The following is a 46173-nucleotide window of genomic DNA, read 5'->3' on the forward strand; positions in this document are numbered from 1 at the left end:
ATCCGATCAAGACCTGCAGCATGCGCGCATTGAGAGGTTCCTGCAACCGCATCGACAACGGGATAGACCTCCAATCCGTCTTTCAGTGCATCAAGAGCCGGAAAAACCAGACAGACTTCGGTCCAGAGCGCCACCATGACCAGCTTGCGGCGCCCGGTCGCCCGCACGGCATTGGCAAAGTCCACATCCTCCCAGGCATTGATCGATGTCCTGTCGATCGGCACGGCATCGGGAATGACCTCGGTGATCTGATGAATTGTCGGCTGGTTGCGACCGGTTTTTACGTTGACCGTCGAAAGGACGATCGGCAGTCCATAGAGTTGTGCGGTTCTGGCGACCGCCACCACGTTGGCGACCAACTGGCGGCGTTCCATCGTGACAATAGAGGCGACCTGTACCGGCTGGAAATCGATGATGACGAGGGCTGCGTTGTCCGGGGTCAGCATGTGATCCTCAACCGGATTGCGGATTGTGGCAGGGGAAGTCATGGGTGAAAACCTTGGGCCTTGAGGAAATTGGATGGCGCACCGTCAGGCGGCCGGAACCGCGCTGACCGAAGCCGCTGCTACTTCTTGCCGTCGATGAATGTCTCGATGACATCGACGGTCGCCTCGGGTTGCTCCTCCATCAGCCAATGGCCGGATGCCTTGATCACCGCGCCTTGAACATTGACGGCGGCCGGCTGCATGACCGTTGCCATCATCGTGCCGAAGGATTTCTCGCCACCGACGGCGAGCACGGGCATGGTGAGCTTTTCCCCCTTTGCCAGCCAGGCTCGGTTATCGATGGCATCCTGGTCGAAGGCTGCGAATTGTGCGAAGCCGGAATGCATCGCGCCGGGCCGCGCGTAGAGTTTTGCATAGTGCTTTCGCGAGGCTTCATCGAAGCGCTTCGGATCGGCGGAGAATTCGTTCCAGAACCGGTCGAGGTAAATCCGCTCGCGTCCTGAGACCAACCGCTCCATGTCGGGGCCGCCAAAGCGGAAATGCCAGAGCAGCGGGTTCTTGAGTACGTCTTCCCAGGGGCCGACCCCTGGCACCGGCGCATCCATCAGCGTAAAGCTTGTCACGCGCCCGGGATTTTGCGTGGCAAGTGCAAAGCCTACCATGTTACCGATGTCATGGGTGACGAGATCAAATTTTTCGACATGAAGTGCGTCGAGGACCGCCGAAATGTCATGACCCTGATTGGCTTTGTCAAAGCCGCCCGCCGGATGCGACGAGAGACCCATGCCGCGCAGGTCCGGCGCGATTACCGTATGCTTGCCGGCAAGGCGTGCCGCCAGTGGCGCCCACATGTCTCCGGTCTCGCCGTATCCGTGCAGAAGGACGACCGCTGGCCCGTGGCCGCCCACACGCACGTAAAGCTCGGCGTCCTTCACCTTGATCATTTTCGTTTCGAAGTCTTTCGGAAAAGGCTGGACGTCTGCGAAGGCCGAGCCCGCAATGAGCAGGGCGCCGATGGCGACAGCGGAAAGCAATTTCATGGGGCAACTCCTGGAGGTCGGATTGTGCTCGGCGGACTGGCTGGCCGTGATCGGCAAGGCACCGCGGCCCCGAAGCCGTTCATCTTCAGGACGTGGTTGCATCTTGACGAGGGGGGAGGTTGAAGTCCTTATGGCGATCTTAAAACTTCTGAAAAGCAAGCCCTTAGGGGAACAAGCGGCGACAACCGATGGAGATGGTCGTTCTGATGTTTGGCCGCTACCTGATTGACCGGGAACGCCGTTGCCTGGTCAACGGGCACGACGTGATTTCCCTGGGCGGAAGGGCTTTCGATGTTCTCGTTGCCCTGGTCGAGGCGAAAGGTGCGATTGTCACGAAGGATGCATTGATCGATCGCGTCTGGGAGGGGCGCATTGTCAATGACAATGCCATCGAGGCTCAAATCCATGCGCTGAGGCGCTCTCTCGGCAGCGACCGGAACCTGATCAAGACCGTGGCCGGAAAAGGGTACTGCCTTGTGGAGCTGGAGGCGCCGCGCCTGCCGCCGCCGTCCAATCTCAAGTCCGATCTGTCGAGTCTCGTTGCCAGGGATGACCTGCAGGCGGACATCTGCACGGCGCTCAGCCAGCATCGGCTCGTCACGCTGATCGGCCCGGGCGGCATTGGAAAATCGCGTCTTTCCCGGGTTGCTGCCGCAGCCTTGCGTGATGGCTTTCCGGATGGGATCTGGATGGTCGAACTGGCACCGGTCGATAACGAAAGGTTTGTCTCGCCGGCGATTGCCGGTGCTCTCGGCATCAGTTCAAGCGATCCGAGCGACCTGCGGTCTCTGATGCAGGCCATCTCCGGCAAGACGTGCCTCCTCGTGCTCGACAATTGCGAGCATCTGCTGGATGCGGTGGCAGCAACAGCGCTTGATCTACTCTCGGGGTGTCCGGGGGTGCGAATTCTGGCCACGAGCAGGGAGGCATTGCAGATCGATGGGGAGCGCATCATTCGCATACCGGCCCTGGCCCTTCCGCGGAACCACCAGCCTCTGCAGGAGATCCTGACATCACCGGCGGTGCAGCTTTTCACGCAACGATTCGTGACCGGGAGCGGCTCCTTGGCGCTTCAAAGGGATCTGTCGCCGCTGGTCGAGATTTGCCGGCAGGTCGATGGCATTCCGCTGGCGATCGAAATGGCAGCGGCAGCCGCGCGAACGCTGGGCGTGACGCAGGTTCTCAACGAACTTCGCACATCGCTTTCCATTCTCGGCGTTTCCCGCCGCTCCACTGAACCCAGGCAGCAGACGATGGAGGCCACGATCGAGTGGAGCTATCGCCTGTTGTCCCTGCCGGAACAGATGGTTTTCAGGTCGCTCAGTCTATTGTCTGGTGGGTTTGCGACGGAGGCGGCCGTGGCAATCGCAGCCATGCCCCGGGCCAAGCTCGTGAACATATTGTCCTCCTTGGTGTCGAAATCCCTGCTGACCGTCGCCACGACGGAACAGGGCACTTTGTTTCACCAACTCGAGCCCATGCGCCAGTATGCACGCGCGCGCCTCGATGAAACTGGCGAATATGCCACTGTCGCAGCCCGGCACGCCGGTCTCATGCTCGGTATTTTCCAGCGGGCGGATGCCGAGCTTGATAAGCTCCTGACGGCGCAATGGATCGAGCGATACAAGCCTTACCTGCCGGGTCTGCGACAGGCTTTGGAATGGTCCTTTGGGGAGGGCAATGATCCTTACACGGGCGTCAGACTGGTCGTTGCCGCCGAACCGCTCTGGCTGCATCTATCGTTGGTCAGAGAGTTTCTGGATGTCACCGAGACCGCAGCTCTGCGTATCCGGCCTGACCCGGACCTCTTTCCCTATGCAATGAAGCTGAATGTGGCGCGGGGCTGTGCACTTCTCTATGTCCGCGGCTCGACGCAAACCACCCGCGAGGCCTTGGCGCAAGGTTTGGCTCAGTCGAAACACCTCTCCGATGGTGTCGCGCAGGTCAGAGCCCTTTGGGCGCTGGCTGTCGCGAGTGTCAACGCGGGACTGAATGAGGACGCTCTCCGTTACGCGGAGGAATTGACGCGCGTTGCCGATGGATCAGGCAGCAGTACGGACAGGCTCATCGCCTGCCGGGCGCGCGGCGCCGTGCACCATGTGGTTGGCGAACAGACACGGGCGCAGGCCGAGCTGGAGGAATTCTTCGACGGCTATGAAGAGCCGGTCAGCAATTCGCCGACCAGCCGCTACCATTTTGATCAGCGGGTTGCCGGCCTTGCTTTCTACGCGCGCGTTCTCTGGCTGCGAAACGACACTGCCCGCGCGCTTGATGTTGCCAGACAGGCGCTCGAACGCGCTGTTGAACTCGACCATACCTATTCGATCTGCCATGCGCTGGCCCAGGCGTCGATCCCGCTGGCGCTCGACCAGGGCCATCATGAGGCCGCAGCGCTCTATATCCAGGAACTCGCCGACGTCTCGCAGGCGAGCAGGCTGTCGGTATGGCTCAACTGGTCGCACGCCTATCAGGCCTGCCTCGACATTCGGACGGGATCGCTGAAGTCAGGCATCGGCCGGCTGCAATCTGTTCTCTCCGACAGTCGCGCGATGCCCTTTTCCATGTATCACTGTGGCCTTATGAGCGAGCTTGCCGCAGGGCAACTGGCCGGCAAAGATTACGCGGCGAGTTTGGCGACCCTCGACGCCGCCATCGCGCGGGCGGCGCGAACGAAGGAAGTTTGGTGTCTCCCAGACCTCATGCGTTTAAAGGGCCTGGCCTTGTCAGGGCAAGGCGCCGACGTTGCTTCGACAGTTTTGCACACCTTTGATGAGGCAAGGACGCTGTCAGAGCGGCAGGGGGCTACCCTCTGGCGGGAGCGGCTGCAGGCAACTCTCAGACAATCGTCGGCGTGACACCCCCATCGGCGCGAAGCGCTGCACCATTCGTGGCGGATGCAAGCGGGCTTGCGACATAAGCCACGAGACTGGCGATCTCTTCAGGATGGATCAGCCTTTGCAGCAGCGAGCTTGGGCGATGATGTTGAAAGAAGTCCGCTTCGAGTTCGTCAGCCGTGGCATTCGGATCCGTCGAAAGGCCGCGCAGGAAATCGAATATGCCGTCTGACCGGGTCGGGCCGGGCATGACGGAATTGACCGTGACGCCCGTTCCCTTCGCCGTGATGGCGAGACCACGGGCGACGGCAAGCTGCGCCGTCTTCGTCATGCCGTAATGCACCATTTCGCCCGGCGTCATCAGGCCGGATTCACTGGAAATGAATATGACGCGACCCCAGTTGCGCGCGAGCATGCCGGGCGTATAGGCGCGCGACAGCCTGACGCCGCTCATCACATTCACCTCGAACATATGACGCCATTCGGCGTCGCTGATGTCCTGGAACGACTTCGGCTCGTAAATGCCGAGATTGTTCACCAGAACATCTATCTCCGGCACGGCGGTCACCAGGGCTGCGGCACCCGCTTCTGTCGCCGGATCGGCCAGCACGCCGCTGACGCCGGCTCCCCCGGATGCCAGGATATCGGCAATCGCCGCATCAAGTTTCTGCTGCGAGCGGCCCGGAATGGTGACCAGCGCACCTTCCTTTGAGAACGTCCGGGCAATCTCCAGTCCGATGCCGCCGGTGGCGCCCGTCACGACGACGGTCTTTCCTTGAAGTTTCAGGTCCATGCTGTGTCATCCAGTTTCAAAGGCGGGAAGATCGAAGGTCTTCGGCAGTCGACATCTGTTTGCCTGGCGAATATGGAGATCGATCCGCAGCTATCCTGACAAGTGCAGCAGACAAAGTCCTGAGGCCTGGCTGAAATATTCCTGAAAAATCCGGTAGTGAACGGCGCCCCCGCTTTAAACGTTCCGGCCCGTGAAGATCGAAAGGCAGCTTGGGGCGGAAGGATGAGGCAGTCCGACGCTTTCTTCCGCCGTGCAGCGATCGGCATCGAGCGAGTGGAGGTCGAGCGGGGCCATCTGGTCCGACAGGCATTCTTTGACGTCCGGAAGGGCGGCTTACCTTCAGCATACTCTAGCGACAGACCGTCCGCTCCCGGCCTCGTCATCTAACTCGAAGGTGCGCGTTCTCCCTGTGGCCAATGGTGACCATAGGAGAACTGAAATGGGTATTTCACAATATGATCCTGGCGCACTGGGTCGACCGGCTTGGAACGCAGGCAAGCAAGTTGGCGTCAAGAAGCCCCTGAAGCAGCGCCAGATCTGGGCAGTCCGCTTCTTCCTGGACCGTGAAGGAAGAATGCGAGATCGGGTGCTTTTCGATCTTGCCATCGACAGCAAGCTCCGCGGCTGCGATCTGGTAAAACTGAAAATCGGGACACTTGTCACCGGCCACGACATTCGAACTCGGGCGATGGTCGTCCAGCAGAAGACTGGACGACCCGTGCAGTTCGAAATCACGACGGAGGTCAGAGCTAGTCTGCTTGCCTGGCTTCAACGAAGGGGAGGAACAGTCGATGACTATGCCTTTCCCAGCCGCGTCGGCCACGCAGATCATCTTAGCACTCGGCAGTACGCCCGACTGGTCGATGAGTGGGTGACAGCGATCGGGCTTCGTCGGGAGGATTACGGCACGCATTCCCTGCGGCGAACGAAGGCTGCCATGATCTACAAGGCCACTGGCAATCTTCGAGCGATCCAGATCCTGCTTGGCCATACCAAGATCGAAAACACAGTCAGGTATCTCTGCGTCGACATTGAGGATGCACTAGAACTGGCCGAACGGACCGAAATCTAAAAGGGCGCGGCCCTGCATGTTGCGAGGCCGCGCCAGATTCTTGCGTGAGCCTCTCGAAGGACTCGATCCGCTTTGCGCCGTCATCTCGGTCATGAACTTGATGATATCACGTTCCCAAAACCGGACCTAACTTCGAAAAAAGCATCATAATTTCTGCGCGCTATCAAGCAAACATCGGCATATGCGTTGGTTGCCGAGAAAATGCGACGTCAAAAACTTTAGAGCGCGTCAGCGCTTTCATCTGTGAAGCCTTCGCCTCTATTCAATCTCACGTTGCTCCGATTGGCAAACGGCGCCCAACCGCCCAGCGCCGGTAGTCGGCCGGCGTCATGCCGGTCAACTGGATAAAGGCGCGCCGAAACGCTGTCTCATCGCCATACCCGCACTGCTGCGCCACCTGCTTGACGCTCGCTCCTGGTGTTTCGAGGAGCACGCAGGCCATCTCGATCCTGACTCGCGTCATGAAGCCCTTTGGCGACTCGTTGGTAAGTTCCTTCAGCCGCCGGTGCAGTGTCCGCTCGCTGAGATTCAGCGCGCTGGCGAGCGCTTCCGCCGTCATCCCCGGACTTGCATGACGGATGATCTCTTCCGCCTGCAGCAGCAAAGGGTCGGCTGCGTTGACGTAACCGCGCGGCGCGTAGATCATCTGCGGAATCGACAGCGTGTCGGCGACCGATACATCAGCCGCGAGTTTGGCTGTCTCTGGCCCGGCAGTGCGCTTGATGACGTGCAGTGCCAGGTCGATCCATGATAACGGCCCCCCTGTGGTAATCACGCGATCCTGCTCCTCAACTGCCGTTCCCCACACCGGTCGCGCCTTTGGGAAACGCCGCTTGAAAGCGTGATGCAGCCACCACGTCGTGGTGCAGCGTCGACCATCAAGAAGCCCGGCTTCGCCGACGATGAACGTTCCAGCGCAGGCCCCGCCGATAAGGGCGCCCTGCTTATGCCTGGTCAAAAGCCATTCCGCCGCCTTCTCGATCGAATCGGACACCGGCGGAAGACGATCGGGCCCCAATGCCATACCGGCGACGAGCGCGATATCGCATGGACCGAGTTTGTCGAACGAACAGTCGACAGGAATACGGCGGCCTTGTGCGGCATGAGGCGACACCCCGTCAGCGCTGACGATCGTCGTCTTGAAATAATGCTGGGTCTCCGCGGGTAACCCTGCTGCTGTCCCCTCGGGCGGCGCCCGGAGTGCCTGGTTGGTAATCCAGAACAGATCCGACAATCCAGCGATCGCCGAAAGCAGGCTTCCCTCGACGGCGATCACCGCGACGTTAACGGTGCGAGTTGGCATATCGATTGGCGAGTTTTGCATGAAGGATGTCCACTTTGCCATCTGAAGGACGCGGCAGCGGAGAGGTATACTCGCCTCAACAATGCATCAAGGCGCTAACAGATGAAAATATCAACGTATAAGACCACCGGCTTCCCGTGGAGGCCAGCAATTAGGATGACGTCGGCGGGTTTCACCGGCCGTCTACTCGCCTCGCTTGGCCTGGCATTTTCGCTGTCGACGAGTGAAGCCAAGACCGCCCCGGCACGTCACGCCATCGGTACGATCGTGCTCGTCCACGGCGCCTTTGCCGATGGATCCAGTTGGGCACCAGTCATCAAACGGCTTCAGGCCCGCGGCTATCGCGTCGCGGCCGTGCAGAACCCGCTGACCTCGCTCGCCGATGATGTCGCTGCGACCAATCGCGTATTGCGCCGCCAGACCGGCGATGTGCTGCTTGTGGGCCATTCCTGGGCGGGCGCTGTCATCACCGAGGCTGGCAACGCCGCAAACGTAAAAGGCCTCGTCTACTTCTCGGCCCTGGTGCCGGATAGTGGCGAGTCCGCCAGCGATCTTCTGAACCGCCTGAACGCGCCGATGGCAGGGCTTACTGCGGATGCGGATGGGCTGATCTGGCTGGATGACGCGAAGGCCTATCGCCACGTCATGGCGGCTGATGTCTCAGAGGACAAAGCGGCTGAACTGGCGGCGCTCCAGCAGCCCATCGCAGCAGCGACCTTCGCCGGCAAAATCAGCCATGCCGCTTGGCATGATAAACCGAGCTGGTACCTGCAGACAAAAAACGACAATGCGCTTCCCCCGCAGGTCCAGCGAGCGATCGCCCAGCAGATCGGTGCGCGCGTCACATCCATTTCTTCCAGCCACATGTCCCTCGTCTCCCATCCTGATGCGGTTGCCGATCTGATCGATCAGGCTGCTCGGGAGGCAGGACAATGAGCCGCGGAACTGAGAACACATACGTCAACGATAGCGAGAAAGACATGAAGATCCTTCACATCGACTCCAGCATTCTGGGCGCCAGCTCCATCACACGAGATCTCACCGCGACGATCATCGGCGAAATCCGCTCCGGCAACGAAAACCTCGAAATCGACTATCTCGATCTCGTCGAATATCCCGTCGGACATATGGACGGAGCAGTGGCCGCCGGCTTCCGTCCCAATGTTACCGCAGAATTCGATGCTGCGGCGCTTCACGAAAAGGAGATTTCGGATCGTCTGGTCGCGCAGTTCCTTGCAAGTGACGTGATCATCATCGGTGCGCCGATGTATAACTTCTCTGTCCCGACCCAACTGAAGGCCTGGCTGGACCGGATCGCTCAGCCCGGCAAGACCTTCAAATACACCGAGACCGGGCCGATCGGTCTTGCAGGTGGCAAGCGTGTGATCATCGCGTCTGCCCGGGGCGGCTTCTACCTCGAAGGTCCTTTGGCCCAGTTGGATTTTCAGGAAAGCTACCTGAAGGCTTTCCTCGGTTTCCTAGGCATTCAAGACGTTCGCTTTGTTCGCGCTGAAGGCGCATCGCGCGGCGAAGAAATCCGTCAGAAGGGCATCGCCTCTGCCAAAGCCGCCATCGCCTCCGCGCTCGCCTCTGCCTGAACGATCCAAGGAACAAGCATCATGCTGTACGCCATCAAGCTCACATACATCCGTCCCATCGAAGATATTCAAGCTCAGCTCGATCCGCACAAGGGCTGGCTCGCCCGTTACATCAAGGCGGGAACGATCCTGTTTGCCGGGCCATTGGAAGGCGGAAAGGCAGGGTTCATTCTGGCGTTCGCCGAGAGGATCGAAACGATCGAAGCAATGATTGCCGAAGATCCATTCGACGTGCTGAAGCTCGCGAGATTTGAGATCTCGGAATGCAATCCTGTGGTCCGGAATGAAGCTTTCTCGGCCCAATGGGCACCCGAGGCAAAGGCTTTCTAGCACTGTTCCGCGGCAAAAGAACAGCTTCCTGGCCGGACGGTCAGGAGGCTTTTGAGCCCCTTTGCGCAAATCCGTCAAAGAGGGCAGTTCCCCTGCTATTCTGGATCTCGATTGGCTCCGATCAGCATCTTCGCGCTAACTTCAGCTTTTTCTCCTGTCTCTTGGGCCGTCAGATTGTCCTCTACACAACGAGGAAGGGGAAAAGGCAAGGGATGTCCGCTTCGCTGACTCCTACGGTCTAGGCTTAAAACTACAGCGACTTCGGGTTGCTGAGTTCTGGAGACCGTCATTTCGCTTACAGTGCCCTTGCGGAAAACAATTCCGCTTCTGCGGGCCCTTTCGCGCGGCTACCTAAGGTTTGATCGTTCCCTCCCAGCGAAAGTCGATCAGGGGCATCATACTGCGCACCTTCTGATGCCCCTAACCGACATTGGCGTCGATCCAGGCGCGCGTCTGCTCAAGAACCTCGTCCGACAATTCAGGATCATCGATGGACCTGGCTAGGATGACTGCTCCGACCATGGCCGCCCAGCTTCCGATCGCTGCACGGCGGGCGTCCGCTGAGCCCTGATCTGGAAGCGCATGCTCAAGGCGTGCGATCTGGGTGCGCAGTCCCTCGGCCATGGCAGCTTTGGCTGCAGGCGTCTGGTGGCGAATGGCCGCGGCGAGTCCTGCAGTCGGGCATCCATTGCCGGGATTGTCCCGATGGCGGGGCGCCAGATAGGAGCGGACGAAGCCGCTGAACTCGCCGTCCCCAAAACTGTCGGCCGCAAGCGCATGCGCCAGCGTCTGCGCGACGAGATCGTCTTTCGATGTGAAGTGGCCATAGAAGCCGCCATGGGTCATGCCTGCGGCCTTCATGACCTCAGCGACGCTGACCGCATCGAACCCCTTATCCTTAAACAAGCGGCTTGCGACGTCCAGGATCCGCCGACGGTTCTCCGCCATCTGTTCTCGGCTGACTTTCATTTTCAAAATTCTCCGCGCTGGCCATTGACATTTACATGATGACGATCATATTTAAATTCAATCATGATGATCGTCATGAATATAGGATCAACCTTAGAAAAGAGCAATCCAAATGAGTCAGTTTCCCGCAGTCCTGATCACCGGCGCCTCCACGGGCATTGGCGCAACCTATGCCGATCGCTTCGCGCGTCGAGGCCATGATCTCGTGCTGGTCGCTCGAGACGTGGTGCGCATGGAGGCGCTTGCGAGCCGTCTGCGACAGGAAACCGGCGTCGCCATCGACATCCTCCCGGCCGATCTCACCAAGGCTGAGGATCTGGCAAAGGTCGAGACCAGGCTGCGCGACGATGTCCGCATCGGCATTCTCGTCAACAATGCCGGAACGGCGATCGGCAAAAGCTTTGTCGAGCAGAGCGTCGACGACATGACCCGGCTTATTGCGCTCAATGCCACCGCACTCGTCCGCCTTGCCGGCGCTATTGCTCCCCGTCTTGCCAATGCAGGCGAAGGCGCGATCATCAACATCGGTTCGGTCGTTGGGCTTGCTCCGGAATTCGGCATGACCGTGTATGGCGCGACCAAGGCCTTTGTGCTGTTCCTGTCGCAGGGGCTTGCGCATGAACTCGGGCCCAAGGGCGTCTACATCCAGGCCGTCCTTCCTGCCACGACCCGCACCGAGATCTGGGATCACGTCGGCGCCGACGTGAACGCCATGAGCAACGTCATGGAAGTGGGCGATCTGGTCGATGCCGCTCTCGTCGGCTTCGACCGCCGCGAGCCGGTGACCATCCCGCCGCTGCACGACGGCAGCCAGTGGGACGCGCTTGATGGCGCGCGCAAGTCCATGCTCGGCAATCTCGTCAATGCACTTCCCGCTGAACGCTATCGCACGACTGCGTGAGCTTTCCGACATCGATGAAACCACGCCAATAAATAGAAGTTTCGCAGGTATATTATGACCAAGACCAAGCTTTTCGAGCCCTACACTCTCGGCTCTGTCACTCTTTCCAACCGGGCCGTCATGGCGCCCCTCACGCGCAATCGCGCGGGTGCGGGCCTTGTCCCGAGCGAACTTGCTGCGGAATATTATGCCCAGCGCGCCAGCGCCGGACTTATCATCACCGAAGCCACACAGGTGTCCAGGCAGGCACAGGGCTATCAGGATACGCCAGGGCTCTACACACCGGAGCAAGTCGCAGGCTGGAAGAGGGTGACAGACGCGGTTCATGCCAAGGGCGGACGGATATTCGTTCAGCTCTGGCATGTTGGTCGCATCAGTCATGTCGATCTACTTGGCGGTGACGCACCGGTCGCACCCTCAGCGATCCGTGCCGCGACCAAGACGTTCGTGAACAACGGGTTCGCTGATGTGTCCGAGCCGCGTGCCCTTGAGCTTGATGAGCTTCCGGGCGTCGTCGACGACTTCCGCAAGGCTGCCGCCAATGCCATCAAGGCTGGTTTCGATGGTGTCGAGGTTCATGGCGCCAACGGCTATCTGCTAGAGCAGTTCGCAAAGGACGGCGCCAATGTCCGCACTGATGCCTATGGCGGATCTGTGGAAAACCGCGCCCGCCTGATGCTCGAAGTGACCGCTGCGGTGGCGCAGGAAATCGGGCCGGAGCGCACCGGTATCCGGATTTCGCCGGTCTCGCCTGCCAATGGGATTTCCAGCAGCGATCCCCAAACGCAGTACGACTATATCGTCGACCAGCTTGATGCGCTCGGAATCGCCTATATCCATGTCGTCGAAGGTGCCACCGGCGGACCGCGCGATGTCGCTCCGTTTGATTATGGCTTGCTGCGCAAGCGGTTCAGCAAGACGTATATCGCCAACAACGGCTATGATCTCAAACTCGCGACGTCGCATATAGCCGAGGGCAAGGCGGATCTCATCGCTTTCGGTCGTCCGTTCATCGCCAATCCCGATCTGGTCGAACATCTGCAACTCGGCGCACCTCTGAACCAGATTGATCCTGCCACGATCTATGGCGGCGGCGCTGCGGGTTATACCGACTATCCGCGCTTGAGCGAAACAACGTCCGGTAATTGAGCCATCACGGGGGCCTCGCCTCGGTGCGGCCCCATCATGCCGATCACCATCAATCCCTGACAATTCCCAAGGCTGCGCGGACGGATGTCGCAAGCCAAATCGAGAACACAGTTATGGCAACCTTCGCATCAACAGGACAGAAGACTGCATTCGTGACCGGTGCCTCAAGCGGCATCGGCAAAGCGGCGGCATTGGCGCTCAGCCGGGCCGGTTACCGGGTGATCGGCACCAGTCGCAAGGCGGCACCCGGCGAGGTCCGCGACGGCATCCGCATGATCGCCTGCGACGTGACATCGGACGATTCCGTGGCCGCGGCCGTGGCGCTTGCCCATGCCGAACTCGGTCGCATTGACCTCCTTGTTAACAATGCGGGCTATGCGATCTCCGGCGCGGCAGAGGAAAGCTCAATCGAACAGGTTCTTGCACTGTTCGACACCAATTTCCTCGGCGTCGTTCGGGTCACGAACGAAGTCCTGCCGATCATGCGCCAGCAGGGCAAGGGACGAATCCTGAACATCGGTTCGGTCGTGGGTCTCATTCCCGGCCCCTTCGGTGCCCACTATACGGCGAGCAAGCACGCGATCGAGGGCTATTCCGAATCCCTCGACCATGAGGTGCGACCGTTCGGCATCCGTGTCGCGGTGATCGAGCCATGGGCGACAAAGACATCTATCGAAGCCAATTCCCCGCAGGGTGATCGTCCGGTTGCGGTCTATCGCGAGACATTTGCCCGGTATCAGGCCGCTTTTGCCAAAGCCATGGCAGGCGGCGACACGGCAGATGATGTCGCTGCGACCATTCTTGCCGCAGCGCAGGCCAGGAAGCCAAAGCTCCGCTACCCCTCAGGACGAGATGCCCGACAGACGGCGTTTGCCAGACGGTTCCTGCCACGCGCGTTGTTCGATCGCATTTTGCGCAAGCAGTTCAACATCGCCTGAGATTGTGATGTCATCACCGAAAGCCCTGGCTTTCCTGGCTGCCACACCCTGAAAACGTTTTACCCCGGAGAGAACCCGTGAAAGCCTTCGTCGTCGACAAATACAAGAAAAAGGCCCCGCTACGGCTGGCCGACATGCCTGATCCCGTCATCGGCGCCAATGATGTGCTGGTTCGCATACAGGCCACCGCGATCAACCTTCTGGATTCCAAGGTGCGTGATGGTGAATTCAAGCTGTTCCTGCCCTATCGTCCACCTTTCATTCTCGGCCACGATCTCGCAGGAACGGTTATCCGCGTCGGCGCCAATGTTCGACAGTTCAAGGCAGGCGATGAGGTGTTTGCTCGCCCGCGTGACGGCCGCGCCGGTACCTTCGCGGAAATGATTGCGGTCGATGCCGCAGATCTCGCGCTGAAGCCGATAAGCCTCTCCATGGAGCAGGCCGCCTCGATCCCGCTGGTCGGACTGACCGCCTGGCAGGCGCTCGTCGAGGTGGGCAAGCTCAAGCCTGGCCAGAAGGTGTTCATTCAGGCAGGTTCTGGCGGTGTCGGCACATTTGCAATCCAGCTTGCCAAACATCTCGGCGCGACAGTTGCTACCACCACCAGTACGGCGAACATCGAGCTTGTGAAAGGCCTCGGCGCAGATGTGGTGATCGACTATAAAAAGCAGGACTTCGAGCAGGTACTGTCCGGTTACGACCTGGTGCTCAACAGCCAGGATGCCAAGACACTGGCCAAGTCGGTCAACGTGCTGAAGCCCGGCGGTAGGCTGATCTCCATCTCCGGACCACCGGACGTCCCTTTTGCCAAATCGCTGAAGCTGAACCTCTTTTTCCGTTTCGTGATGCGAATGCTCAGCCGCAGCATTCTGAAGAAGGCAAAGAGCCGGGGCGTCGATTATTCCTTCCTCTTCATGCGCGCGGATGGACAGCAACTGGGCGAGATCGCCAAGCTGCTCGATGCGGGTGTGATCCGCCCTGTCGTGGACAAGGTGTTTCCTTTCGCGCAGACGGCGGAAGCCTTGGCCTATGTCGAAACCGGGCGCGCCAAGGGGAAGGTTGTCGTCGCCGTTTCGCAACAGTCGCCAGTTCAGTTATAGTCTGCTTCATTCAAAGCATAATGTCCGCTTCCGTTGCTGAAAGGACCCGAGCGGACTGTCTCCTCACGGCCCCTATAGCGACAATCAAGCCGATGCAGTGAAGTGTATTGTCGGTGGCCGTTGTATCGAAGGCATAGGCTTATGGTCGCGATAGGGCTTTCGGTCGACGTCTGGTTTGATCGAGAACCATTAATAGTCCTGCGTTGCGCTCGATGATAATCTCAAGTGCGGTAGGTTGCGCAGATCATCGAACTAAATCAACAGCCACGGTACGCCGGTGAGGGATGCTCAAGCGCCTGAAATTCCAGACGTACTCTATGACCGCACGGGGCACCGCTGTCGGTTTTTCTCCCAATCCAGGCTGACTAGAACTATGCGCTTGCGGCCTGGAATCACCGGCCGTTCCTTGCACGCAGCCGGTCGCTCGCGTCTCGTTTTCCCGCCGTGAGCTCTGCCTCGTAACAACTGCAGCGAGGTTCATCTATTGCGTGCAAATTCCGGGTTGAAAGGGCGCGTCAGGCAACTCCTGCGACAGGACACCATGATTTATGCACGATGAGATCTGCTAGTCCGAAACCGTGAAAGTAAGCACGGCCTTAACCGGCAGTAACATATGATATTTTAGAATGCGTGCGGATAAGGAGCCGGCGCTTTCCGCGCCACGCCACAGACACTCATATGGAATATCAAATGATGATCTTCGACAATATGAAAATCATAACCAAGATTTCGACCGCCATCATCAGTCTGATTGCGGTGAGCCTGGTGGTTGCATTCGTCAGCTACCGCTCCAGCTCCGTTCAGGCGCAGAATGCCGATATGACGGACCATACGCATGTCGTCCTGTCCAAGGTCTCCAACATGATGTCTGCCATGGTGGACCAGGAAACCGGGATGAGAGGCTACCTAATTGGAGGGGATCCGAAATTCCTCGAGCCGCAGATCGCCGGCGAAAAAGCCTTCAAGCAGAATCTCGCCGAGGCCCAGCAACTGACGGCGGACAATCCTGCCCAGCAGGCTCGTCTCAAGGATGTGGCTTCCCTTGCCGAAACCTGGGCTGCCAAGGTCGTGAAGCCGGAAATGGAATGGATGAAGGACCCGTCCACCTGGGACAAGGCCCGCCAGGTCGAGATTTCGGGTGCCGGCAAGACGTCGATGGATGGCATCCGGGCCAAGGTGAAGGAACTGGCCGACGCGGAACTGTCGCTGCTGGGAACCCGCAAGGCCGCAGCCGATGATGCTGCCGAGATGGCTCAAGCGTCTGCCTTGATCGGCGGTATTGTCATGCTGCTTCTGTCGATCGCCGGCCTGCTCGTTCTTAACCGCTCCCTCGTCAAGCCGCTGCGCAATCTGAATGCCTGCATGCTGGTGCTTGTGAAGGGCCAGAACAACGTGGAGGTGCCCGGCCGCGGGCGCAAGGACGAGCTGGGCGATATGGCCGCAGCCGTCGAAACATTCCGCCAGACCGCCATCAGCAAGCTGGAAAGTGATCGCCAGGCAGCCGAGTCGAGAACTTCGTCCGAAGCGGAACGCGCGCGTGTCGCGGAAGCCGAGCAGGCCCGGGCCGCGGCCATGGCCGAAGCAACAGCCGGTCTGGCCGAAGGCTTGAAGAACCTTTCCAACGGCAACCTCACCTTCACCTTGTCACGGCCGTTTGCCACCGATTTCGAGGGGCTGCGCCACGACTTCAACACGGCTGTCGCGCAATTGCGCGAGACGCTCCACGAGGTTTCGATCTCGACCGGCGCAATCGACGCGGGTTCGCGTGAACTGAGTGGCAGTGCCAATGACCTTTCGCGGCGCACGGAGCAGCAGGCAGCTTCGCTCGAGGAAACGGCAGCGGCTCTTGATCAAATCACCGCAAACGTGACGAATTCGGCCAAACGCACCGAAGAGGCCCGCGCTGTCGCCATGGACGCCAACAAGTCGGCTCGCCAGTCCGGCGAGGTTGTGGCCAGCGCCGTCAATGCGATGCAGCGCATCGAGCAGTCTTCGAACCAGATCTCCTCGATCATCGGCGTCATCGATGAAATCGCCTTCCAGACCAACCTTCTCGCCTTGAATGCCGGCGTGGAAGCGGCGCGCGCCGGGGAAGCCGGCAAGGGCTTTGCCGTCGTTGCCCAGGAGGTGCGCGAACTGGCGCAGCGTTCCGCCCAGGCGGCCAAGGAAATCAAGGATCTCATTCGCACCTCGGCCGGTGAAGTGGAAAGCGGCGTCAAGCTGGTCACGGCGACCGGCGAAGCGCTGAAGGTGATCGAGGAGCACGTGGTGTCGATCAACACGCAGCTGGATGCGATTGCGACCTCTGCGAAGGAACAGTCGGTCGGTCTTGCCGAAGTCAACACGGCCGTCAACCAGATGGACCAGACGACGCAGCAGAACGCCGCCATGGTGGAAGAGGCAACCGCTGCCACAACGAAGCTTGCCAGTGAAGCCGACAAGCTGCGCCAGTTCGTCGGGCGCTTCCAGCTCGAAGGAGGGGTTTCCAGCGGGCGCGTGGCAGCCGTTTCGCCCTCTGTCCGTCAGGCTCCGGTCGCCTCGCCTGCGCGCAAGCTGGTCAACAAGATCTCCCGCAGCCTGGGTGGCGGATCTGCCGCGACGGCCGAGAGCTGGGAAGAGTTCTGATCAACGGCTGCGGGGCGGATGCTGTCTGCCCCGCAGCTTTCTTATGCATTTCGACGTGACATTCCGTCCGTGCGGCGGGTTCTACTAACGCGGGGCGTTGGCTTTGGTCCCCGGAAGATTCAATCTCGTCCTTGTCGCCTTTGCGCGGGATGATCTTTCTTCGGGGGCAAGAGGACGGTCCTGATCAGGCGGCCACCGGGCCGCTCGATGAACACGTGTGACATCGCAGCGATCCATACGGCACCTGAAATTCCAAGGAGCCAGACTGCCCATGATGGTGTGCCTGCCCATGCCAGGAAGCCGATGAGCGGCGAATGAAGCAGATAAAGGGAGAAGGAGATATCTCCCAACCAGCGCGTAACAGAGTTTCCGAACAGGCGCTCTGCAGCCGAAGAACTTTGAGCGCACCATATGAGGGTACAGACCACGATCATGCACAAGGGATCACGCCAGGTATCCAAAAGGGCTGGCGGTTCAAAGCCAAACAGCGGCCGCATCTGGGGCAGTGAAAGCCAGTAGAGGGTGAGTGCTCCCATAAAGAGCGGGCCGGCAACTTTCTTCGAAGGAGGGCTGATCAGCCGGATGGTCACGCCGAACAGGAAATAAGGAAGACATCTGATAAGCGTTGGCAGGGCATCCGCCGAGACCGACAGGCTCAGTATGACCGCTGCAATTGTCAGGGTGTATATTGCGATCGGCATATGAGACAGAGCCCATATGATGAGGAACAGCACATAGAACTGGATCTCAACAGGCACCGTCCAGATGATGCCATCTCCCCTTATGAACATGAGATGCGACAAAAGGTTGCCGGTCGTGACGTTATACCCGTAGAGTTGATTTTCTGTCACGAGACCGAAAACGAACGCGACAACGATCACCAAGACATACAATGGTAATATTCTTGCGGCGCGCCGAGTTGCATATCTACCCGCATGCTGCCAATCCAAAGGCTCGCCCGCGTGGTTGTGCGCCATGAGGAAGCCGGAGAGAGCAAAAAAGAGCATCACGCCAAGCTGCCCGGCACCGTTGCCAAGAGGTTGAACGAGTTGCGTCAAGTTTGACAGGTGAGAAAGCAGCACGGTCAGTGCCGCCATTCCGCGTAACCCGTCCAGCGCTGCGATGCGTGCTCCCGACAAGATCGTCCTCCGGAGGGTGGATGTATCATCTGCTTGCGCTTGTGGCAGAGCAAACGCGCATCGTCTACCGGTCAGTTATGTTGGTGCGTCCCGGTCCCGGGTCCATGAACCTGCGGATCATGGCAGGAGCGTCCAAATGCGCTCCTTCTTCATTCCGTCAGCTCTGCGCGCCCAGAAGTTTCTGGCGTACCTGTTCGGCCGTGCCGCGGACGTAGAACTGGAAGTGGCTGCCGTTATGGGGAATGGCAAGGGCAACGACCGTGACCTGATCCTCGAACCGGGCGACATAGACCACGTGCTGCGGGTTGATATAGATCTGCTGATCGTGGGTGTTCTTGAAGCTGATCAGGTCCCTCATGGTGTATCCTCAAGCTGTCGTCTTATAAATTTCCGGCAGAATTTATGCTGCCGGCTTGCCTTCGCACACCATGCCGATAGCGGGAGATGCCGGCTCGCGTGCGCGCGGTTCAGGCGATGGCATTTCGATATCAGAATGACCTGCAAAAACCGTTAAAGTGCTGAGGCTGCGCCGCCAACGCCACAGGATCATTCGTCACGGATCCGCAATCCGAGAATCTTTTCGCGCAGCAGGCGGGCCACGGAGCGGGTATTGCGGTAAAGGTGCAGCTGGGTTGCCACCTGGCGGGTGTCGCGGTCGAGGCTCTCCTGCAGGCCGATCACCAGCGTGCCCATGGCTTCGCGCTCGCGCCAGAAGCGGCTCATGATCGGATGGTCGGATGCCGCACAACTGTCGGAGCGGGTGATATTGGCATCGTCCAGATGCCATTCCGTGAGCTTCATCATCAGGAGTTTGCCCGGAGAAAAGCCGGCATAGGCCTCATCATACGCCGTCTTCCAGGTATAGGCGTCGCCGGCCATCAGGAAGACGACGAGCGAGGCGATGGCGCGGCCATTAAGGTTCAGCGTATGGATGCGCACGGCATCCACTTCGGCAAGGTTGCCGATGGCTTCACGCGCAAAGGCTGCGTGGTACCGGTCATTGATCAGAGCGGAGCGCTTGCGTCCCTTCCATCCGCTGGCTTCCAGGGCGAGAAACTCTTCCGTGCCGCGTCGGATATCCGCCGGCTGGCGGGCAACCTCATGGGTCAGGCTTCCCGTGGCCGAGAGTCGGCGCCACTGGCGCCGCATGTCGCGCAGGTGGTGCGGCGACAGCGCCTGTTTCAGATAGGCCTCGCCATCCAGTTCGCTGTGCAGCATCGGGCGCTGATAGGTGCCGGTGACGGTGACCGGCAGGTTGCGGCCAACGGCGACGGCCCGGATCAGCTGGGCAAAACGGCCGTTGAGTCTCAGATCCGGCAGAACCAGAACCTTCGGCAGCCCGGCGTCCCGGCGCCCTAAGGCATCGAGAAGGTTGTCGAGTGTTTCAGCCGCGCCCTCGGCATCGACGAGCGGCGTGCCCAGCGGCCCGAACGGGTTCGCCCAGGCGCGAAGGATCGGCGCGCCAAGGGCAAAGCCGGGCTTTTCGACGGAAAATGGCATGAGAAGGCGCATGCGGCTGGAGCGCTCCCGCTCGTCGCGGATGAGCGCCAGCTGGACCTGTCGGTCTTCGACACGCGGCATCGCAGGGGCAAGCAGGCGGCCGGAAAAGAAGACGTTTGGCTCCATGACCCGGTTGGACAGGAAATCGAGTTCCTCCTCCAACTCGTAGCCCATATGGCCTGGATAGATGGCAAGCGTGCGACCGACACGCGCGGTGTCGATGGTGATCGCTGCTGCGGGACTATCCAGCCGTCGTTGCGGCGCAGCCATTTTGGAGGATGCAGGCATGCCTTGTGCCAAGGACGTTGCCGTGTTTGGCGCTGCCTCTAACAGAGGTTTCGTCAGCGGCAGATGCTCAGCCATGATCGTCCGGCCTTTCCTGTTGAAGCCGCGCGTTGATTGGTCGTGCAAAGGCGAAAATCACGATGCCGAGCGTGTGGCGCACTGCGATATGCAGCAAGATCGCCTCAAGGAGCATGGCAGAGGCGGTCGCCGTTGCAGCCCCCAGCAGGCCGAGAGGCGGGATGAGGGCGATGTTGAGGATGATGCAGGCGGCAAGCACGGTGCCGTAAAGCATCACGCAGAGCGACTGCCGTCCCGCCATGTTGAGCAGGACTTCGCCCGGCCCGACACTGGCTTTCGCCAGAATGCCGCAGAGCAGCACCAGCATCAGCGGGTAGCCCTGCGAAAAGGCCGGCCCGAACATCTGCAGCAGCAAATGGCCAAGGGCTGCCACGCCAAGACCGACGGCAAGCGCCGGCCAGAAACTCCACCGGGCCGCCTGTCCCGCGAATGTGGCAAGCTCGCCCCTGTCACCGGTCGCCATGATGGCGGAAAAGCCGGGTGCGGCGGCGGCCTTGACGGAAAAATACACGAACTGCACCAGCGCGATGGTCTTGGCCGCCGCATAATAGATCGCCACCTGGTCCGGCGGCAGGTAGAGCCCCACCACCACCACATCGGAATTGGTGAGCAGGAAGCCGATACCATCGACCAGGAAAAGGGGAAGCGCAAAGCGCGTCCAGGGGCGGACGTCAAAGGCCAGGGCACCGGAGCCGAGATGGCGGCGCAGACGAAGGGTGACGCGGATGAACTGGACGAGCGTCGTGAGGTAGGTTGCGGCAAGAGCCGCCGTCATTGCGGTTGTTGCAGTGCGCGGTTCGCCAAGCCGGATGGCAAGCACCATCAACGCAAGGATCAGCAGCGGGCGGATGATATAGGTGGGGCTGAGCGCCATCACCGCCCAGCCATTGGCGCGGGCCGTGCCTTCCAGAACGTCGCCAAGGGCGATCATCGGCAGGGTAAACAGCCCGAGAAACACCGGTATGCGCCAGTAATCCGCGACGGCATTGTCGAAAAGGGCAAGGAAGGCAAAGCCGACACCTGCCAGCAGGCTTGCCGATAGAAGTGCAAAGACCCGCGCCGACCAGTTGAGGCCGCGGACCAGGTCATCTTCACCCCGTGCCTGATGCTGCGGCAGGAAGCGGATGACGGTGGTGTGGAAGCCAAGGCAGGAGAGATTGCCGAAGACCACGACCAGCACCCAGACGAAGGCAAAGATGCCGTAATCGAACTCGCCCATCAGTCGCGCCATGACGATCTGGGCGACAAAGGCGATGGCGGCGCTGAGAACACGGATGAAAAAGGCAATGAGGGCCATGCGTTGGGCGCGTGCTGTCTCATCGCTGCCGGCAAGGATCGGCTCCAGACCACGCAGCACGGGTGACAGCCGCGTCTTTACGCTGAGCGGCAGCAGTTTCTGCGCTGTGTCGATGACCGTCATGAAGGGCACGTTCTGCTCGGGCGGGGATCCGGCCGGCATCATGCGGTTGCGACCGTTAAGAAACGATTGCGCCGGCTCGCAGCCAGGCCTGCTTCCCCGGCTTTGATCCCCTCATCCACGAAAAAGGCCGCCCCGAAGGGCGGCCGCGATGGTTTGCAAAGGGAAGGCTGGTTTCAAGCGATCAGCGCGCCGTGGCAGTGCTTGAACTTCTTGCCGGAGCCGCAGGGGCAAAGCTCGTTGCGGCCGATGCGACCCCAGGTGGACGGATCGTTCGGATCGCGATCCTCGGGCGCCGTGAAGGGGGCGAGCGCTGCCATTGCAAACTCGTCCTCGCCGGTCGTCGCATCCACATGGTGCGCCTCCATGACCTGCGGCGGTTCAGGCGCCGGCGGCGTGTCGCGCACCAGTTCGACGCGCATCAGTTGCGACGTGACGACCTCGCGCATGTTGGCGAGCAGCGCCTGGAAGAGTTCGAAGGCTTCCGCCTTGTATTCCTGCAGCGGATCGCGCTGTGCATAGCCGCGGAAGCCGACGACGGAGCGCAGATGGTCGAGGTTGACGATATGTTCGCGCCAGAGATGATCGAGCGTCTGCAGGAGCACGGAGCGCTCGACATAGGTCATCACTTCGGGGCCGAAGCGTTCGGCACGGTCCTTGGCGGCGGCATCGGCAGCTGCGATCAGGCGCTCGCGGATGTCGTCCTCGGCAATGCCTTCTTCCTGCACCCAGTCATGGATCGGCAGGTCGAGATTGAGCAGGCGCTCCACACCTTCCTTCAGGCCATTGGCGTCCCACTGTTCGGCATAGGCGCGCTCGGGGATATGCTTGGTCACCAGCATGTCGATGACTTCGTGGCGCATGTCGGTCACGGTATCGGTGAGGTCCGGCGCATCCATCAGTTCGATGCGCTGCTCGAAGATCACCTTGCGCTGGTCGTTGGTGACGTCGTCGTATTTCAGAAGGTTCTTGCGGGTGTCGAAGTTGCGGGCTTCGACCTTCTTCTGGGCCCGTTCCAGCGCCTTGTTGATCCAGGGGTGGACGATCGCTTCCCCTTCCTTCAGGCCGAGCTTCTGCAGCATCGAATCCATCCGGTCGGAGCCGAAGATGCGCATCAGGTCGTCCTGCAGAGACAGGTAGAATTTCGACCGGCCCGGGTCGCCCTGACGACCGGAACGGCCGCGCAGCTGGTTGTCGATGCGGCGGCTTTCGTGGCGTTCGGTGGCAATCACGTAGAGACCGCCGGCTTCGAGCGCCTTTGCCTTCAGCTGCTTGACCTCTTCGCGGATCGCCGCTTCCTTGGCATCGCGCTCCGGACCGGGTTCCATGCCCTCCAGCTCGCGCTCCAGGCGCATGTCGATATTGCCGCCGAGCTGGATGTCGGTGCCGCGGCCGGCCATGTTGGTAGCAATCGTCACACCGCCGGGAACGCCGGCCTGGGAGACGATATAGGCTTCCTGCTCGTGATAGCGGGCGTTCAGAACATTGAAGTTCTCAAAGCCGTCGTTGCGCAGCATGGTGGCGAGCAGTTCGGATTTTTCGATGGAAGTCGTGCCGACGAGAACCGGCTGGTTGCGCGCATGCGCCGTCTTGATCTCCTCGATGATCGCCTTGAACTTTTCCTCGCCGGTCCGGTAGACCTCGTCATCCTCGTCGATACGCTGGATGGGCAGGTTGGTCGGCACTTCCACGACGTCAAGGCCGTAGATGTTGGAAAATTCTTCCGCTTCGGTGGACGCCGTACCGGTCATGCCGGCGAGCTTTTCATACATGCGGAAATAGTTCTGGAAGGTGATCGAGGAGAGCGTCTGGTTCTCTGGCTGGATCTGTACCTTTTCTTTGGCTTCCAGAGCCTGATGCTGGCCCTCCGAATAGCGGCGGCCGGGCATCATGCGGCCGGTGAACTCGTCGATGATGACGATTTCCCCGTTGCGGACGATGTAGTCCTTGTCGCGCTGGAACAGCTTGTGAGCCTTCAGCGCGTTGTTGATGTGGTGGACGATCGCGACGTTCTCGACGTCATAGAGCGATTCACCCTTCAGGAGACCCGCGCTGCGCAAGAGGTTTTCGAGCTTTTCGGTGCCGGCCTCGGAAAAATTGGCCGAGCGCTGCTTTTCGTCGATCTCGTAATCATCGGCCGTCAGCGCCGGGATGAAGGCGTCGATCGTGTTGTAGAGCTCGGAGCGGTCGTCCAGCGGGCCGGAGATGATGAGCGGCGTGCGCGCCTCGTCGACCAGGATCGAGTCCACTTCGTCGACGATCGCGTAGTTATGGCCGCGCTGCACCATCTGGCCGCGGTCGTATTTCATGTTGTCGCGCAGATAATCGAAGCCAAGCTCGTTATTCGTCGCATAGGTGATGTCGCAGGCATAGGCGGCGCGGCGCTGGTCGTCGTCGAGGCCGTGCATGATGACGCCGGTGGTGAGGCCGAGGAAGCTGTACAGCCGGCTCATGATGGCGGCGTCGCGGCTGGCCAAATAGTCGTTGACGGTCACGACATGGACGCCCTTGCCGGAGAGCGCGTTGAGATAGACCGGAAGCGTGCCGACGAGCGTCTTGCCTTCGCCGGTCTTCATTTCGGCAATCGCGCCGTCGTTGAGGATCATGCCGCCGGTCAGCTGCACATCGAAGGGGCGCATGCCGAGAACGCGGCGCGAAGCCTCGCGCACGACGGCAAAGGCCGGCACCACCAGATCGTCCAGCGTCTTGCCATTGGCGAGCTGCTCGCGGAACTCCACCGTCTTTGCAGCAAGCTGCTCATCGGAGAGTGCCTTCGTCTTTTCTTCGAGCGCGCCGATCGCCTCGATGCGGGAACGATAGGCACGGACGCGGCGGTCATTGGCCGAACCGAAAAACTTGCGGGCTATCCCACCGAAGCTGACCATACGAGTGGTCCTTTCCAAACTGATGTGGCATCCCTCGAAAGCATCGTCCGGCAGGTTGATTTGCGCCCTCTATTCGACAGGCAAAATACAAACGCCGGCCCGGAAACTCTTCTGGACGCGAAGTAGCGTGACAGATAAGAGGGGGGTCGAATGATGTCAACGGCTCCCGCCGTTACAGAATGGCCACAATCCGGTGTTTCTGACAGTGTTCCGGCCGGTCTCGACATCCGGGGCCGGTGCCCAATTCGAAAGGTAGTTCCTTATGTTTCGCCATAAATTCCTCGCGACTGCCGCCGTGGCCGTGGCCGTCTTTTTCCAGGCGCCCGCCTTTGCACAGGCCGATGCCGTGGTCGCCAAGGTTGGCGGCGTGGAAATCCATCAGTCGGAACTGGATGCGGCCATTGCCAATCTGAGCCAGCAGTACCAGCAGATGCCCGACGACCAGAAGAAGGTCGCGGCACTCTCGCAGATCATCGACATCAAGCTCGTCTCGAAGAAGGCCGAAGAAGCCGGTCTGCAGAACAGCGACGACTTCAAGAAGCGGATGGCCTTCCTGCAGGAGCGCGAGCTGCACAATGCCTATCTTCGCCAGCAGTTCGAGACGCTGAAGCCGGAAGAGGTCAAGGCCCGCTACGACAAGGAAGTCGCAGCCATGCCGAAGGAAGAGGAAATCCACGCCCGCCACATCCTGGTGAAGACCGAGGATGAAGCCAAGGCAATCATCAAGCAGCTCGACGAAGGCAAGGACTTCATCGAACTGGCAAAGGCAAAGTCGGAAGACACCAGCAAGTCCGACGGTGGCGATCTCGGCTACTTCACCAAGGGCCGCATGGTTCCGGAATTCGAGGAAGCCGCCTTCGCACTCGACAAGGGCGCCTACACGAAGACGCCGGTAAAGTCGCAGTTCGGCTACCATGTCATCAAGGTGGAAGACAAGCGTGACGCCCAGCCGCCGGCCTTCGACCAGGTGGAGCCGCAGGTTCGCCAGATCGTCATGCAGGAGAAGTATTCTGCCATTATCGATGCGGCCAAGGCCGACCAGAAGGTCGAAATTGTCGACGAAACCCTGCGCAAGGGCTATGAAGACATGACCAAGGGCGAATAAGCCGCCTTCGATATTTCATCAACCGGCCCGCATCTGCGGGCCTTTTCTTGTCCGGGTTTTTGCCAAATGTCCGCCACCGTTTCCCCCCTTGCTCCGAAATCCTATCCCGACATGCCGGCCGTCAAAGGCCTGCGCATGGCAACGGCTGCCGCCGGCATCAAGTACAAGAACCGCACGGACGTGCTTTTGATGGTGTTCGATGAACCGGCATCGGTGGCGGGCGTATTCACCCGCTCGAAATGCCCGTCGGCACCGGTGGATTTCTGCCGCGCCAACCTTGCCAATGGCAAGGCGCGCGCGGTTGTGGTCAATTCCGGCAATGCCAACGCCTTTACCGGCGTCAAGGGCCGGGCCTCGACGGAACTGACGGCGAAATCGGCGTCCGAAGCCGTCGGTTGCGATGTGGGCGAAGTCTATCTCGCCTCGACGGGCGTCATCGGCGAGCCGCTGGATGCGACGAAATTTGCGGGCGTCCTGGGTGACATGCAGGCGGCCGCAACCGGCGATTTCTGGCTGGAGGCCGCCAAGGCGATCATGACCACGGATACCTATCCGAAGGTTGCGACGCGCACCGCAGACATCGGTGGCGTCACCGTCACCATCAACGGCATCGCCAAGGGCGCCGGCATGATCGCGCCGGACATGGCGACCATGCTGTCCTTTGTCGCAACGGATGCCGATATCGCCCCGGCCGCCCTGCAGGCGCTGCTGTCTGAGGGCGTCGGCCCGACCTTCAATTCGGTCACCGTCGACAGCGATACCTCCACCTCCGACACGCTTCTTCTGTTTGCAACCGGCAAGGCTGAAGGCCAGGTTCGGGTGGAGACGGCCGACGATACGCGTCTGGATGGCTTTCGCACCGCCCTCAACGACCTCCTGAAGGATCTGGCGCTGCAGGTCGTGCGCGACGGTGAAGGTGCCCGCAAGATGGTGGAAGTCACCGTCACCGGTGCCGAAAACGATGCGGCTGCCAAACGTATTGCGCTCTCCATCGCCAATTCTCCGCTGGTCAAGACGGCCGTTGCGGGTGAAGATGCCAATTGGGGTCGTGTGGTGATGGCGGTTGGCAAGTCCGGCGAGATGGCCGACCGCGATCGGCTGGCGATCTGGTTCGGCGACGTCAGGGTTGCAATAGAGGGCGAACGCGATCCGGCCTATTCGGAAGCGGCAGCGACGGCAGTCATGCAGCAGGAGGATATCGTCATCCGTGTCGATATCGGCCTTGGCCAGGGAACCGCAACCGTCTGGACATGTGACCTCACGAAGGAATATGTCGCCATCAATGGCGACTACCGGAGCTGAACTTTTGATGCAGGCAATTTCTCCCCACGGCAATCTTCCGCTTGTCAGGCGTCTCGAAGCTGTCGGCTTCCGCGCCTGGCCGGCGGCCTCCGTGGTCTATGACGGCAGCTGGCAGGTGCGGCTGACGGGCGGGCACCCGTCCAAGCGGCTGAACTGCCTTGTGCCGCTCGATCCGTCGGATCATCGCGACGTCGACCTGCGCATCGAAAAGGCCCGCAAGCGTTTCGAACACTATGGCCGCCCGCTCCTGGTGCGCGAAACGCCGCTGTCGCCAAAACCGCTTCTCGACCGGCTGGCCGGCCAGGGATGGCGACCGTTCGAAACGGTCAACGTCATGGTGGCGGATCTGGCGGGGCTCGAACTGCCCGACACGCTCGGCCACCTGCCGAGCCATGACATCGGCCGCTATATCGATGCCTCGCTTGCCGTTCATGGCGAGGATGCGTCGCTGAAGCCGGCGCTCGCCGAAATCCTGTCGGCGATCAAGCCGGTCAGCGGCCTTTTCATTGCGGAAAATCCCGGCGAAGGCCCGGTTGCTGTTGCGCTCTGCGTACAGGATGCGGATCTCGCCGGCATCCTGTCCTTTGCCGTTGCCGCCGACCGCAGGCGGCAGGGGGCGGGCACGGAAATGCTGACGGCCGCCCTGCGCTGGGCCCGCATCAGTGGAGCCCGCACCGCCTGGCTGCAGGTGCATGACGACAATGTTGCTGCGCTTTCGCTCTATGGCCGCTTCGGTTTTCGCCAAGCCTACCAGTATCGCTACTGGCGCCAGGAGACCGGCGTATGAGTGTGGTCGACGAGACGCAAAAGCCTCGCTCCATTCTTCTGGTTGCCGCTTGCGCGCTGATCGATACGGATGGCCGCATTCTTCTCGCGCAGCGTCCGGAAGGCAAGAGCCTTGCCGGCCTCTGGGAATTTCCCGGCGGCAAGGTGGAGCCCGGCGAGACGCCGGAGGAAACGCTGGTGCGCGAGCTTCACGAGGAACTGGGCATCGTCACGCGCGTGCCCTGCCTTGCGCCGCTCACTTTTGCCAGCCACACATACGAGACGTTTCACCTGCTGATGCCGCTTTACGTTTGCCGGCGTTACGAGGGTATACCGGCGGGTCGGGAAGGGCAGGCGCTGAAATGGGTGCGGCCCGCGGCCCTTCGCGATTATCCCATGCCGCCGGCCGACGAACCGCTGATCCCCTTCCTGCAGGACCTGCTCTGAGCCTCCGGCGGATCCCGTAAAAGCCAGGCGTTGCCATTTATCCACAGTTTTTAAAATTCGCCGGGCGCGAATGAATCGGCGTTAACAGATCCTTTAACCCGATGGGGCAATATGCAGCTTCGATAAAGTAATTGCGTAACGAGGCTCTCATGGATGAGGAATTCTGGAAGACTGTTCGTGCCCAGCAAAGGGTCACGCTCAGGTCCGGCAGAACCGGCGTTCTGAACATCGCCCTGCTGTTCGGTACCGCAGCGATCGCGCTTTCGCTTATCGTCACGCCCATGTTGATGAAGCGATCCGACCCGCGCCATCTGGCCAATGTGCAACAGGAAATCGATCTGATCACCACCGGATCGATCAAGCCGGACGCATCAGGCACCAAGCATTACACGATTCGCCGCAGCGTGCTGCAGCAGACGCCGGGCTCCGTCTGCGTCACGCAGGGCTATGACGGCGAGAGCGTGTGCTGAGCGCGGTAACCTGCCGGTAAGTGAACCGATGCTATGCATCCCGGGATGGAACCCGGGGGCACGATGTCGATCCTCAAGAAATTCGCCGCGGATAATCAGGGTGCAACGGCCGTGGAATACGGCCTTGTCGTTGCCGTCCTGTCCGCCGTGGTGCTTGCCGGCTTCACCACATTTTCCGGCACATTGCAGGATATGCTGACCTTCCTTGCGGACACGCTTGCGGCCCGGTGAACCGGTTCCGACGCCTATTCGGGGTGGTCGGTGACGCGGAGCGCATCGGCCAGCCGCATCTTTGCCGAGCCTGGCTTCAGCGGCTTCTGCTGGCTTTCATGCGGCGCCCAGCCGGATGCGTAGACGATGGTGAAGGTGGCGCGGATGCGCCCGTCCGGATCGGAATAGCGCTCTGCATAAATCTCCGCCGCCCGCACGAAGAAGGCCCGCGTCAGCGGTGTCCTGCTTCGCCCGGCAAGGGGATTGCTCATGCCCATGGCGCGCAGGTCCCGCATCAGGTGAAACAGTGTATCGTAGCGTACGGTATAGGTTTCCGCATCGATCACCGGCAGCGCAAAGCCTGCCCGCTGCATCAGGCCGCCGATGTCGCGCACATCGGCAAACGGTATGACGCGCGGACTTGCGCCGCCAAAGAGTTCGGCTTCCGCCGCCAGAAGCACGTCGCGCAGTTCGACGAGCGTTCCAGCCCCGGGAATGGCGGCCATGAACAGCCCGTCCGGCTTCAGGGCCCGGCGAATGCGGATCAGCATGCCCGGCGTATCATTGGTCAGATGCAGCGACAGGGGCGAGAGGACGAGATTGACCGACTGGTCGGCGAGCGGCATGTCCTCAAGTGCTGCCGGCGAGATGTCTTCGCCGGGTCCGGCAAAAGCCGCACTCGTTTCGATGCGCGTCAGATGGCCGATCTTGCCGGTCTTGAACGCCGCGCGCGCGGCATTGCCGCCGCCGCCATGCAGTTCCACGGCCTCCTCGAAATGGCGTTCCACAACGCCGAGGCGCTCGGCCAGTTCATTGGCTGCAATGTCGAGCAGGAAGTCACCACCCGCAACGGCCCGCGCAATGGCGCGTTCGCGCCGTGCAGTTACCAAAGGCAGGTCGAAAAGGATGTCCATGCTGTCTGTCCGTCTTCGTTGAGGTGAGGTGTGTCGGCAGGCGGCACGCCTTGCATTTTGGTGTCGCATGGGCGCTGACGAGCCGCTAATGTCAAGACATGGTGGATGAGGCGGAGAAAATCGAGGGCGTCGCGCGATCGTTTTCGCCGCGCGCCCTGCTGCGGCCTCTGCTCGATCTGGTCTATCCACCCTGCTGTGCGGCCTGCGGTGTGCGCACGGCCGGTCACAATGCGCTCTGCGGCGCCTGCTGGTCGCGCATGCGCTTCATCGAAAGACCCTATTGCGACATCCTGGGCTTGCCCTTTGCACATGATCCGGGAGAGGGCATGGTTTCGGCACTGGCCATAGCCGAGCCGCCGATTTTCGACCGCTTGCGGGCAGTCGCGCTACATGAGGGGCCGGCGCGCAATCTCGTGCATGGGCTGAAATACCGGGACCGCACCGATCTTGCCCCGATGATGGCCGCCTGGATGGCCCGCGCTGGCGGTGAGCACCTGGCGCTGTGCGATGCCATCATCCCTGTGCCCCTCCACTGGACGCGCCTTCTCAAGCGGCGGTTCAACCAGTCGGCGGAACTTGGCCGTCATCTCGCCCGCCTCAGCGGCCGCCCTTTTTTGACGCGCGCCCTCACGCGCCGCAAGCGCACCGGCCGACAGGTGGGGCTGACGGCGAAGGGCCGGGAGGAAAATGTGCGGGCCGCCTTTCGTGTCCCCAAGGGCGAGGAGCATCAGGTTTTCGGCAAGCGGCTGGTGCTGGTGGACGACGTGTTTACCACAGGTGCCACCGTGTCGTCCGCGACGCGTGCCCTGAAGCGGGCGGGAGCCGCCGAGGTCACGGTTTTGACCTTTGCAATGGCGCTGGCCGAGCCTATATGACGATCAGTATCGCGATTGCGGTCAAGCGCGATCGCTCTTCATGGAGATCATCATGGCAGACGTCGTTATCTATACCCGCCAGATGTGCGGCTACTGTGCCCGCGCCAAGGCATTGCTGCAGTCGAAGGGCGTGAACTTCACGGAACATGACGCCACGTTCTCGCAGGAACTGCGCCAGGAGATGATCCAGAAGGCGAACGGCGGTTCGACCTTCCCGCAGATCTTCATCGATGGTCGTCATGTCGGCGGTTGCGACGATCTGCACGCGCTCGACCGTGACGGCAAACTCGATCCGCTGCTTGCTGCGTAAGGTGTGACATGACGGTGAAGGTCGCAGCCATCCAGATGTGTTCCGGTGTCGATCCGCAAAGGAATGCGGATACCATGGCGCGGCTTGTGCGGGACGCGGCGGCCAAGGGCGCCGTCTATGTCCAGACGCCCGAAATGACCGGCGCGCTGCAGAAGAACCGCGCGGAACTGCGCGCCATCCTTCGAAATGCAGAGAACGACATCATCGTGTCCCGGGCGGCAGAGCTTGCACGCGACCTCAAGATCCATGTGCATGTCGGCTCCACGGCGATTGCCCGCGATGACGACAAGATCGCCAATCGCGGCTTCCTCTTCGGACCGGATGGGACGCGCATCTGCAGCTACGACAAGATCCACATGTTCGATGTCGATCTCGACAATGGCGAGAGCTGGCGCGAAAGCGCCGCCTATCAGCCGGGATCGGAGGCGCGTGTTACGGATCTCGGATTTGCGAAACTGGGTTTTGCCATCTGCTACGACGTGCGCTTCCCGCAGCTGTTTCGTGCCGAAGCGGTTGCCGGTGCCGAGATCCTGACGGTTCCGGCCGCCTTCACGCGCCAGACGGGCGAGGCGCACTGGGAAATTCTCCTGCGCGCCCGCGCCATCGAAAACGGCGCCTTCCTGGTTGCGGCAGCCCAAGGCGGTGTTCACGAGGATGGCCGCGAAACCTATGGCCATTCGATGATCATCGATCCCTGGGGGCGCGTGCTCGCATCGGCGGGTGGCGACGGCGAAGCGGTGGTGATGGCCGAACTCGATATCGCAGCGGTCAAGGCCGCCCGCGCAAAAATTCCGAACCTCAAGAATGCGCGTGACTTCACGCTTGCACAATCGCAGGCCATGGCGCCTGCCGGAGGCGAGGCGGCGTGATCCGTTATTCCCTCATCTGTGACAATGCGCATGCGTTCGAAGGGTGGTTTTCGCAAAGCGCCGATTTCGATCGCCAGGTGGAAAGCGGATTTCTGACCTGCCCGGTCTGCGGATCCGCGGCCATTTCCAAGAGCCTGATGGCCCCTTCCGTTTCCACCGCCCGCAGCAAGCAGGAGCGCCAGCAGGTGGCAATGGACGTGGCGCGCCAGGAGACCATCACCAAGTTGAAGGAGATGGTCGCCACCATCAAGGCGAATGCCGAGGATGTGGGTGAACGCTTTCCCGAAGAGGCGCGAAAAATCCATTACGGCGAAGCCGATGCCCGCGGCATCATGGGCAAGGCGAGCCTTGCCGATGTGAAGGACCTGATCGACGAAGGCATCGAGATCGCGCCGCTACCGGTGCTGCCCGACGAGACGAACTGACGTCTGCCGCGCCTTGCGCTGCGGGCCTCAGCCCTCGCGCCTGGCAAGCATCATGTAGTTCACGTCCATGTCCTTCGACAGGTTCCAACGGTCCTGCAGCACATTGTAGAACACGCCGGTGCGGTGGGTGATGGTGAGGCCCGACGCGTTGAGCGGGCGTTCGATTTCTTCCGGCCGCACCAGCTTGTCATATTGATGCGTGCCCTTCGGCAGCCAGCGCAGGATGTTTTCCGCCGCAAAGATCGCCAGCGCATTGGCCTTCAGCGTGCGGTTGATGGTGGCCACGAACATCAGGCCGCCCGGGCGCAGCATCGAGGCGCAGGTGGTCATGAACAGGTTCACGTCCGCCACATGCTCCACCACTTCCATGTTGAGGATGACGTCGAAGGTTTCGCCGGCAGCTGCCAGCTGTTCGGCCGTTTCAGCCCGATAGTCGACGGAGACGCCGCTCTCTGCCGCGTGGGTCTGGGCGATGCGGATGTTCTTTTCCGACGGATCGGCGCCGACAACGGTTGCGCCCATCCGGGCCATCGGTTCCGACAACAGCCCGCCGCCGCAGCCGATGTCGAGAAAGCGCAAGCCTTCGAACGGTCTGTTGCTTTTGGGGTCGCGGGCAAAGTTTTCGCAGACGCGGTCGCGGATATAGGAAAGCCGCACGGGATTGAACTTGTGGAGCGGCTTGAACTTGCCGGTGGGGCTCCACCATTCCGCAGCCATGGCGGAAAAGCGGTCCACTTCCGCCTGGTCAATTGTCGTGCCGGAGGCATCGGTCATGGTTCGGCTCCCTGTCAATATGTGTCTGAAGTCGGGCCACGGGCCGCGCTTGTCAAGCCTCTCACAATGTCGCAGTGGAAAAACCGGGGACGGGTCCGGCTCCATATACGTCCCCGCGACATGAAAAAACCAAAATCCGCACGACCTGTGGCGGACGAAGGGACGTTGCGCCGAGTATCAAGAATTCCCAAGGAGGAAACCAGTGAAACGTCATATTTACAAAGCTTTGGCGGTGGGGGCGTTGCTTGCCTTCCCCTCGCTTGCGTCTGCGGCAACGCAAGGTTTTGCCACCGCAAACGTCAACATGCGCTCCGGCCCGAGCACGCGTTATCCGGCCGTGGTGGTCATCCCGGTCGGCGCCCCGATCAGCATCAATGGCTGCCTCGATACGGTCAACTGGTGCGACGTGTCGTTCTCGCGTGGCCGCGGCTGGGTGTCGGGCAACTACATCCAGACGACCTATCGGCAGAACCGCATCTACGTCGATCGCCAGTATTACCGTCCGCTCGGCATTCCGACGATCACCTTCGATGTCGATACCTACTGGCGGCGCTATTACAGCGGCCGTGACTTCTACCGCGAACGCGACCGCTGGCGTGGCTGGGATTATCGTCGCGATACCCCACCCCCGCCGCCGCCCCGTTACGACAGCCGCCGCGATGATCCGATTCGCGATCCGAACCGCTACCGCGAGGACGGCCGCTATCGCTACGAAGACCGCAACGGCATGAGCGACCGCTATCGCTGGGACGATAACAATCGCCGCGATGACAGAAACCGGCCCGACGATCGCAACCGCTATGACGGCCGCCCGGGCTTCGAGGGTCGCCCAATGCCTGATGGTCGGGATGGCAACCACAACTGGGATGGCGGTCGCCGGGGCAATGACCAAGGCTGGCGTCCGGATGACAACCGTCGTCCTGACGACAACCGCCGTCCCGATGACGGCAGGCGTCAAGAGCAGGCACGCCCGGGCTTCGACGGGGATCAGAACCGGGATCGCCCGCGCGGCCCGCAGGGCAGCTGGACGCCTGGCAACCGCTGCACGCCGGACAATCCTTGCCCGCCGCCCGGCCAGTAAGCACGGACTATCTTCGACAGAGACAAACGCGGCGCCCGCAAGGTGCCGCGTTTGCGCGTTACGGGCCGCCTCTTGCCCATTGCACCGTGGAACCCTTTTCGCTAAGAGGACGCCGCAAGCCTTTCCCCTATGGCATAAGGCTTTTCATATTTTCAGCCGCGCGGGGTCCAACGCCTTGCGCGATCAGGGTGGTTTTGGTCGGATATGGCTCGCATTGTCATGAAGTTCGGCGGCACGTCGGTCGCCAATCTCGAACGCATTCATAATGTCGCGCGCCATGTGAAACGTGAGGTCGATGCCGGTCATGAAGTGGCCGTGGTCGTCTCCGCCATGTCCGGCAAGACCAACGAACTCGTCGGCTGGGTGCAGGATACCCCCAAGGTCAACGGTGCAAGCTCGCCCTTCTACGATGCGCGGGAATATGATGCCGTCGTGGCCTCCGGCGAACAGGTAACTTCTGGACTGCTTGCGATTGCGTTGCAGTCCATGGGCATCAATGCCCGTTCCTGGCAGGGCTGGCAGATCCCGATCCGCACGGACAACACCCATGGTGCCGCCCGCATCGTCGATATCGACGGGGCAGAGCTTGTGCGCCGCATGGGTGAGGGTCAGGTGGCCGTGGTTGCCGGCTTCCAGGGCATCGGTCCCGACAACCGCATTGCAACGCTTGGCCGTGGCGGCTCCGATACCTCGGCCGTGGCGATTGCCGCTGCCGTCAAGGCCGACCGCTGCGACATCTACACCGACGTCGATGGCGTCTACACGACCGATCCGCGCATCGTGCCCAAGGCACGCCGCATGAAGAAGATCTCGTTCGAGGAAATGCTGGAAATGGCATCCCTCGGCGCCAAGGTGCTGCAGGTGCGTTCCGTGGAGCTTGCCATGGTCCACAAAGTGCGCACCTTCGTCCGCTCCAGTTTCGAGGATCCCGATGCGCCGGGCATGGGTGATCTCATCAATCCGCCCGGCACGTTGATTTGCGACGAGGAAGAAATCGTGGAACAGGAAGTCGTCACCGGCATCGCCTATGCCAAGGATGAAGCGCAGATTTCGCTGCGTCGCCTCGCCGACCGGCCGGGCGTTTCGGCAGCCATATTCGGGCCGCTTGCCGAAGCGCATATCAATGTCGACATGATCGTGCAGAACATCTCCGAAGATGGCTCGCGCACCGACATGACGTTTACGGTTCCTTACGGCGATGTCGAAAAGGCCATGAAGGTTCTGGAAGACAACAAGGCCAAGATCGGCTTCGACGTGGTGCAGAACGAGACGGGCCTGTGCAAGGTGTCGGTCGTCGGCATCGGCATGCGCAGCCATGCGGGCGTGGCTGCGACCGCGTTCAAGGCACTTGCCGAAAAAAGCATCAACATCAAGGCCATCACCACCTCGGAAATCAAGATTTCGATCCTGATTGATGGCGCCTATTCCGAACTCGCAGTTCGGACTTTGCATTCTGCCTACGGTCTGGATAAGAGTTGATCTTGAACCGGTTGGTTGTGCCGCCTCAGGCTTGAGTCGGTGCAACGTCTTCCGGATGGGACAGAGCCGAATTCGGGAGCGAACATGCCGATGAGAGACCTGTCGGCGGGCCCGCGCGTCCTGCTGAAGAGACTGCGGGAATTGATGGCCGAGCCGCTGGAGCCGCAGGAGCGGCTCGACCGGATCGTGCGCCAGATCGCCAGCAACATGGTGGCGGAGGTTTGCTCCGTCTATGTGCTGCGGTCCGATGGCGTGCTGGAGCTTTATGCCACCGAAGGTCTCAACAAGGATTCTGTGCATCTGGCACAGCTGAAAATGGGGCAGGGCCTTGTCGGCACCATTGCCGCCTCCGCCCAGCCGCTCAATCTGTCCGACGCGCAGGCGCATCCGGCCTTCCGCTATCTGCCTGAAACCGGAGAAGAAATTTACCACTCCTTCCTCGGCGTGCCGATTTTGCGCGCCGGCCGCACTTTGGGCGTGCTCGTCGTCCAGAACAAGGCGCAGCGCAATTACCGCGAGGACGAGGTCGAGGCGCTGGAAACCACCGCCATGGTAATTGCCGAGATGATTGCGACCGGAGAGCTGAAGAAAATCACCCAGCCGGGGCTGGAGCTTGACCTGACGCGCGCCATCACCATCGAGGCGGACGGCTATAACGAAGGTATTGGCCTTGGCCACGTGGTTCTCCATGAGCCGCGAATCGTCGTCACCAATCTTTTGAACGAAGATGCCGACAAGGAAATCGTGCGGCTGGTGGAGGCGATCGGCTCGCTGCGCCTGTCGATCGACGACATGCTGTCGCGCCGCGAAGTCTCCCAGGAGGGCGAACACCGCGAAGTTCTGGAAACCTACCGCATGTTTGCCCATGACCAGGGCTGGGTGCGGCGCATGGAAGAGGCGATCCGCAACGGTCTCACCGCAGAAGCGGCTGTCGAAAAGGTGCAGAGCGATACCAAGGCGCGCATGATGCGCCTTACCGATCCTTATCTGCGCGAGCGGATGCATGATTTCGACGATCTCGCCAACCGGCTGCTGCGCCAGCTGACCGGGTTTTCGGGCCGCGCCTTCGATGAGGGCTTTCCGACCGATGCGGTGATCTTTGCCCGCGCCATGGGCGCCGCCGAACTGCTCGATTATCCGCGCGCCAATATCCGCGGCCTTGTTCTGGAAGACGGTGCCGTGACGAGCCATGTGGTGATCGTGGCGCGCGCCATGGGCATCCCGGTCGTCGGCCAGGCGGCCGGCATCGTGGCTCTTGCGGAAAACCGTGATCCGGTCATCATCGATGGCGATGATGGGCAGGTGCATCTGCGGCCGATGGCCGACCTCGTCAAGGCTTACGAGGAAAAGGTCAAGCTGCGCGCCCGCCGGCAGGCACAGTTCCGCGCCCTGCGCGATGTGGATTCGGTCACCAAGGATGGCCAGCGCATCAGCCTGATGATGAATGCCGGCCTGATGGTGGACCTGCCGCAACTGGTGGAATCCGGTGCTGATGGCATCGGGCTGTTCCGCACCGAACTGCAGTTCATGATCGCCTCCACCATGCCCAAGCTCGAGGAGCAGGAGGCATTCTATCGCAATGTGCTGCGCCAGGCGGCCGGCCATCCGGTGACGTTCCGCACGCTCGATATCGGCGGCGACAAGGTGGTTTCCTATTTCCGCAATCAGGAAGAGGAAAACCCGGCGCTTGGCTGGCGCGCCATCCGGCTTTCGCTGGACCGGCCGGGATTGTTGCGCACGCAGCTTCGGGCGCTTCTGCGCGCCTCTGCCGGCGCAGAGCTCAAAATGATGCTGCCGATGGTGACGGAAGTATCGGAAATCCGCGCCGTGCGCGACCTGATGCAGAAGGAAGTGCAGTATCTGTCGAAGTTCGGCCATCCGCTGCCGCGCAAGCTGCAATTTGGCGCCATGCTGGAAGTGCCTTCGCTGATGTGGCAGCTGGACGAGTTGATGGCGCATGTGGATTTCGTCTCCGTCGGCTCCAACGATCTGTTCCAGTTCTCGATGGCGGCAGACCGCGGCAATGCCAGGGTGTCGGATCGTTTCGACATGCTGGGCAAGCCGTTTCTGCGGATCCTGCGTGACATCGTGCGGGCTGCCGAGCGCAACAAGACGCCACTGACGCTTTGCGGGGAAATGGCCGGCAAGCCGCTCTCGGCGATGGCGCTGATCGGGATCGGCTTTCGCGCAGTGTCGATGACGCCGACGGCGATCGGTCCGGTCAAAGCCATGCTGCTGGGGCTCGATGCGGGGCAATTGAGTTTCGAACTCAATGCGGCGCTGGATGATACGGCGTCCATCACACCTGTACGCGAGCTTCTTTTGGCCTTTGCAGCGGCGCACAATATTCCCGTCTAGAACAACAACAAGAACAAGCGGAGTGTAAGACGGTGGCGAAGCTTCCTGTCGAAAAGATGCGTGAGCTGGAGCGCCGCTTCGGCGAGATCGAGGCCCGTATGTCGGAGGGCCCGGCGGCCGATGTCTATGTGAAGCTCGCCTCGGAATATTCCGAGCTTCAGCCGGTTGTGGTCAAGATCCGCGAATATGAAAAGGCCGTGGCGGAGGAGGCGGATCTGCGTGCGTTGCTGGCCGACCGCACGACGGATCGCGAGATGCGCGAGCTTGCCGAAATGGAGCTGCCCGAGGCCGAGAAGCGGATCGAGACGCTCGAAAAGGACATGCAGATCCTGCTTCTGCCAAAGGATGCTGCGGACGAGAAAAGCGCGATCGTTGAAATTCGCGCCGGCACGGGTGGATCGGAAGCCGCCCTTTTTGCCGGTGACCTGTTTCGCATGTATGAGCGTTTTTCGGCCGCGAAGGGCTGGAAGGTCGAGGTCCTGTCGGCAAGCGAAGGGGAAGCCGGCGGCTTCAAGGAAATCATCGCAACGGTGACCGGGCGCGGCGTCTTTTCGAAGCTGAAGTTCGAATCCGGTGTCCACCGCGTCCAGCGCGTGCCCGAAACCGAAGCGAGCGGCCGCATTCACACCTCTGCCGCAACCGTTGCCGTTCTGCCGGAAGCGGAAGAGATCGATATCGAGGTGCGCCCCGAAGACATCCGCATCGATACGATGCGCTCTTCGGGTGCCGGTGGCCAGCACGTCAACACCACCGATTCGGCGGTGCGCATCACCCATCTGCCGACAGGCCTTGTCGTCACGAGCTCGGAAAAATCGCAGCACCAGAACCGCGCCAAGGCCATGCAGGTTCTGCGCTCGCGCCTGTATGACATGGAACGCCAGAAGGCCGATAGCGAGCGTTCGGCCGACCGCAAGAGCCAGGTCGGCTCGGGCGACCGCTCAGAACGTATCCGCACCTATAATTTCCCGCAGGGGCGCGTGACGGATCATCGCATCAATCTGACGCTCTATAAGCTCGACCGCATGATGGTGGGTGAAATCGACGAAGTGGTCGATGCGCTGATCTCCGATTATCAGGCTGGCCAGTTGGCGCAACTTGGCGAGCAGCAGCCGTGACACTGACCCTTGCTGACGCACTGGCGGGGGCGCGCTCAAGGCTCGCGGCTGCGGGCTTTGCCGATGCGCCAACCGATGTGCGAGTTCTGGTCTGCGGCCTTTTTGATCTGACGCCGACCGATCTCGTGTTGCGGGGCGACCGGGTGCTGTCGAGCGAGGAAATGGCGCGGCTTGACGCAGCCCTCGCGCGCCGGTTGGCGCATGAGCCGGTCCATCGCATCCTCGGAGAACGCGATTTCCACGGCGTGCGCCTGCTTCTGTCGAAAGACACGCTGGAGCCGCGCCCGGATACCGAGATCCTGGTCGATGCGATGCTTGCGCCTCTGAAACGGATCGTGGCGCAGAAAGGTTCGGCGCGTCTTCTCGATCTCGGTACCGGAACCGGGGCGATTGCCATCACTCTCCTGTCGGAAGTCCCGCAGCTTTTTGCGATCGGCGCCGATATTGCGGCCGGTGCCCTTGAAACGGCCCGCCGGAATGCCGACCTGAATGGTGTGGGCGATCGGTTTACGGCTGTGGAAAGCCATTGGTTCGACAGGATCGAGGGATTGTTCGACATAATCGTGTCAAATCCCCCCTATATCAACAGCAGTGTGATCGCTGACCTTTCGCCGGATGTTCGAGATTTCGACCCGATGCTGGCTCTGGATGGCGGGACGGACGGGCTTGATGCCTATCGCGCGATCGCTGCCGGTGCGAGCGTGTTTCTCGCAGCAGACGGTGTGGTTGGCCTGGAGATCGGTTTCGATCAGAAGTCTTCCGTCTCCACCTTGTTTGCAGCGCATGATTATACTTTGATCGAGGCGCTAAGCGACTATGGGGGAAATGACCGCGCATTGGTTTTTGCGCGGAAAAATCATTATCCCGCCGAGCCTTAAGCCGCTTTTGCAGACGCGAAAGAAAAGGCTTGGATTTGGAGATGAAGCGGGATAGGTTGCGGGCACACACTGGGCGGCTGGGAATGAACGGAGATTCGTTCAGGTTAAGCTCAACCGGAATGCGGCCTTCTTTGGGAGGCCTCACGGGTTGAACGTTACCTAGTGTGTGATTCAGATAAACTGACTTCCACTAGCGGCGGGACGGATGGATCGACCCTGTCCGCGGCACGTGAAGCCTTGTTCCGGCAGATGCCGGCTGGCCGCGTGGCCCTTAATCAGCAAAGCACAAAGAATTCAGGTGAAAGATCGATGAGGCCAGGACAGCAAAACAAGCGTGGTCGGGGGCGTGGCAATAACAACAATAACAACAATGGCGGCGGCGGTGGCGGCGGTAACAACTTCAACCGCAAGGGCTCCAATCCGCTGACCCGGACCTACGACAGTTCCGGTCCAGATGTGAAGATCCGCGGCACGGCCCAGCATATTGCGGAAAAATATTCGACCCTCGCCCGTGATGCACAGAGCGCCGGCGACCGCGTCATGGCCGAAAACTATCTCCAGCACGCTGAACATTATAACCGCATCATTGCCGCAGCCCAGGCGCAGATGCAGGAACGCGTCCAGCGCGACGATCGCCAGGACTATAATGATCGCGACAACGAGCGCGACGGCGACGAGATGGACATGGGCGATACCGACGACAACGCTTTTGCGTCGCAGTCCCAGCAGTACCACGCGCCGCAGCAACATCAGCCGCAGCCTCAGGTCTCGCAGCCGCAGCCGCAGCCGGCCCCGCGCCAGCAGGCGCCGCGTCAGCCTGCACCGCCGAAGGTCGCAGCAGCGCCTGTGGTCGTTGCCGAAGCAGCGCCGGTCATCGATGGCAGCGGTCCGCAGCCGGTCATCGAAGGCACCCCTGCGGAGGTCGCAATCGAGGAAGAGGGCGGTGCAGTGCGCGAGCGCCAGCCGCGCCGCCGCAATGCCAGCAACCGTCCGCGCCGTCCGCGTCGCACGGCAGAGGGTGAAGGCGAAGCATCGGCGGAGAGCGAGCCTTCGCTTGCCGATGCGGCGGGCGAATGACCCCCTGATCCCGCAGGATCTGACGTTCATCAAGCCCCGGTCTTTTGGCCGGGGTTTTTCATTTTGCGGTCTTTAAACCGGCAAAAAGCCCCACCATATCTGCGTCAGGATGCTTGGTTCCAAACCACTTGGGACAAAAGCACGGGCTCGCCTTTGAGGGAGCTCAATCTCAATTGTCGGTCTGCGCCTTATAAGGGCAGGACGATCCATGGAGGTCAGTCATGAACATCGAAAAATACTCCGAACGCGTGCGCGGTTTTCTGCAATCGGCACAAACCCATGCCCTTTCGGAAGGGCACCAGCAATTCGCCGCCGAACATGTGCTGAAGGTTCTGCTGGACGACGACCAGGGAATGGCGTCGTCGTTGATCGAGCGTGCCGGCGGCAATGCCAAGGAAGCGCGCATTGCCAATGATGCAGCCCTTGCCAAACTGCCGAAGGTCTCTGGCGGCAATGGTCAGGTCTATCTCGCGCAGCCGCTGGCCAAGGTCTTCACCACCGCCGAAGAGGCAGCGAAGAAGGCCGGCGACAGTTTCGTTACCGTCGAGCGCCTGCTGCAGGCCCTTGCCATCGAGACTTCGGCCTCCACATCGGCCAGCCTGAAGAAGGCGGGCGTGACCGCGCAGAGCCTGAACCAGGTCATCAACGATATCCGCAAGGGCCGCACCGCCGATACCGCCAATGCCGAGCAGGGCTTTGACGCGCTGAAGAAGTTCGCCCGTGACCTGACGGCGGAAGCCCGCGATGGCCGGCTGGATCCGGTGATCGGTCGCGACGATGAAATTCGCCGCACGATGCAGGTGCTTTCGCGCCGCACCAAGAACAATCCGGTGCTGATCGGCGAGCCGGGCGTCGGCAAGACGGCGATTGCCGAAGGCCTGGCGCTGCGCATCATCAATGGCGACGTGCCGGAAAGCCTAAAAGACAAGAAGCTGATGGCGCTCGACATGGGCGCGCTGATTGCCGGCGCAAAATATCGCGGCGAGTTCGAGGAGCGCCTGAAGAGCGTGCTCAACGAAGTGCAGTCGGAAAATGGCGAGATCATCCTGTTCATCGACGAGATGCACACGCTGGTCGGCGCCGGCAAGGCCGATGGCGCGATGGATGCCTCCAACCTGTTGAAGCCGGCACTTGCCCGCGGTGAACTGCACTGCGTCGGCGCCACCACGCTCGATGAATATCGCAAGCATGTGGAAAAGGACCCGGCGCTTGCCCGTCGCTTCCAGCCGGTGATGGTGGATGAGCCGACCGTCGAGGATACGATCTCGATCCTGCGCGGCCTCAAGGAAAAGTACGAGCAGCACCACAAGGTGCGGATCTCCGATTCCGCCCTGGTGGCAGCAGCAACGCTGTCCAACCGCTACATCACCGACCGTTTCCTGCCGGACAAGGCAATCGACCTGATGGACGAGGCAGCATCGCGGCTTCGCATGCAGGTGGATTCCAAGCCCGAAGAACTGGACGAACTCGACCGCCGCATCATCCAGCTGAAGATCGAACGCGAAGCCCTGAAGAAGGAAACCGACGCGGCCTCCGCCGACCGGCTGACCCGTCTTGAAGGCGAATTGACTGCGCTCGAAGAACAGGCCGATGCGCTGACGGCCCGCTGGCAGGCGGAAAAGCAGAAGCTCGGCCTTGCCGCAGACCTGAAGCGCCAGCTGGACGAAGCCCGCAATGATCTCGCGATTGCCCAGCGCAAGGGTGAGTATCAGCGCGCTGGCGAGCTGACCTATGGCGTCATTCCGAATCTGGAAAAGGCGCTGAAGGAAGCCGAGGAGCGGGACAATCCCGCCTCGTCTATGGTGCAGGAAGTCGTGACGCCGGATGCGATCGCCCATGTCGTCTCCCGCTGGACCGGCATTCCGGTCGACAAGATGCTGGAAGGCGAACGCGACAAGCTGCTGCGGATGGAAGACGAACTGGCGAAGTCGGTCGTCGGGCAGGGTGATGCGGTGCAGGCCGTCTCGCGCGCCGTGCGCCGCTCGCGCGCCGGCTTGCAGGATCCTAACCGGCCGATCGGCTCGTTCATCTTCCTCGGCCCGACCGGCGTCGGCAAGACGGAGCTGACCAAGTCTCTCGCCCGCTTCCTCTTCGATGACGAGACGGCCATGGTGCGCCTCGACATGTCGGAATACATGGAGAAGCACTCGGTCTCGCGTCTGATCGGCGCACCTCCCGGCTATGTCGGCTATGACGAAGGTGGTGCTCTGACGGAGGCGATCCGCCGCAAGCCCTACCAGGTCGTGCTGTTCGACGAAATCGAGAAGGCGCATCCGGATGTGTTCAACGTTCTCCTGCAGGTGCTCGATGACGGGCGGCTGACGGACGGGCAGGGCCGCACGGTCGACTTCAAGAACACGATCATCATCATGACCTCGAACCTCGGTGCGGAATATCTGACCAGTCTCGGCGAGGGGCAGGATGTCGATAGCGTTCGCGAGCAGGTGATGGACGTGGTGAAGGCCTCGTTCCGGCCGGAATTCCTGAACCGCGTCGACGAGATCATCCTGTTCCATCGTCTCGCCCGCAGCGAGATGGGCGCCATCGTCGATATCCAGATGTTGCGCCTGTTGCAGCTCCTGGCTGATCGCAAGATCACGCTGGAACTCGGGTCGGATGCCCGGGAATGGCTGGCGGACAAGGGCTATGACCCGGTCTATGGGGCACGTCCGTTGAAGCGGGTGATCCAGAAATACGTTCAGGATCCGCTCGCCGAGCAGATCCTCGGCGGTACGGTACCGGATGCCTCGACGGTGAAGGTCAGTGCCGGTTCCGACCGGTTGCTCTTCTCCGTGAAGAAGCACCTTGCCGAAGCGGCATGACGATCAAGGGCCATCCTCCGGGGTGGCCCTTTTTTTACGCTGGGAGCGCCGGAGAATTTGCCCGGCAGTTCTTACTTGGATGCGACCTGCTCGCTGCCATTGCTGGTCAGCAGCGCATCGATGCGCTTGCGCTCTTCCTCGAAACGGGCAAGCGGCGTGCCCGAGAGCGATTTTCCGCCCGGCAGTCGCACCTTCATCGAATCCACCTTGGTATTGTTGACGATCAGTTCGTAATGCAGGTGCGCGCCGGTTGACGATCCGGTGGAGCCGACATAGCCGATGACCTGGCCCTGCGTCACGCGCGCGCCCTCCCGCACGCTTTTCACGATCGCGCTCTGGTGGTTATAGGAGGTTTCATAGCCATTGGCATGGCGGATGATTGTCTGGTTGCCATAGCCGGAGGCCCAGCCGGCCCGCTCCACGATGCCGTTGCCGGTGGCAATGATCGGCGTGCCGCGGGGGGCTGCCCAATCGGTGCCGGTATGCATGCGCGAATAGCCGAGGATGGGGTGCCGTCGCATGCCGAATCCGGAGGTCAACCGGCCGTTCGGGACTGGATTGCGCAGCAGGAACTGGCGAATGCTCTTGCCGTCCTGGTCGAAATAATCGACCGAATTGTCCTCGAGGTTCTGGTAGCGGTAAAAGCGTGTGACCGTATCGCCGAATTTTGCGCTGACATAGAGAAGTTCGGAGCGGGGGCCGGCACGGCCCTGTTCGTCGGCGGCCGAAAAAAAGGCTTCGATCGTGTCGCTCGGTTTCAGCTGGGCCTGCAGGTCGACGGTGCTCGCCAGAAGCTTCACCATGGTCGCCGTCATGTCGGCGGTCATTCCGTAAGACAAGGCTGCCCTGTAGATCCCGTCATAGACACTGGGCAATTCACGGCCCGACAGGATCGTCGGCGCGTCTTCGGAAAATGCACTGTCGACCGCATCGAGATGGATCGGTTCGGCGCCGTTGACGAACCGCCCGCGGTCATCGACGGCAATCGTCGCCACATGCTCGCCCTTGCGGTACAGGCTGGCGCGGATGATCGATACCATCTCGCCTTCCTGGATGAGGCCGATGCGCAGCACGTCGCCCTGCTGCAATTGCGGGGTGCCGAGCTTTTCGGCAAAATGGCTGGCGATATCGCTCGCCTGTTCCTTCGGATAGCCGACGGCGGCCATGGCCTCGACGACATCCAGCGGCTGGCGCAGCGGGATGACGTCCTCGGCATAGTCGCGCGTCTTGGCGGTTGTCGGCTCCGGCGCCGACACAGACATGTTTTCTTCCACTACGCGTGCGGACAAGGGGCCGCCGAGCGATGGCAGGGCATCGGCGTCGCCATCAAAGCGCTGCGGGTCGACATAGGTGAGGGCAGAAATCTGCGCAGTCCCGTCAGTCAGGATCGACCCGTTGGTGCGAACATTCTCTTCCACCTCGTCGAGCGACATGCCCGGCGCAAAGGGCAGTTTCGCAGACGAGACGGGAAAGGGGACCGTCTGCAGGCTCACATCGGTCTCCACTTCGGAGCCGTAGATCATACCCGTATTCGACGGAGCGTCGCTGTCGCCCTCGCCGCTGGAAAAGATCGTCAGCGGATCGAAGGGCGGGTAATTTTCCGTGGCGACATGGTTTGCCGCAAGCGCCATCTTCACATGCGAGAACGGCTGGCGACGTACGACTTCCTTGGCGCCTTCCTTGACGACGGTTGCCACTTCCAGAACCTTACGGTCCGTCGGCATGGCGATCACGTTGTTGGAGAGCAGGCGCCCGCCGCGTGATACCGCATCCGCCTTGCCACTGACGGGAAGTGCTGCAAAGGCTTCAGCCGGGATAGCCAGCTGCTGGCGCCCGTCAAGTGCTGCAAACAGCGCCACGCCCATCAGGATCGAGGAGGTGATGCCGGTCAGAAACGTGCCCGAGAGCCAGCGCAGTGAAATCTCGCGTCGATCGGGCGCACGTCGGCCATCCGCAAGGATCGGCGCCTCGTTCCCCAGAGAAGACAGCAAGCTGCGAGGCGTCGTCATTCCTGTGGTGCTCTCCCCTGTTGCGCGGTTTTGGCGTGCATCGGCGCAAGGATGTGCCGAATTAGAGCCTAAGAGTCAAATTTTAGAAACCGGACGCGCCGGCCTGTCCCGCCCCCTCGGCGTCCGGATGCCCTTACGCTCGGATTGTGGAATTGTAGGGGCGCGCGCCACGGATGCGTATGGGGAAGAGCAGGCATCCACCATTTTTCCTTTCGCGCGCAACCGAAAGGGCTGCGAGCGGGAGGTAAGGCAAGGTTCATCATGAGCACGACGCATGCATGCGAAGCTTTAATCCGCATTCCCCGACACGGGCGGGGACGTCGGCGCTTAAAATGCCGACCCGCAAAGGGCGAGGAGGGGTCTCGAACGCCGCTGTCCGAAGCCGAGCAAGTGTCATGCTCTTCCCGATGCCGAAATTTCCCCCATTAAATCAATGCCTTGCGAGTTTTTCTGCGATTTATGATTTTTGAGTGTTGACGTTTTGGG

40 protein-coding genes are annotated in these 46173 nt (G+C 61.1%); 27 read left to right on the forward strand and 13 right to left on the reverse strand.

The features are described 5' to 3' along the window. Both ACEXP3_RS23110 and ACEXP3_RS23115 read right to left on the reverse strand, forming a co-directional pair. The coding region (locus tag ACEXP3_RS23110) for an isochorismatase family protein (protein ID WP_377299548.1) at positions 1–488 on the reverse strand (488 nt) is incomplete at its 3' end. Between the two features lie 77 nt (positions 489–565). Further along, positions 566–1486, reverse strand: coding sequence for an alpha/beta fold hydrolase (locus ACEXP3_RS23115; RefSeq protein WP_210103455.1), 921 nt, complete (start codon positions 1484–1486; stop codon positions 566–568). 188 nt (positions 1487–1674) lie between these two features. Here ACEXP3_RS23115 and ACEXP3_RS23120 point away from each other — a divergent pair, with 188 nt between their 5' ends. Further along, entirely contained in the window at positions 1675–4341 is a 2667-nt protein-coding gene (locus ACEXP3_RS23120; RefSeq protein ID WP_377299549.1) for an ATP-binding protein, read from the forward strand. Here the strand turns inward: ACEXP3_RS23120 and ACEXP3_RS23125 are convergent. Continuing rightward, positions 4322–5113, reverse strand: a complete 792-nt coding sequence (locus tag ACEXP3_RS23125; RefSeq protein WP_377299550.1) for an SDR family NAD(P)-dependent oxidoreductase — start codon at positions 5111–5113, stop codon at positions 4322–4324. The two genes, ACEXP3_RS23120 and ACEXP3_RS23125, sit on opposite strands and share 20 nt — an antisense overlap. A 439-nt stretch (positions 5114–5552) precedes the next feature. Between ACEXP3_RS23125 and ACEXP3_RS23130 the strand changes: the two genes are divergently transcribed. Further along, positions 5553–6185 (forward strand): tyrosine-type recombinase/integrase, encoded by a 633-nt coding sequence (locus ACEXP3_RS23130; protein ID WP_377299551.1) that lies wholly within the window; start codon positions 5553–5555, stop codon positions 6183–6185. 268 nt (positions 6186–6453) lie between these two features. Here the strand turns inward: ACEXP3_RS23130 and ACEXP3_RS23135 are convergent, their stop codons facing one another. Continuing rightward, positions 6454–7509 (reverse strand): GlxA family transcriptional regulator, encoded by a 1056-nt coding sequence (locus ACEXP3_RS23135; RefSeq protein WP_377299552.1) that lies wholly within the window; start codon positions 7507–7509, stop codon positions 6454–6456. Between the two features lie 135 nt (positions 7510–7644). On the opposite strand from ACEXP3_RS23135, the gene ACEXP3_RS23140 reads away from it, so the two are divergent. Genes ACEXP3_RS23140 through ACEXP3_RS23150 form a run of 3 tightly spaced genes read left to right on the forward strand, consistent with a single transcriptional unit; the run spans position 7645 to position 9416 of the window. Then, complete coding sequence (locus ACEXP3_RS23140) at positions 7645–8424, forward strand: alpha/beta fold hydrolase (RefSeq protein ID WP_377299553.1); 780 nt, start codon at positions 7645–7647, stop codon at positions 8422–8424. Beyond that, entirely contained in the window at positions 8421–9086 is a 666-nt protein-coding gene (locus ACEXP3_RS23145; protein ID WP_377299554.1) for an FMN-dependent NADH-azoreductase, read from the forward strand. Before ACEXP3_RS23140 ends, ACEXP3_RS23145 begins: the two co-directional genes overlap by 4 nt. A 21-nt stretch (positions 9087–9107) precedes the next feature. After that, a complete protein-coding gene (locus tag ACEXP3_RS23150; protein ID WP_377299555.1) occupies positions 9108–9416 on the forward strand; it encodes a YciI family protein in 309 nt (102 codons plus the stop codon). Between the two features lie 420 nt (positions 9417–9836). Here ACEXP3_RS23150 and ACEXP3_RS23155 read toward each other — a convergent pair whose 3' ends face one another. Continuing rightward, entirely contained in the window at positions 9837–10385 is a 549-nt protein-coding gene (locus tag ACEXP3_RS23155) for a TetR/AcrR family transcriptional regulator (RefSeq protein WP_377299556.1), read from the reverse strand. A gap of 112 nt (positions 10386–10497) precedes the next feature. Here ACEXP3_RS23155 and ACEXP3_RS23160 point away from each other — a divergent pair, with 112 nt between their 5' ends. From ACEXP3_RS23160 to ACEXP3_RS23180, 5 genes are all read left to right on the forward strand, one after another. Then, positions 10498–11286 carry an SDR family NAD(P)-dependent oxidoreductase gene (locus tag ACEXP3_RS23160; protein WP_377299557.1) on the forward strand — a complete coding sequence of 263 codons (789 nt, stop codon included), beginning with the start codon at positions 10498–10500 and terminating at the stop codon, positions 11284–11286. 54 nt (positions 11287–11340) lie between these two features. Next, positions 11341–12435, forward strand: a complete 1095-nt coding sequence (locus ACEXP3_RS23165; protein WP_377299558.1) for an alkene reductase — start codon at positions 11341–11343, stop codon at positions 12433–12435. Between the two features lie 113 nt (positions 12436–12548). Beyond that, positions 12549–13373 carry an oxidoreductase gene (locus ACEXP3_RS23170; RefSeq protein WP_377299559.1) on the forward strand — a complete coding sequence of 275 codons (825 nt, stop codon included), beginning with the start codon at positions 12549–12551 and terminating at the stop codon, positions 13371–13373. A gap of 77 nt (positions 13374–13450) precedes the next feature. Then, positions 13451–14473, forward strand: a complete 1023-nt coding sequence (locus ACEXP3_RS23175; RefSeq protein ID WP_377299560.1) for an NADP-dependent oxidoreductase — start codon at positions 13451–13453, stop codon at positions 14471–14473. A gap of 708 nt (positions 14474–15181) precedes the next feature. Continuing rightward, the gene (locus tag ACEXP3_RS23180; protein WP_377299561.1) at positions 15182–17098 is read left to right on the forward strand and encodes a methyl-accepting chemotaxis protein; all 1917 of its coding nucleotides are present in this window, start codon (positions 15182–15184) and stop codon (positions 17096–17098) included. 119 nt (positions 17099–17217) lie between these two features. Here the strand turns inward: ACEXP3_RS23180 and ACEXP3_RS23185 are convergent, their stop codons facing one another. From ACEXP3_RS23185 to secA, 5 genes are all read right to left on the reverse strand, one after another. Continuing rightward, positions 17218–18237 (reverse strand): acyltransferase family protein, encoded by a 1020-nt coding sequence (locus tag ACEXP3_RS23185; protein WP_377299562.1) that lies wholly within the window; start codon positions 18235–18237, stop codon positions 17218–17220. Positions 18238–18394: 157 nt separating this feature from the next. Continuing rightward, positions 18395–18595 (reverse strand): hypothetical protein, encoded by a 201-nt coding sequence (locus ACEXP3_RS23190; RefSeq protein WP_210105698.1) that lies wholly within the window; start codon positions 18593–18595, stop codon positions 18395–18397. Positions 18596–18783: 188 nt separating this feature from the next. After that, positions 18784–20007 carry a GNAT family N-acetyltransferase gene (locus ACEXP3_RS23195; protein ID WP_377299580.1) on the reverse strand — a complete coding sequence of 408 codons (1224 nt, stop codon included), beginning with the start codon at positions 20005–20007 and terminating at the stop codon, positions 18784–18786. Between the two features lie 85 nt (positions 20008–20092). Next, positions 20093–21520 (reverse strand): lipopolysaccharide biosynthesis protein, encoded by a 1428-nt coding sequence (locus tag ACEXP3_RS23200; RefSeq protein WP_377299563.1) that lies wholly within the window; start codon positions 21518–21520, stop codon positions 20093–20095. A gap of 173 nt (positions 21521–21693) precedes the next feature. Beyond that, the gene (secA, locus tag ACEXP3_RS23205) at positions 21694–24402 is read right to left on the reverse strand and encodes a preprotein translocase subunit SecA (RefSeq protein WP_377299564.1); all 2709 of its coding nucleotides are present in this window, start codon (positions 24400–24402) and stop codon (positions 21694–21696) included. A 262-nt stretch (positions 24403–24664) separates the two neighbouring features. Here secA and ACEXP3_RS23210 point away from each other — a divergent pair, with 262 nt between their 5' ends. From ACEXP3_RS23210 to ACEXP3_RS23235, 6 genes are all read left to right on the forward strand, one after another. Then, entirely contained in the window at positions 24665–25507 is an 843-nt protein-coding gene (locus ACEXP3_RS23210) for a peptidylprolyl isomerase (RefSeq protein ID WP_210105694.1), read from the forward strand. A gap of 66 nt (positions 25508–25573) precedes the next feature. Beyond that, positions 25574–26809: a bifunctional glutamate N-acetyltransferase/amino-acid acetyltransferase ArgJ gene (gene argJ / locus ACEXP3_RS23215; protein WP_377299565.1), complete on the forward strand. Its 1236-nt coding sequence runs from the start codon at positions 25574–25576 to the stop codon at positions 26807–26809. Next, entirely contained in the window at positions 26790–27596 is an 807-nt protein-coding gene (locus ACEXP3_RS23220; protein ID WP_377299566.1) for a GNAT family N-acetyltransferase, read from the forward strand. Before argJ ends, ACEXP3_RS23220 begins: the two co-directional genes overlap by 20 nt. Then, positions 27593–28021 carry an 8-oxo-dGTP diphosphatase MutT gene (gene mutT / locus ACEXP3_RS23225; protein WP_377299567.1) on the forward strand — a complete coding sequence of 143 codons (429 nt, stop codon included), beginning with the start codon at positions 27593–27595 and terminating at the stop codon, positions 28019–28021. The genes ACEXP3_RS23220 and mutT overlap by 4 nt, the downstream gene beginning before the upstream one ends. A 149-nt stretch (positions 28022–28170) precedes the next feature. Beyond that, positions 28171–28491: a hypothetical protein gene (locus ACEXP3_RS23230; RefSeq protein ID WP_210105690.1), complete on the forward strand. Its 321-nt coding sequence runs from the start codon at positions 28171–28173 to the stop codon at positions 28489–28491. 63 nt (positions 28492–28554) lie between these two features. Continuing rightward, the gene (locus tag ACEXP3_RS23235; protein WP_377299568.1) at positions 28555–28722 is read left to right on the forward strand and encodes a Flp family type IVb pilin; all 168 of its coding nucleotides are present in this window, start codon (positions 28555–28557) and stop codon (positions 28720–28722) included. Positions 28723–28736: 14 nt separating this feature from the next. Here the strand turns inward: ACEXP3_RS23235 and ACEXP3_RS23240 are convergent, their stop codons facing one another. Continuing rightward, positions 28737–29615 carry a methyltransferase domain-containing protein gene (locus tag ACEXP3_RS23240; RefSeq protein WP_377299569.1) on the reverse strand — a complete coding sequence of 293 codons (879 nt, stop codon included), beginning with the start codon at positions 29613–29615 and terminating at the stop codon, positions 28737–28739. A gap of 98 nt (positions 29616–29713) precedes the next feature. On the opposite strand from ACEXP3_RS23240, the gene ACEXP3_RS23245 reads away from it, so the two are divergent. The 4 genes from ACEXP3_RS23245 to ACEXP3_RS23260 are packed head-to-tail and all read left to right on the forward strand — an operon-like array spanning position 29714 to position 32094. Further along, entirely contained in the window at positions 29714–30490 is a 777-nt protein-coding gene (locus ACEXP3_RS23245) for a ComF family protein (RefSeq protein ID WP_377299570.1), read from the forward strand. 52 nt (positions 30491–30542) lie between these two features. Continuing rightward, on the forward strand, positions 30543–30800 hold the full coding sequence (grxC, locus tag ACEXP3_RS23250) for a glutaredoxin 3 (protein WP_210105686.1): 258 nt from the start codon (positions 30543–30545) through the stop codon (positions 30798–30800). Positions 30801–30808: 8 nt separating this feature from the next. Continuing rightward, positions 30809–31669, forward strand: a complete 861-nt coding sequence (locus ACEXP3_RS23255; protein ID WP_377299571.1) for a carbon-nitrogen hydrolase family protein — start codon at positions 30809–30811, stop codon at positions 31667–31669. Further along, positions 31666–32094: a DUF1178 family protein gene (locus ACEXP3_RS23260; RefSeq protein WP_377299572.1), complete on the forward strand. Its 429-nt coding sequence runs from the start codon at positions 31666–31668 to the stop codon at positions 32092–32094. The genes ACEXP3_RS23255 and ACEXP3_RS23260 overlap by 4 nt, the downstream gene beginning before the upstream one ends. Before the next feature lie 27 nt (positions 32095–32121). Here ACEXP3_RS23260 and ubiG read toward each other — a convergent pair whose 3' ends face one another. Then, positions 32122–32868, reverse strand: a complete 747-nt coding sequence (gene ubiG, locus ACEXP3_RS23265; protein WP_377299573.1) for a bifunctional 2-polyprenyl-6-hydroxyphenol methylase/3-demethylubiquinol 3-O-methyltransferase UbiG — start codon at positions 32866–32868, stop codon at positions 32122–32124. A 202-nt stretch (positions 32869–33070) separates the two neighbouring features. On the opposite strand from ubiG, the gene ACEXP3_RS23270 reads away from it, so the two are divergent. From ACEXP3_RS23270 to clpB, 7 genes are all read left to right on the forward strand, one after another. Next, positions 33071–33949 (forward strand): SH3 domain-containing protein, encoded by an 879-nt coding sequence (locus ACEXP3_RS23270; protein WP_377299574.1) that lies wholly within the window; start codon positions 33071–33073, stop codon positions 33947–33949. A gap of 204 nt (positions 33950–34153) precedes the next feature. Beyond that, entirely contained in the window at positions 34154–35428 is a 1275-nt protein-coding gene (locus ACEXP3_RS23275; protein ID WP_210105682.1) for an aspartate kinase, read from the forward strand. A 90-nt stretch (positions 35429–35518) separates the two neighbouring features. Next, positions 35519–37786, forward strand: a complete 2268-nt coding sequence (gene ptsP / locus ACEXP3_RS23280) for a phosphoenolpyruvate--protein phosphotransferase (protein ID WP_377299581.1) — start codon at positions 35519–35521, stop codon at positions 37784–37786. 32 nt (positions 37787–37818) lie between these two features. Continuing rightward, positions 37819–38901 (forward strand): peptide chain release factor 1, encoded by a 1083-nt coding sequence (gene prfA / locus ACEXP3_RS23285; protein ID WP_377299575.1) that lies wholly within the window; start codon positions 37819–37821, stop codon positions 38899–38901. Next, positions 38898–39779: a peptide chain release factor N(5)-glutamine methyltransferase gene (gene prmC / locus ACEXP3_RS23290; RefSeq protein WP_377299576.1), complete on the forward strand. Its 882-nt coding sequence runs from the start codon at positions 38898–38900 to the stop codon at positions 39777–39779. Before prfA ends, prmC begins: the two co-directional genes overlap by 4 nt. 309 nt (positions 39780–40088) lie before the next feature. Then, positions 40089–40856, forward strand: coding sequence for a DUF4167 domain-containing protein (locus ACEXP3_RS23295; protein WP_377299577.1), 768 nt, complete (start codon positions 40089–40091; stop codon positions 40854–40856). Between the two features lie 221 nt (positions 40857–41077). Continuing rightward, entirely contained in the window at positions 41078–43678 is a 2601-nt protein-coding gene (gene clpB / locus ACEXP3_RS23300; protein WP_377299578.1) for an ATP-dependent chaperone ClpB, read from the forward strand. Between the two features lie 71 nt (positions 43679–43749). On the opposite strand, the gene ACEXP3_RS23305 is transcribed toward clpB, so the two are convergent. Further along, positions 43750–45687 (reverse strand): M23 family metallopeptidase, encoded by a 1938-nt coding sequence (locus ACEXP3_RS23305; RefSeq protein ID WP_377299579.1) that lies wholly within the window; start codon positions 45685–45687, stop codon positions 43750–43752. Between the last annotated feature and the right edge of the window lie 486 nt (positions 45688–46173).

The sequence above is a fragment of the Neorhizobium fuzhouense genome (genome assembly GCF_042611105.1).
In the GTDB taxonomy this organism is placed as follows: domain Bacteria; phylum Pseudomonadota; class Alphaproteobacteria; order Rhizobiales; family Rhizobiaceae; genus Neorhizobium; species Neorhizobium galegae_A.

What these genes read in the sequence shown, in the direction of transcription:
- ACEXP3_RS23115 (WP_210103455.1), bottom strand. Translation starts at nt 1,486, where the DNA reads ATGAAATTGCTTTCCGCTGTCGCCATCGGCGCCCTGCTCATTGCGGGC.
- ACEXP3_RS23120 (WP_377299549.1), top strand. Translation starts at nt 1,675, where the DNA reads ATGGAGATGGTCGTTCTGATGTTTGGCCGCTACCTGATTGACCGGGAA.
- ACEXP3_RS23125 (WP_377299550.1), bottom strand. Translation starts at nt 5,113, where the DNA reads ATGGACCTGAAACTTCAAGGAAAGACCGTCGTCGTGACGGGCGCCACC.
- ACEXP3_RS23130 (WP_377299551.1), top strand. Translation starts at nt 5,553, where the DNA reads ATGGGTATTTCACAATATGATCCTGGCGCACTGGGTCGACCGGCTTGG.
- ACEXP3_RS23135 (WP_377299552.1), bottom strand. Translation starts at nt 7,509, where the DNA reads ATGCAAAACTCGCCAATCGATATGCCAACTCGCACCGTTAACGTCGCG.
- ACEXP3_RS23140 (WP_377299553.1), top strand. Translation starts at nt 7,645, where the DNA reads ATGACGTCGGCGGGTTTCACCGGCCGTCTACTCGCCTCGCTTGGCCTG.
- ACEXP3_RS23145 (WP_377299554.1), top strand. Translation starts at nt 8,421, where the DNA reads ATGAGCCGCGGAACTGAGAACACATACGTCAACGATAGCGAGAAAGAC.
- ACEXP3_RS23150 (WP_377299555.1), top strand. Translation starts at nt 9,108, where the DNA reads ATGCTGTACGCCATCAAGCTCACATACATCCGTCCCATCGAAGATATT.
- ACEXP3_RS23155 (WP_377299556.1), bottom strand. Translation starts at nt 10,385, where the DNA reads ATGAAAGTCAGCCGAGAACAGATGGCGGAGAACCGTCGGCGGATCCTG.
- ACEXP3_RS23160 (WP_377299557.1), top strand. Translation starts at nt 10,498, where the DNA reads ATGAGTCAGTTTCCCGCAGTCCTGATCACCGGCGCCTCCACGGGCATT.
- ACEXP3_RS23165 (WP_377299558.1), top strand. Translation starts at nt 11,341, where the DNA reads ATGACCAAGACCAAGCTTTTCGAGCCCTACACTCTCGGCTCTGTCACT.
- ACEXP3_RS23170 (WP_377299559.1), top strand. Translation starts at nt 12,549, where the DNA reads ATGGCAACCTTCGCATCAACAGGACAGAAGACTGCATTCGTGACCGGT.
- ACEXP3_RS23180 (WP_377299561.1), top strand. Translation starts at nt 15,182, where the DNA reads ATGAAAATCATAACCAAGATTTCGACCGCCATCATCAGTCTGATTGCG.
- ACEXP3_RS23190 (WP_210105698.1), bottom strand. Translation starts at nt 18,595, where the DNA reads ATGAGGGACCTGATCAGCTTCAAGAACACCCACGATCAGCAGATCTAT.
- ACEXP3_RS23195 (WP_377299580.1), bottom strand. Translation starts at nt 20,007, where the DNA reads ATGGCTGCGCCGCAACGACGGCTGGATAGTCCCGCAGCAGCGATCACC.
- ACEXP3_RS23200 (WP_377299563.1), bottom strand. Translation starts at nt 21,520, where the DNA reads ATGACGGTCATCGACACAGCGCAGAAACTGCTGCCGCTCAGCGTAAAG.
- secA (WP_377299564.1), bottom strand. Translation starts at nt 24,402, where the DNA reads ATGGTCAGCTTCGGTGGGATAGCCCGCAAGTTTTTCGGTTCGGCCAAT.
- ACEXP3_RS23210 (WP_210105694.1), top strand. Translation starts at nt 24,665, where the DNA reads ATGTTTCGCCATAAATTCCTCGCGACTGCCGCCGTGGCCGTGGCCGTC.
- argJ (WP_377299565.1), top strand. Translation starts at nt 25,574, where the DNA reads ATGTCCGCCACCGTTTCCCCCCTTGCTCCGAAATCCTATCCCGACATG.
- ACEXP3_RS23220 (WP_377299566.1), top strand. Translation starts at nt 26,790, where the DNA reads ATGGCGACTACCGGAGCTGAACTTTTGATGCAGGCAATTTCTCCCCAC.
- mutT (WP_377299567.1), top strand. Translation starts at nt 27,593, where the DNA reads ATGAGTGTGGTCGACGAGACGCAAAAGCCTCGCTCCATTCTTCTGGTT.
- ACEXP3_RS23230 (WP_210105690.1), top strand. Translation starts at nt 28,171, where the DNA reads ATGGATGAGGAATTCTGGAAGACTGTTCGTGCCCAGCAAAGGGTCACG.
- ACEXP3_RS23235 (WP_377299568.1), top strand. Translation starts at nt 28,555, where the DNA reads ATGTCGATCCTCAAGAAATTCGCCGCGGATAATCAGGGTGCAACGGCC.
- ACEXP3_RS23240 (WP_377299569.1), bottom strand. Translation starts at nt 29,615, where the DNA reads ATGGACATCCTTTTCGACCTGCCTTTGGTAACTGCACGGCGCGAACGC.
- ACEXP3_RS23245 (WP_377299570.1), top strand. Translation starts at nt 29,714, where the DNA reads ATGGTGGATGAGGCGGAGAAAATCGAGGGCGTCGCGCGATCGTTTTCG.
- grxC (WP_210105686.1), top strand. Translation starts at nt 30,543, where the DNA reads ATGGCAGACGTCGTTATCTATACCCGCCAGATGTGCGGCTACTGTGCC.
- ACEXP3_RS23255 (WP_377299571.1), top strand. Translation starts at nt 30,809, where the DNA reads ATGACGGTGAAGGTCGCAGCCATCCAGATGTGTTCCGGTGTCGATCCG.
- ubiG (WP_377299573.1), bottom strand. Translation starts at nt 32,868, where the DNA reads ATGACCGATGCCTCCGGCACGACAATTGACCAGGCGGAAGTGGACCGC.
- ACEXP3_RS23275 (WP_210105682.1), top strand. Translation starts at nt 34,154, where the DNA reads ATGGCTCGCATTGTCATGAAGTTCGGCGGCACGTCGGTCGCCAATCTC.
- ptsP (WP_377299581.1), top strand. Translation starts at nt 35,519, where the DNA reads ATGAGAGACCTGTCGGCGGGCCCGCGCGTCCTGCTGAAGAGACTGCGG.
- ACEXP3_RS23295 (WP_377299577.1), top strand. Translation starts at nt 40,089, where the DNA reads ATGAGGCCAGGACAGCAAAACAAGCGTGGTCGGGGGCGTGGCAATAAC.
- clpB (WP_377299578.1), top strand. Translation starts at nt 41,078, where the DNA reads ATGAACATCGAAAAATACTCCGAACGCGTGCGCGGTTTTCTGCAATCG.
- ACEXP3_RS23305 (WP_377299579.1), bottom strand. Translation starts at nt 45,687, where the DNA reads ATGACGACGCCTCGCAGCTTGCTGTCTTCTCTGGGGAACGAGGCGCCG.